Annotated in this window: 57 protein-coding genes, 1 riboswitch and 1 other annotated feature (1 of these 59 running past the window's edge); of the genes, 54 read left to right on the top strand and 3 right to left on the bottom strand. The window is 39.9% G+C overall.

Going from position 1 to position 57,671, the window contains the following annotated elements:
* From BMY66_RS08065 to BMY66_RS07970, 20 genes are all read left to right on the top strand, one after another.
* On the top strand, positions 1-723 hold the 3' portion of the coding sequence (locus BMY66_RS08065; RefSeq protein ID WP_044936392.1) for an ABC transporter substrate-binding protein. Its footprint begins 675 nt before the window's first position; the window shows 723 of its 1,398 coding nt (coding positions 676-1,398); the start codon falls outside the window, past its left edge; it ends in the stop codon at positions 721-723.
* 89 nt (positions 724-812) lie between these two features.
* Entirely contained in the window at positions 813-1,721 is a 909-nt protein-coding gene (locus tag BMY66_RS08060) for a carbohydrate ABC transporter permease (protein ID WP_044936390.1), read from the top strand.
* Between the two features lie 39 nt (positions 1,722-1,760).
* Positions 1,761-2,621 (top strand): carbohydrate ABC transporter permease, encoded by an 861-nt coding sequence (locus BMY66_RS08055; RefSeq protein WP_044936387.1) that lies wholly within the window; start codon positions 1,761-1,763, stop codon positions 2,619-2,621.
* A gap of 168 nt (positions 2,622-2,789) precedes the next feature.
* Positions 2,790-2,939: a 50S ribosomal protein L33 gene (gene rpmG / locus BMY66_RS08050; protein WP_028234592.1), complete on the top strand. Its 150-nt coding sequence runs from the start codon at positions 2,790-2,792 to the stop codon at positions 2,937-2,939.
* A gap of 18 nt (positions 2,940-2,957) precedes the next feature.
* Positions 2,958-3,155 (top strand): preprotein translocase subunit SecE, encoded by a 198-nt coding sequence (secE, locus tag BMY66_RS08045; protein ID WP_033152863.1) that lies wholly within the window; start codon positions 2,958-2,960, stop codon positions 3,153-3,155.
* 14 nt (positions 3,156-3,169) lie between these two features.
* Positions 3,170-3,700 (top strand): transcription termination/antitermination protein NusG, encoded by a 531-nt coding sequence (nusG, locus tag BMY66_RS08040; RefSeq protein ID WP_033152865.1) that lies wholly within the window; start codon positions 3,170-3,172, stop codon positions 3,698-3,700.
* A 10-nt stretch (positions 3,701-3,710) separates the two neighbouring features.
* A complete protein-coding gene (gene rplK / locus BMY66_RS08035; protein ID WP_028234589.1) occupies positions 3,711-4,136 on the top strand; it encodes a 50S ribosomal protein L11 in 426 nt (141 codons plus the stop codon).
* 83 nt (positions 4,137-4,219) lie between these two features.
* Positions 4,220-4,915, top strand: coding sequence for a 50S ribosomal protein L1 (gene rplA / locus BMY66_RS08030; RefSeq protein ID WP_044936385.1), 696 nt, complete (start codon positions 4,220-4,222; stop codon positions 4,913-4,915).
* 29 nt (positions 4,916-4,944) lie between these two features.
* Positions 4,945-5,079 (top strand) — a sequence feature (ribosomal protein L10 leader region).
* A gap of 39 nt (positions 5,080-5,118) precedes the next feature.
* Entirely contained in the window at positions 5,119-5,673 is a 555-nt protein-coding gene (rplJ, locus tag BMY66_RS08025; RefSeq protein ID WP_044936382.1) for a 50S ribosomal protein L10, read from the top strand.
* A gap of 41 nt (positions 5,674-5,714) precedes the next feature.
* On the top strand, positions 5,715-6,089 hold the full coding sequence (gene rplL / locus BMY66_RS08020; protein WP_028234586.1) for a 50S ribosomal protein L7/L12: 375 nt from the start codon (positions 5,715-5,717) through the stop codon (positions 6,087-6,089).
* A gap of 225 nt (positions 6,090-6,314) precedes the next feature.
* Positions 6,315-10,220 (top strand): DNA-directed RNA polymerase subunit beta, encoded by a 3,906-nt coding sequence (rpoB, locus tag BMY66_RS08015; RefSeq protein WP_090394797.1) that lies wholly within the window; start codon positions 6,315-6,317, stop codon positions 10,218-10,220.
* 19 nt (positions 10,221-10,239) lie between these two features.
* A complete protein-coding gene (rpoC, locus tag BMY66_RS08010) occupies positions 10,240-13,911 on the top strand; it encodes a DNA-directed RNA polymerase subunit beta' (protein ID WP_090394796.1) in 3,672 nt (1,223 codons plus the stop codon).
* Positions 13,912-14,067: 156 nt separating this feature from the next.
* Positions 14,068-14,487 (top strand): 30S ribosomal protein S12, encoded by a 420-nt coding sequence (gene rpsL, locus BMY66_RS08005; protein WP_028234583.1) that lies wholly within the window; start codon positions 14,068-14,070, stop codon positions 14,485-14,487.
* A 149-nt stretch (positions 14,488-14,636) separates the two neighbouring features.
* Positions 14,637-15,107 (top strand): 30S ribosomal protein S7, encoded by a 471-nt coding sequence (gene rpsG / locus BMY66_RS08000; RefSeq protein WP_033152875.1) that lies wholly within the window; start codon positions 14,637-14,639, stop codon positions 15,105-15,107.
* 15 nt (positions 15,108-15,122) lie between these two features.
* The gene (fusA, locus tag BMY66_RS07995) at positions 15,123-17,240 is read left to right on the top strand and encodes an elongation factor G (RefSeq protein ID WP_044936376.1); all 2,118 of its coding nucleotides are present in this window, start codon (positions 15,123-15,125) and stop codon (positions 17,238-17,240) included.
* Positions 17,241-17,348: 108 nt separating this feature from the next.
* Entirely contained in the window at positions 17,349-18,536 is a 1,188-nt protein-coding gene (tuf, locus tag BMY66_RS07990; RefSeq protein WP_015548549.1) for an elongation factor Tu, read from the top strand.
* A gap of 211 nt (positions 18,537-18,747) precedes the next feature.
* A complete protein-coding gene (locus tag BMY66_RS07985) occupies positions 18,748-20,739 on the top strand; it encodes a methyl-accepting chemotaxis protein (protein ID WP_090394795.1) in 1,992 nt (663 codons plus the stop codon).
* A 14-nt stretch (positions 20,740-20,753) separates the two neighbouring features.
* Positions 20,754-21,737: a sugar ABC transporter substrate-binding protein gene (locus BMY66_RS07980; RefSeq protein ID WP_090394794.1), complete on the top strand. Its 984-nt coding sequence runs from the start codon at positions 20,754-20,756 to the stop codon at positions 21,735-21,737.
* Between the two features lie 141 nt (positions 21,738-21,878).
* Positions 21,879-22,370, top strand: a complete 492-nt coding sequence (locus BMY66_RS07975; RefSeq protein WP_090394793.1) for a GNAT family N-acetyltransferase — start codon at positions 21,879-21,881, stop codon at positions 22,368-22,370.
* Positions 22,371-22,414: 44 nt separating this feature from the next.
* A complete protein-coding gene (locus BMY66_RS07970) occupies positions 22,415-23,305 on the top strand; it encodes a hypothetical protein (protein WP_090394792.1) in 891 nt (296 codons plus the stop codon).
* A 53-nt stretch (positions 23,306-23,358) separates the two neighbouring features.
* Here the strand turns inward: BMY66_RS07970 and sstT are convergent, their stop codons facing one another.
* The gene (gene sstT / locus BMY66_RS07965; protein ID WP_074790919.1) at positions 23,359-24,612 is read right to left on the bottom strand and encodes a serine/threonine transporter SstT; all 1,254 of its coding nucleotides are present in this window, start codon (positions 24,610-24,612) and stop codon (positions 23,359-23,361) included.
* 216 nt (positions 24,613-24,828) lie between these two features.
* Between sstT and BMY66_RS07960 the strand changes: the two genes are divergently transcribed.
* The 27 genes from BMY66_RS07960 to BMY66_RS07830 all read left to right on the top strand — a co-directional run bounded on the left by BMY66_RS07960 (position 24,829) and on the right by BMY66_RS07830 (position 50,878).
* Positions 24,829-25,686, top strand: coding sequence for a hypothetical protein (locus BMY66_RS07960; protein ID WP_090394791.1), 858 nt, complete (start codon positions 24,829-24,831; stop codon positions 25,684-25,686).
* Between the two features lie 3 nt (positions 25,687-25,689).
* Entirely contained in the window at positions 25,690-27,633 is a 1,944-nt protein-coding gene (locus BMY66_RS07955; protein ID WP_090394790.1) for an ATP-dependent helicase, read from the top strand.
* Positions 27,634-27,650: 17 nt separating this feature from the next.
* A complete protein-coding gene (locus BMY66_RS07950; RefSeq protein ID WP_044936358.1) occupies positions 27,651-29,216 on the top strand; it encodes an ABC-F family ATP-binding cassette domain-containing protein in 1,566 nt (521 codons plus the stop codon).
* Positions 29,217-29,363: 147 nt separating this feature from the next.
* A complete protein-coding gene (locus tag BMY66_RS07945) occupies positions 29,364-30,782 on the top strand; it encodes an amino acid permease (protein WP_044936356.1) in 1,419 nt (472 codons plus the stop codon).
* Between the two features lie 193 nt (positions 30,783-30,975).
* Positions 30,976-31,716, top strand: a complete 741-nt coding sequence (locus tag BMY66_RS07940) for an ABC transporter ATP-binding protein (RefSeq protein ID WP_044936355.1) — start codon at positions 30,976-30,978, stop codon at positions 31,714-31,716.
* Positions 31,716-32,639, top strand: a complete 924-nt coding sequence (locus BMY66_RS07935) for a SufB/SufD family protein (protein ID WP_044936353.1) — start codon at positions 31,716-31,718, stop codon at positions 32,637-32,639. Before BMY66_RS07940 ends, BMY66_RS07935 begins: the two co-directional genes overlap by 1 nt.
* A 143-nt stretch (positions 32,640-32,782) precedes the next feature.
* Complete coding sequence (locus BMY66_RS07930; protein WP_090394789.1) at positions 32,783-33,142, top strand: hypothetical protein; 360 nt, start codon at positions 32,783-32,785, stop codon at positions 33,140-33,142.
* A 100-nt stretch (positions 33,143-33,242) separates the two neighbouring features.
* Positions 33,243-33,794 (top strand): DJ-1 family glyoxalase III, encoded by a 552-nt coding sequence (locus BMY66_RS07925; protein ID WP_044936349.1) that lies wholly within the window; start codon positions 33,243-33,245, stop codon positions 33,792-33,794.
* A gap of 13 nt (positions 33,795-33,807) precedes the next feature.
* Entirely contained in the window at positions 33,808-34,269 is a 462-nt protein-coding gene (locus tag BMY66_RS07920) for an S-ribosylhomocysteine lyase (RefSeq protein ID WP_044936347.1), read from the top strand.
* Between the two features lie 30 nt (positions 34,270-34,299).
* A complete protein-coding gene (locus BMY66_RS07915) occupies positions 34,300-34,986 on the top strand; it encodes a 5'-methylthioadenosine/adenosylhomocysteine nucleosidase (RefSeq protein ID WP_044936345.1) in 687 nt (228 codons plus the stop codon).
* Between the two features lie 105 nt (positions 34,987-35,091).
* A riboswitch (THF riboswitch) is annotated at positions 35,092-35,187 on the top strand.
* A gap of 64 nt (positions 35,188-35,251) precedes the next feature.
* On the top strand, positions 35,252-35,770 hold the full coding sequence (locus BMY66_RS07910) for a folate family ECF transporter S component (protein WP_090394788.1): 519 nt from the start codon (positions 35,252-35,254) through the stop codon (positions 35,768-35,770).
* Positions 35,770-37,053 carry a bifunctional folylpolyglutamate synthase/dihydrofolate synthase gene (locus tag BMY66_RS07905; RefSeq protein WP_090394787.1) on the top strand — a complete coding sequence of 428 codons (1,284 nt, stop codon included), beginning with the start codon at positions 35,770-35,772 and terminating at the stop codon, positions 37,051-37,053. Before BMY66_RS07910 ends, BMY66_RS07905 begins: the two co-directional genes overlap by 1 nt.
* Before the next feature lie 71 nt (positions 37,054-37,124).
* A complete protein-coding gene (locus BMY66_RS07900; protein WP_090394786.1) occupies positions 37,125-38,807 on the top strand; it encodes a phospho-sugar mutase in 1,683 nt (560 codons plus the stop codon).
* A 150-nt stretch (positions 38,808-38,957) separates the two neighbouring features.
* Positions 38,958-39,692, top strand: a complete 735-nt coding sequence (locus BMY66_RS07895; RefSeq protein ID WP_090394785.1) for a nucleoside/nucleotide kinase family protein — start codon at positions 38,958-38,960, stop codon at positions 39,690-39,692.
* A gap of 170 nt (positions 39,693-39,862) precedes the next feature.
* Positions 39,863-40,339, top strand: coding sequence for a DUF2975 domain-containing protein (locus tag BMY66_RS07890; RefSeq protein WP_242942691.1), 477 nt, complete (start codon positions 39,863-39,865; stop codon positions 40,337-40,339).
* A 17-nt stretch (positions 40,340-40,356) separates the two neighbouring features.
* Positions 40,357-40,569 (top strand): helix-turn-helix domain-containing protein, encoded by a 213-nt coding sequence (locus tag BMY66_RS07885; protein WP_033152907.1) that lies wholly within the window; start codon positions 40,357-40,359, stop codon positions 40,567-40,569.
* A gap of 2 nt (positions 40,570-40,571) precedes the next feature.
* A complete protein-coding gene (locus BMY66_RS07880) occupies positions 40,572-42,116 on the top strand; it encodes a DUF4153 domain-containing protein (RefSeq protein WP_090394784.1) in 1,545 nt (514 codons plus the stop codon).
* Between the two features lie 191 nt (positions 42,117-42,307).
* Complete coding sequence (locus BMY66_RS07875) at positions 42,308-42,922, top strand: DUF6033 family protein (RefSeq protein ID WP_090394783.1); 615 nt, start codon at positions 42,308-42,310, stop codon at positions 42,920-42,922.
* A gap of 152 nt (positions 42,923-43,074) precedes the next feature.
* Positions 43,075-43,443, top strand: coding sequence for a GntR family transcriptional regulator (locus tag BMY66_RS07870; RefSeq protein ID WP_090394782.1), 369 nt, complete (start codon positions 43,075-43,077; stop codon positions 43,441-43,443).
* Positions 43,444-43,472: 29 nt separating this feature from the next.
* Positions 43,473-44,351 carry an ABC transporter ATP-binding protein gene (locus BMY66_RS07865; RefSeq protein ID WP_090394781.1) on the top strand — a complete coding sequence of 293 codons (879 nt, stop codon included), beginning with the start codon at positions 43,473-43,475 and terminating at the stop codon, positions 44,349-44,351.
* A gap of 1 nt (position 44,352) precedes the next feature.
* On the top strand, positions 44,353-45,000 hold the full coding sequence (locus BMY66_RS07860) for a hypothetical protein (protein WP_090394780.1): 648 nt from the start codon (positions 44,353-44,355) through the stop codon (positions 44,998-45,000).
* A gap of 9 nt (positions 45,001-45,009) precedes the next feature.
* Positions 45,010-45,666 carry a hypothetical protein gene (locus BMY66_RS07855; protein WP_090394779.1) on the top strand — a complete coding sequence of 219 codons (657 nt, stop codon included), beginning with the start codon at positions 45,010-45,012 and terminating at the stop codon, positions 45,664-45,666.
* Between the two features lie 11 nt (positions 45,667-45,677).
* The gene (locus BMY66_RS07850; RefSeq protein WP_044936323.1) at positions 45,678-46,517 is read left to right on the top strand and encodes a CPBP family intramembrane glutamic endopeptidase; all 840 of its coding nucleotides are present in this window, start codon (positions 45,678-45,680) and stop codon (positions 46,515-46,517) included.
* 98 nt (positions 46,518-46,615) lie between these two features.
* Complete coding sequence (locus BMY66_RS07845) at positions 46,616-46,999, top strand: PH domain-containing protein (RefSeq protein ID WP_044936321.1); 384 nt, start codon at positions 46,616-46,618, stop codon at positions 46,997-46,999.
* A gap of 5 nt (positions 47,000-47,004) precedes the next feature.
* Positions 47,005-48,099, top strand: coding sequence for an acyltransferase family protein (locus BMY66_RS07840; protein ID WP_090394778.1), 1,095 nt, complete (start codon positions 47,005-47,007; stop codon positions 48,097-48,099).
* A gap of 239 nt (positions 48,100-48,338) precedes the next feature.
* A complete protein-coding gene (locus BMY66_RS07835) occupies positions 48,339-49,586 on the top strand; it encodes an MBOAT family O-acyltransferase (protein WP_242942690.1) in 1,248 nt (415 codons plus the stop codon).
* Positions 49,587-49,594: 8 nt separating this feature from the next.
* Positions 49,595-50,878, top strand: a complete 1,284-nt coding sequence (locus BMY66_RS07830; protein ID WP_090394776.1) for an alginate O-acetyltransferase AlgX-related protein — start codon at positions 49,595-49,597, stop codon at positions 50,876-50,878.
* A 2-nt stretch (positions 50,879-50,880) separates the two neighbouring features.
* Here BMY66_RS07830 and BMY66_RS07825 read toward each other — a convergent pair whose 3' ends face one another.
* Positions 50,881-51,936 carry an SGNH/GDSL hydrolase family protein gene (locus tag BMY66_RS07825; protein WP_044936313.1) on the bottom strand — a complete coding sequence of 352 codons (1,056 nt, stop codon included), beginning with the start codon at positions 51,934-51,936 and terminating at the stop codon, positions 50,881-50,883.
* A 157-nt stretch (positions 51,937-52,093) separates the two neighbouring features.
* Here BMY66_RS07825 and BMY66_RS07820 point away from each other — a divergent pair, with 157 nt between their 5' ends.
* Positions 52,094-52,906: an NUDIX hydrolase gene (locus tag BMY66_RS07820; RefSeq protein ID WP_044936311.1), complete on the top strand. Its 813-nt coding sequence runs from the start codon at positions 52,094-52,096 to the stop codon at positions 52,904-52,906.
* Between the two features lie 11 nt (positions 52,907-52,917).
* Positions 52,918-53,667, top strand: coding sequence for an NAD(+) synthase (gene nadE, locus BMY66_RS07815; RefSeq protein WP_090394775.1), 750 nt, complete (start codon positions 52,918-52,920; stop codon positions 53,665-53,667).
* A gap of 9 nt (positions 53,668-53,676) precedes the next feature.
* Here nadE and BMY66_RS07810 read toward each other — a convergent pair whose 3' ends face one another.
* Positions 53,677-54,444, bottom strand: a complete 768-nt coding sequence (locus tag BMY66_RS07810; RefSeq protein WP_044936308.1) for a YlmH/Sll1252 family protein — start codon at positions 54,442-54,444, stop codon at positions 53,677-53,679.
* Between the two features lie 90 nt (positions 54,445-54,534).
* On the opposite strand from BMY66_RS07810, the gene BMY66_RS07805 reads away from it, so the two are divergent.
* From BMY66_RS07805 to BMY66_RS13965, 5 genes are all read left to right on the top strand, one after another.
* A complete protein-coding gene (locus BMY66_RS07805; RefSeq protein WP_074790963.1) occupies positions 54,535-55,179 on the top strand; it encodes an HAD family hydrolase in 645 nt (214 codons plus the stop codon).
* Positions 55,169-55,588 carry a hypothetical protein gene (locus tag BMY66_RS07800; protein ID WP_090394774.1) on the top strand — a complete coding sequence of 140 codons (420 nt, stop codon included), beginning with the start codon at positions 55,169-55,171 and terminating at the stop codon, positions 55,586-55,588. Before BMY66_RS07805 ends, BMY66_RS07800 begins: the two co-directional genes overlap by 11 nt.
* A 12-nt stretch (positions 55,589-55,600) precedes the next feature.
* Positions 55,601-56,758, top strand: coding sequence for an alanyl-tRNA editing protein (locus tag BMY66_RS07795; RefSeq protein ID WP_090394773.1), 1,158 nt, complete (start codon positions 55,601-55,603; stop codon positions 56,756-56,758).
* A gap of 56 nt (positions 56,759-56,814) precedes the next feature.
* Entirely contained in the window at positions 56,815-57,540 is a 726-nt protein-coding gene (locus BMY66_RS07790; RefSeq protein ID WP_090394772.1) for a YARHG domain-containing protein, read from the top strand.
* 32 nt (positions 57,541-57,572) lie between these two features.
* A partial coding sequence (locus tag BMY66_RS13965; RefSeq protein ID WP_143064518.1) for a TSCPD domain-containing protein occupies positions 57,573-57,671 on the top strand: 99 nt, incomplete at its 3' end.

Genomic DNA, 57,671 nt, shown 5'->3' with positions numbered 1-57,671 from the left:
GATGCTGGTTACACAATGTGCTCAGTAAACGATACATACAGAACATATGCTAACAACGTATCTGGACAGTGGGTACAGGATGGCAAGCTTGTTATCGATCCTAACGTTGATAAGTGGGTAGATGATTCTATGGCACTTATTGAAGCAGGCGCTGAAGATACAGATGATCTTTGGAGCGATGACTGGGCAAAGGGTAAGAGACCAGAAGGAAAGGTATTCTGCTACTTTGGACCAGCTTGGTTCTTCAACTTCTGTCTTGATGCAGATCAGGATGGCACAATCGCTAACCAGGGTGGTTGGGGATACTGCGAAGGTCCTCAGTCTTACTACTGGGGTGGTACATGGGTATGTGCTGCAACAGGTACAGACAATGCTAACCTTGTAAAAGATATCATCGTTACAATGACAACAGATAAGGGAGTTCTTAAGGATATAGCTACAACATACGCTGACTGCGTAAACAGCAAGGAAGTTCTTTCAGAGCTCGCATCATCAGATGAAGGTAACCTTGATCTTCTCGGTGGTCAGAATCCATACGAGCAGCTTGCAGCAGGCGCTGAGACAGTAGATCTTTCAAACCTTTCTAAGTATGATCAGGGATGTACAGAAGAGTTCCAGAAGGCAATGAAGAACTACTTCACAGGAAATGCAACAAAGGACGAGGCTCTCGATATGTTCAAGACAGCAGTTCATGAGAAGTATCCAGATGTTTCAGTTGACTAATTCTAACTGCAACTAATCAGTGAAATGATTTGGGGCGCGTGGGGATTGGCCCTATGCGCCCTATTTAAAAGAACTAAAAGGGAGCATTTATGAACAAGAAGAGCAAAGTTGTTAGATATAATAAGTGGGGTTATATCTTTCTAATACCTTTTACAGTAATATTTTTAATATTCCAGTTGATCCCACTGGTTTCAACTATATACAATTCATTCTTTGAAAATTACCGTTCAGGCCTTACTCAGATTGGACCTAACTTTGTAGGTCTTGCAAACTATGCAACAATTGTAACTAACGGTGATTTACCAACATATTTTGCGAATACAATGATTATGTGGGTGTTAGGATTTATCCCACAGATTATCCTTTCATTATTATTAGGAGCTTGGTTTACAGATCCATCTCTTAGATTAAAAGGTCAGACATTCTTTAAAACGGTAATCTATTTACCAAACTTGATTATGGCATCAGCTTTTGCGATGTTGTTCTTTACATTATTTGCAGATAGCGGACCAATTAACTCATTGTTAATTCAGATTGGCGTATTCAAGGAAGCATTCTCATTTATGGATCACGCTGCAAGTGTTCGTGGATTGGTAGCTACAATGAACTGCCTTATGTGGTTTGGAAATACGACAATTCTTCTGATGGCAGGTATGCTTGGAATTGATCCATCTCTTTTTGAGGCTGCTCAGGTTGATGGTGCAACTGCTAATCAGATTTTCTATAAAATAACATTGCCTTTACTTAGACCAATTCTTGTATTTGTTATGATTACATCACTCATTGGTGGTTTACAGATGTTTGATGTACCTCAGATCTTAACAAATGGTACAGGTAATCCAATGCGTTCATCTATGACTTTGATTATGTACTTGAACAAGCATTTATATAGTAAGAACTTTGGACTTGCAGGTGCACTTTCAGTATTTATGTTTGTAATAACAGCCATTTTAAGCTTGATAGTTTATAAGTTTACTAACGTTCAGGAACAGAAATAAAATCGTTGAAATTAAGTAAAATAGATGAGGAGAATAAAAATGGCAAATAACACAAGCAACAGCCAAGGCGGCGGAGTTCATGCTAGAAGAATAGTTTCTTATATAGTATTGATTTTAATTTCATTCTTGTGCTTATTCTGGTTCTATGTATTATTTATCAATTCTACCAGAAGCAATTCAGAATTGAGCGCAGGTTTCACTCCATTTCCAAGTGTCCATCTTATTGAGAACTGGACAAACTTGAAAAATGGAACATTACCTATTGTAAGTGGTATGATTAATTCGCTTATAATCGCTGTACTTACAGCTACACTTGCAACATATTTTTCAACAATGACAGCTTATGCTATCCATGCATATGACTTCAAATTAAAGAAGTTTATGTTTACCTTCATATTAATGATTATGATGATTCCAACACAGGTAACTGTACTTGGTTTCTTACAGCTCATTGACAAGATGCATTTAGATAATAGTGCTATCCCACTTATTATTCCTGCGATTGCATCTCCTGCTGTATTCTTTTATATGAAGCAATACATGGATTCTACATTACCTCTTTCCTTAATCGAGGCTGCCAGAATTGATGGTTCTGGCGAATTTAGAACATTTAACCAGATTGTAGTACCCCTTATGAAGCCAGCAATTGCTGTACAGGCAATATTCAGCTTTGTAGGTAGCTGGAATAATTACTTCACTCCAGCTCTTGTTCTTCACGATGATACAAAGAAGACACTTCCTATATTAATTGCTCAGCTTCGTAATGCAGACTGGTTAAAGTTTGATATGGGACAGGTTTATATTATGATTGCATTCTCAATCTTCCCTGTTATAATTGTTTACCTAATACTTTCTAGATACATTGTTGGTGGAGTAACACTTGGCGGTGTAAAGGGCTAAACATAATAATGAAAAAGACTTGACAGTTCTTGCGTCGTGTGCTAAATTTAGCTAGCGACTAAGAAAAGCAGGTCTTTTTTTTATGCTCTTTTTTCGCCTTGTCAAATTGTTCGCTATGACAAGTGAGTATAAGTAGACCAAAGTAGAAATTTAACGGAGGTGGAAGTTGTGCGCACAAAGATAACATTAGCTTGCACAGAGTGCCAGCAGCGTAATTACAACATGACAAAAGACAAGAAGACACACCCTGACAGAATGGAAACAAAGAAGTATTGCAGATTCTGCAAGAAGCACACAATGCACAAAGAGACTAAATAGTCATCCGGGAGGTGCAAAATGGCAGAGGAAAAGAAAACCAAGTCAGGACGTTTTGCGGGTCTTAAGACAGAATTCGGAAAGATTGTCTGGGCAGATCCAAAGGACGTGTCAAAACAGACAACAGCAGTTGTTGCTGTGTCAGTAGTTGTAGCAGTGATCATCATCGTTTTAGATGCAGTGATCAACAAGGGTGTAAATATCCTAGTTAATTTATAATGGAGGCATCGCATATGGCAGAGGCAAAGTGGTATGTAGTTCATACTTACTCAGGCTATGAGAACAAAGTCAAGACAAACATTGAAAAGGCTATCGAGACACAACATCTCGAGGAGCAGATTCTTGATGTTAGAGTACCAATGGTTGAGGTTACCGAAACTAGGGACGGCGTCAAGAAGCAAGTTTCAAAGAAGATGTACCCTGGTTACGTTCTTATTGAGATGATTATGAATGATGAGACCTGGTACGTTGTCAGAAATACTAGAGGTGTTACAGGCTTCGTTGGACCAGGAAGTAAACCAGTGCCATTGTCAGAGGCTGAAGTTAAAGCATACTTACTAGGCGAAAGCACTGAAAGAGTCAACGTTGAGGTTGACTTCGAAGTCGGAGATACTCTTAGTGTCGTAGACGGTACCTGGAAAGATACTGTGGGCGTTGTTAAGTCTATCAATGCTAAGAAGCAGACAGTAACCATCAGCGTTGAAATGTTCGGACGTGAAACACCAGTAGAAATTGATTTCACAGACGTACGCAAGATGGATTAGGAGGAATATCATGGCAAAGAAAATTGAAGGCTATATCAAGTTGCAGATTCCAGCAGGCAAGGCTACACCAGCCCCACCAGTTGGTCCAGCACTTGGTCAGCATGGTGTAAACATCGTGGAGTTTACAAAGCAGTTTAACGCAAAGACAGCAGATATGGGAGATACAATTGTTCCTACAATTATCACTGTTTATGCAGATAGAAGCTTCAGCTTCATCACAAAGACTCCACCAGCAGCAGTTCTTATTAAGAAGGCTTGCAAGCTTCAGAAGGCTTCAGGCACACCTAACAAGACAAAGGTTGCAAAGATTACAAAGGCTCAGGTTCAGGAAATTGCAGAGACAAAGATGCCTGACCTTAACGCAGCATCACTTGAGGCTGCTATGAGCATGATCGAAGGAACATGTAGATCAATGGGCGTTGAGGTTGTTGAATAATTCACAGCTTAGCGAAAACAACGTTCTTACTATTAAAGATTTGAGTGGGAGAGCATTAGCTCGATAAACCACAGGAGGTAAACATGAAAAGAGGAAAGAAATACGTTGCAGCTGTTAGCTCATACGATAAGTCAGCTGCATTCGATCCAGCAGAAGCAATCGCACAGGTAAAGAAGAATGCTACTGCAAAATTTGATGAGACAATTGAAGCTCATATCAGAACTGGTTGTGACGGACGTCACGCTGAGCAGCAGATTCGTGGTGCTGTAGTACTTCCACACGGTACAGGTAAGACTGTTCGAGTTTTAGTATTCGCTAAGGGTGCTAAGCTTGATGAGGCACAGGCTGCAGGCGCTGATTTCGTAGGCGGCGAGGAACTCATCCCTAAGATCCAGAACGAAGGTTGGGCAGAGTTCGATTCAGTAGTTGCTACTCCAGACATGATGGGTGTTGTTGGTCGTCTTGGTCGTGTACTTGGACCTAGAGGACTTATGCCAAACCCTAAGGCTGGTACAGTAACAATGGATGTTGCTAAGGCTGTTGAAGAAATCAAAGCTGGTAAGATTGAGTATAGACTTGATAAGACAAACATTATCCATGTACCTATCGGAAAGGCTTCTTTCACAGAGGAGCAGTTAGCGGACAACTTCCAGACTCTTATGGACGCTATCAACAAGGCTAAGCCAGCAAGCTTAAAGGGTCAGTACATTAAGAGCATTTCACTTGCTCCTACAATGGGACCTGGCGTTAAGCTTAATGTTGCAAAGGTTTCTAACTAATTGTTGACAGCCCAATATACATGATGATATAATGCATAAAGTTGTTGCCGAAGACAGCAGGTGGCGTTAGCCGTAAAGATTTTATCTACCAGCCGAGGACGATTAAGTATTTATCGATTAATCACCCTCTATGTCTTTGACATAGAGGGTTTTACTTTATCCTCATATAAGCAACAAACAAATATTATAAGGAGGAAAAATTCGTGGCAAAAGTTGAATTAAAGCAGCCAATAGTTGACGAGATCTCAGAGCAGATTAAGGATGCAGCTTCAGTAGTAGTTGTTGACGCTCGTGGACTTACAGTTGCAGAAGACACACAGTTACGTAAGCAGCTTCGCGAGGCTGGTGTTACTTACAAGGTATACAAGAACACACTTATGAAGCGTGCTTTCGAGGGAACAGATTTTGCATCACTTGATGATGTTCTTGAAGGACCAAGTGCAATCGCTGTTTCAAAGGATGATGCTACAGCTCCAGCAAGAATTCTTGCTAAATTTGCTAAGACAGCTACAAACCTTGAGATCAAGGCTGGTGTCGTAGAAGGTACATTCTATGATGCTAATGGTATGTCAGCAGTTGCAGCTGTACCAAGCAGAGAGGAACTTCTTTCAAAGTTACTTGGAAGCTTACAGTCACCAATCACAAACTTCGCTCGCGTTCTCAACCAGATCGCAGAGCAGGGTGGTGCATCTACAGAGGCACCAGCTGCAGAGGCAGAGGCTCCAGCAGAGGAAGCACCTGCAACAGAAGCAGAGTAATTTAATTGATTTTTATTATTATTTAATGGAGGAAAATAATCATGGCAAAGATGACAACAGAAGAGTTTATCGCAGCTATCAAAGAGCTTAGCGTATTAGAGTTAAATGACCTTGTAAAGGCATGTGAGGAAGAGTTCGGCGTTTCTGCAGCAGCAGGCGTTGTAGTTGCAGCAGCAGCTGGCGATGCAGCAGCAGCTGAGGAGAAGGACGAGTTCGACGTAGAGCTTACAGAAGTAGGTTCTGAGAAGGTTAAGGTTATCAAGGTTGTTCGTGAGGCTACTGGTCTTGGACTTAAGGAAGCTAAGGAACTCGTTGATGGCGCACCAAAGGTTATCAAGGAAGCAGCTGACAAGGCTACAGCAGAGTCAATCAAGGCTCAGCTTGAGGAGATCGGTGCAAAGGTTACTCTTAAGTAAGTTAAACTCGATTGTTTTATATTTAGCAGGTTCAAATGAACCTGCTAAATTTTTTTGAAAATATCTAATTTAATACTTGACTTTGTTATTGACTTTGGCATAGAATGTAGTTTGCACTATTGTGGTGCAGTGTGTATTTCTATGCTTATTTTTATGCACGGATTTTCACACATTTTATTTGATAAGATTTATCCAAATTTAAATATTATGAGAGGTGGAACGTCAATGGAGAAAAACAGAATACGTCCAGTGAAAGCTGGAAAGAACTTGCGTATGAGTTACTCGAGACAAAAAGAGGTACTTGAAATGCCTAATTTAATCGAGGTCCAGAAGAACAGTTATGACTGGTTCGTTAAGGACGGATTAAAAGAAGCATTTGCTGATATCTCTCCTATTCAGGATAGGGGTAATCAGCTTGAGTTGCACTTTGTTGACTTTACATTGTGCAAGGATGAAGTTAAGTACACCATCCCACAGTGCAAGGAAAGAGATGCAACATACGCAGCACCTTTGAAAGTAAAGGTACGCCTTGTAAACAAGGAGTCCGGAGACATGCAGGAGCATGAAATTTTCATGGGTGATTTACCACTTATGACAGAGACTGGCACATTCGTTATTAATGGAGCAGAGCGTGTTATCGTCAGTCAGCTTGTTCGTTCACCAGGTATCTACTATGCTATCGGTCACGACAAGATTGGTAAGGAGCTCTATTCATGTACAGTAATACCTAACCGAGGTGCATGGTTAGAGTATGAGACAGATTCCAATGACGTTTTCTATGTTCGTGTAGACCGTAACAGAAAAGTACCTGTTACAGTACTTATTCGTGCTCTTGGTTTAGGTACAAACCAGGAAATTATTGATGTATTTGGCGAAGAGCCAAAGATTCTTGCTACATTCGCAAAGGATCCTTCTATTACTGAGAAGAATCCTCAGGGTAGCTACGAAGGAGGCTTACTTGAGTTATATCGTAAGCTTCGTCCAGGCGAGCCACTTGCAAAGGATAGCGCCGAGTCATTAATTCACGGTATGTTCTTTGATCCAAGACGTTACGATCTTGCAAAGGTAGGACGTTATAAATTCAATAAGAAGCTTATGCTTCGCAACCGTATTGCAGGTCAGATTCTTGCAGAGGATGTAGTTGACACTACAACTGGCGAGATTATTGCAAAGGCTGGAGATAAGATTACACTTGAGAAGGCTGATGAAATCCAAAATGCAGCTGTTACTCATGTATTCATCCAGACTGAGACACGCAATGTAAAGGTTCTTTCAAACATGATGGTTGATATCACAAAGTTTGTTGATATCGATGCAGAAGCTCTTGGTATTACTGAGCTTGTATACTATCCAGTATTAGAGAGAATTCTTTCAGAAAATACAACAAAAGAAGATATTGAGGATGCTATTGAGCGTTCAGTAGCTGATTTGATTCCAAAGCACATTACAGTTGAGGATGTATTCGCATCAATCAACTACAATATGCATCTTGAGTACGGCATTGGTAAGGATGACGATATCGATCACCTTGGTAACCGTCGTATTCGTGCTGTTGGTGAGCTTTTACAGAACCAGTACAGAATCGGTTTATCACGTCTCGAGAAGGTTGTACGTGAGCGTATGACAACTCGTGACCTTGAGGATATTTCTCCACAGAACCTCATCAACATCAAGCCTGTTACAGCTGCAATCAAAGAGTTCTTTGGTTCATCACAGTTGTCACAGTTCATGGATCAGAACAACCCACTTGGTGAGTTGACACATAAGAGACGTCTTTCTGCCCTTGGTCCTGGTGGTCTTTCAAGAGACCGTGCCGGATTCGAGGTTCGAGACGTACACTACTCTCACTATGGACGTATGTGCCCTATCGAGACACCTGAAGGACCTAACATCGGTCTTATCAACTCTCTCGCAAGCTATGCTCGTATCAATGAGTATGGTTTTATTGAGGCGCCATACAGACGTATTGATAAAACAGACCCAGAGAATCCTCGTGTAACAGACGAGGTTATCTATATGACAGCAGACGAAGAGGATAACTATCATGTAGCACAGGCTAACGTCAAGCTTGACGAAGAAGGCCACTTCATGAGAAAGAACGTATCTGGTCGTTTCCGTGAGGAGACACAGGAGTACGATAAGACTATGTTTGATTACATGGACGTATCTCCTAAGATGGTATTCTCAGTTGCTACAGCCCTTATTCCATTCCTTCAGAACGATGACCCTACACGTGCCCTCATGGGATCAAACATGCAGCGTCAGGCAGTACCTCTTCTTACTACAGAGGCTCCAGTTGTTGGTACAGGTATGGAACCAAAGACAGCTGTCGATTCAGGTGTCTGCGTAGTTGCTAAGCGCGCTGGTATCGTAGAGATGTCAGAGACAAAGCGTATTATCATCAAGGCTGACGAAGACGGAACAAGAGATGAGTATGATCTTCTTAAGTTCACACGTTCAAACCAGTCTAACTGCTACAATCAGCGTCCAATCGTATTTAAGGGTGACCATGTAGAAGCAGGCGAGGTTATCGCTGATGGTCCTTCTACAAAGAATGGTGAGCTTGCCCTTGGTAAGAACCCTCTTATCGGTTTCATGACATGGGAAGGTTACAACTACGAGGATGCGGTTCTCCTTTCAGAGAGACTTGTACAGGATGATGTTTATACATCTATTCATATTGAAGAGTACGAAATCGATGCTCGTGATACAAAGCTTGGACCAGAGGAAATCACACGTGATGTTGCTGGTGTAGGTGATGACGCACTTAAGGATCTTGACGAGAGCGGTATTATCCGTATCGGTGCTGAGGTTCGTGCAGGTGATATCCTTGTTGGTAAGGTTACACCTAAGGGAGAGACAGAGCGTACTCCAGAAGAAAGACTTCTTCTTGCAATCTTCGGTGAGAAGGCAAGAGAGGTTCGTGATACATCACTTCGTGTTCCACACGGTGCTTATGGTATCGTTGTTGATGCAAAGGTATTTACTCGTGAGAACGGCGATGAGCTTTCTCCAGGTGTTAATAAATCAGTACGTATCTACATCGCTCAGAAGAGAAAAATCGGTGTAGGTGATAAGATGGCTGGTCGTCATGGTAACAAGGGTGTAGTTTCCCGCGTACTTCCAGTAGAAGATATGCCATATCTTCCAAACGGTCGTCCACTTGATATCGTACTTAACCCATTGGGCGTTCCTTCACGTATGAATATCGGTCAGGTCCTTGAGATTCACCTTTCACTTGCTGCAAAGGCACTTGGATTTGACATTGAAACACCAGTATTTGATGGTGCAAATGAAATTGATATCCAGGATACACTTGAGCTTGCAAATGACTATGTAAATATGCCATTTGACAAGGAAGAAGCTACAAACGGCGAGGAGACATTCTACGACAAGTACGTTGATATTCTTCGTGACGATGTTATGGAGTATCTTTCTACAAACCGTGCACACCGTGCACTTTGGAAGGGTGTTCCAATCTCTCGTGATGGTAAGGTACAGCTTCGCGACGGTCGTACAGGTGAGCCATTTGATGGTCCTGTAACAATCGGACACATGCATTACCTTAAGCTTCACCACCTTGTTGATGATAAGATCCATGCTCGTTCAACTGGTCCTTACTCACTTGTTACACAGCAGCCACTTGGTGGTAAAGCACAGTTCGGTGGACAGCGTTTCGGTGAGATGGAAGTTTGGGCTCTTGAGGCTTATGGCGCATCATACACACTTCAGGAAATCCTTACAATGAAGTCTGATGATGTTATCGGTCGTGTTAAGACATACGAAGCTATCATCAAGGGTGAAAACATCCCTGAGCCAGGTATCCCTGAGTCATTCAAGGTATTACTTAAGGAATTACAGTCACTTGGTCTTGATGTTCGTGTTCTCGATGAAAATCGTGAAGAAGTTGAACTTATGGAAACAAGTGAATATGGAAATACAGACCTCAATGCAATCATCGCTGGAAGCGATAGAAACTTTGCCTTCGAGGATGACAATTCATTCGCACAGGCAGGATTCTCTACAAAGAAGTTTGATTCTGATGGAGATCTTGTTGATGATGAAGATGATGCAGCATTTGAAGAAGATGATGATTTTACAGATGTAGCAGATGATTTTGATGAGGAATAAATAGGAAGGGAGCTAGAAAATGCCAGAGAATAAAGAAGCGACATATCAACCAATAGCATTTGACGCAATACAGATTGGATTGGCTTCACCTGAAAAGATCAGACAGTGGTCTCGTGGCGAAGTTAAAAAGCCAGAGACAATCAACTATCGTACACTGAAGCCTGAGAAGGATGGTCTTTTCTGCGAAAAGATTTTTGGACCTAGCAAGGACTGGGAATGTCACTGCGGAAAGTACAAGAAGATTCGTTATAAGGGTGTAGTTTGTGATCGTTGTGGTGTTGAAATCACAAAGGCAAGCGTTCGTCGTGAGCGTATGGGTCACATTGAACTTGCTGCACCAGTTTCACATATTTGGTATTTCAAGGGTATTCCTTCACGTATGGGACTTATTCTTGATCTTTCACCAAAGACACTTGAGAAGGTTCTCTACTTTGCATCATACATCGTTCTTGATGCAGGAGAGACAGCTCTCATGTATAAGCAGGTTCTTACAGAAGCTGAGTACCAGGAAGCTAGAGAGCAGTATGGTAACGGCTTCAGAGTAGGAATGGGTGCTGAAGCTATTCAGGAGCTTCTCAAGGACATTGACCTTGATGAAGAGGCTACAAAGCTTCAGATTGAATTAGATAACGCTACAGGCCAGAAGCGTTCACGTATCATCAAGAGACTCGAGGTTGTTGAGGCATTCCGTGAGTCAGGAAACAGACCTGAATGGATGATTATGACAGTTATCCCTGTTATTCCACCAGATCTTCGTCCTATGGTACAGCTTGATGGTGGCCGTTTTGCTACATCTGATCTTAACGATTTATACCGTCGTATTATCAATAGAAATAACCGACTTCGTCGACTCTTAGAGCTTGGTGCTCCTGATATCATCGTACGTAACGAAAAGCGTATGCTTCAGGAAGCTGTTGATGCTCTTATCGATAACGGTCGTCGTGGTCGTCCTGTTACAGGTCCTGGTAACAGACCTCTTAAGTCTCTTTCAGACATGCTTAAGGGTAAGTCTGGTCGATTCAGACAGAACCTTCTTGGTAAGCGTGTTGACTACTCAGGTCGTTCAGTTATCGTCGTAGGACCAGAGCTTAAGATTTACCAGTGTGGTCTTCCAAAGGAGATGGCACTCGAGCTCTTCAAGCCTTTCGTTATGAAGGAGCTCGTTGGTAATGGAATGGCTCACAACATTAAATATGCTAAGAAGATGGTAGAAAAGTTTGAGCCAGAGGTTTGGGACATCCTTGAAGATGTCATTAAAGAGCATCCAGTTATGCTTAACCGTGCTCCTACACTTCATAGACTTGGTATTCAGGCTTTCGAGCCAATCCTTGTAGAAGGTAGAGCTATCAAGCTTCATCCACTTGTATGTACAGCTTTCAACGCCGATTTCGATGGTGACCAGATGGCTGTTCACCTTCCACTTACTCAGGAGGCACAGGCTGAATGTAGATTCATGCTTCTTTCACCTAACAACCTCTTGAAGCCTTCAGATGGTGGTCCTGTTGCCGTTCCTTCACAGGATATGGTACTTGGTATTTACTACCTCACACAGGAGCGTGGTAAGTCTGTAGGTGATACTAGAGAAGAGCTTGGCGAAGGCAAAATCTTCAAGAGCCTTAGCGAGGCAATTCTTGCATACGAGAACGATGCATTAACAATGCATGCACGTATCACAGTTCGTGTTTCAAAGCAGCATGCTGACGGAACTGTTGTTACAGGTAATGTTTCATCAACACTTGGTAGACTTCTCTTCAACGAGATTATCCCACAGGATCTTGGCTATGTAGATAGAACAAATCCTGAGAACGAGCTTTTGCCAGAGGTAGACTTCCACGTTGGTAAGAAGCAGTTAAAGCAGATTCTTGAAAAAGTTATTAATACACACGGAGCTACAAAGACAGCAGAAGTTCTTGATGATATCAAGGCAATGGGTTACCACTACTCAACAATTGCTGCCATGACAGTTTCAATTTCAGATATGACAGTACCTGCTCAGAAGCCAGAGCTTATTGCTAAGGCTGAGGAGACAGTTGATAAGATTACACGTCAGTATAAGCGTGGTCTTATCACAGAAGAAGAGCGTTATCGTGAAGTAGTTGATACTTGGAAAGAGACTGATGATGAGCTTACTAAGGACCTTCTTGATGGTCTTGATAAGTACAACAACATCTTCATGATGGCTGATTCAGGTGCCCGTGGTTCTGAAAAGCAGATCAAGCAGCTTGCTGGTATGCGTGGTTTGATGGCTGATACAACAGGTAAGACAATCGAGCTTCCTATTAAGTCAAACTTCCGTGAAGGTCTTGATGTACTTGAGTACTTCATGTCAGCTCACGGTGCTCGTAAGGGTCTTTCAGATACAGCTCTTCGTACAGCCGATTCAGGATACTTGACACGTCGAATGGTTGACGTTGCTCAGGAACTTATCGTTCGTGAATCTGACTGTGTTGCTGGTACAAATCGCGAGATTCCAGGTATGTGGGTATACGCATTCATGGATGGTCGTGAGGAAATCGAGTCACTTAAGGATCGTATTACTGGTAGATTCTCATGCTACACAATCTGCGATGCTAAGGGCGAGGTTATCGTTAAGGCTAACCACATGATTACACCTAAGCGTGCAGCTGCAATCATCGAAAAGGGTGTTGATGATAAGGGCAACCCAATCAAGAAAGTTAAGATCAGAAATGTCCTTAACTGTCGTTCACACGTTGGTGTTTGTGCTAAGTGCTACGGCGCTAACATGGCATCAGGTCGTGCTGTACAGGTTGGTGAAGCAATCGGTATCATCGCTGCTCAGTCAATCGGTGAGCCTGGTACACAGCTTACTATGAGAACATTCCATACTGGTGGTGTTGCTGGTAACGATATTACTCAGGGTCTTCCTCGTGTCGAGGAGCTTTTCGAGGCTAGAAAGCCTAAGGGACTTGCAATCATCACAGAGATTGCTGGTACAGTTACTATCGAAGAAGATTCTAAGACAAAGAAGAGAGAAGTTGTTGTTACAAACTCTGAAACAGGTGATGTAGAGAAGTACTTAATTCCTTACGGATCACGTATCAAGGTTATTTCAGGCCAGGAACTTGAAGCTGGTGATGAGCTTACAGAAGGTTCTGTAAACCCACATGATATCCTTGCAATCAAGGGTAAGTCAGCTGTTCAGGATTACCTCATCCGTGAAGTACAGCGTGTTTACCGTTTACAGGGTGTTGATATCAACGATAAGCATATCGAAGTTCTTTGCCGTCAGATGTTAAAGCGTATCAGAGTTGACGAGGCTGGTGATACAGGATTTATGCCTGGTTCACTTGTAGACTGGCTTGACTTTGAAGAAGCTAACGAGCAGATGGAGGCAGAAGGTAAGGAAGTTGCTACTGGTACACAGGAACTCCTTGGTATCACAAAGGCAGCCCTTGCTACTAACTCATTCCTTTCAGCAGCTTCATTCCAGGAGACAACAAAGGTTCTTACTGATGCAGCTATTAAGGGTAAGGTTGATCCACTTAACGGACTTAAAGAGAACGTTATCATCGGTCGCTTAATCCCTGCTGGTACAGGTATGAAGAGATATTCAAACATTCCTCTTTCAACAGACAATCAGCTTGCAGATGCAGCAATGTCTACAGAAGAGTTCGAAGGCGAAGCTAATGGTGCAGAAGCACTTTCAGATGAGCTTGTAGATGTAGAATAATCAAAATATATAAAAGACCTTGGCATTGCCAGGGTCTTTTTTTCACATTTTTAACCTTGACATAATGAAATTAAGGAAATATAATGTTCTAGCATGCGCTAATAGGATATTTATGCCTATTTTTGCGTAAAGAAATAAATTAGGAGGTAAAAAAGAATGCCAACATTCAACCAGCTAGTTAGAAAAGGTCGTCAGACATCTGTAAAGAAGTCTACAGCACCAGCACTTCAGAGAGGTTATAACTCTCTTAAGAAGAAGCCTACTAACACTTCTTCTCCACAGAAGCGTGGTGTATGTACAGCTGTTAAGACAGCTACACCTAAGAAGCCTAACTCAGCTCTTCGTAAGATTGCCAGAGTTCGTCTTTCAAACGGAATCGAAGTAACATCATACATTCCAGGCGAAGGTCACAATCTTCAGGAGCATAGCGTTGTTTTGATTCGTGGTGGTCGTGTTAAGGATTTACCTGGTACACGTTATCACGTAATCAGAGGTACTCTTGATACAGCCGGCGTTGCAAACCGCAAGCAGGGACGTTCAAAGTACGGCGCTAAGAGACCTAAGGATGCTAAGTAAAATAGCGTAAAGGCTTAGGAAATTTATTGTATATCACAAAAATTTGGTTAATGTTGTTATTTTTTCTCTATAGAATAAATAATGCATGAACACAAGTAAATTTGTGAGTACCGTTGATCTAACAAATTTTAGTTAAGGAGGGAAGTATCGTGCCAAGAAAAGGACATACTCAAAAAAGAGACGTTTTGGCAGATCCTATATACAATAGCAAAGTAGTTACAAAGCTTATCAACAACATCATGCTTGATGGTAAGAAGGGTGTAGCTCAGAAGATTGTATATGGTGCATTTGGCAAAGTCGAGGAAAAGACTGGAAGACCTGCACTTGAGGTTTTCGAGGAAGCTATGAACAACGTTATGCCTGTACTTGAGGTAAAGGCTAGACGTATCGGTGGTGCTACATATCAGGTACCTATCGAAGTAAGACCAGATCGTCGTCAGGCCCTTGGCCTTAGATGGCTCACAATGTTCTCACGTACACGTACAGAGAAGACAATGGAAGAGCGTCTTGCAAACGAGATCATGGATGCAGCTGGAAACACAGGTTCAGCTGTTAAGAGAAAAGAAGAAATGCATAGAATGGCAGAAGCTAATAAGGCATTTGCTCATTACAGATTCTAATAGGAGGGACAAACAGTGGCAGGAAGAGAATATCCACTTGAGCGTACCAGAAATATTGGTATTATGGCTCATATCGATGCCGGAAAGACTACACTTACAGAGCGTATTCTTTACTATACTGGTGTTAACTACAAGATCGGTGATACTCACGAAGGTACTGCAACCATGGACTGGATGGAGCAGGAAGCTGAGAGAGGTATCACAATTACTTCAGCTGCTACAACATGTCACTGGACTGAGCAGGAAAACTGCAAGCCTAAGAAGGGTGCTCTTGAGCACCGTATCAACATCATTGATACACCAGGCCACGTAGACTTTACTGTAGAGGTTGAGCGTTCCCTTCGTGTACTTGATGGCGCCGTTGGTGTCTTCTGTGCAAAGGGTGGCGTTGAGCCACAGTCAGAGAATGTTTGGAGACAGGCTGACACATATAACGTACCAAGAATGGCTTTCATCAATAAGATGGATATCCTTGGTGCAAACTTCTACGGAGCTGTTGATCAGATCCGTGATAGACTTAAGAAGAACGCTATCGTTCTTCAGCTTCCAATCGGTAAGGAAGATGATTTCAAGGGAATTATCGATCTTTTCGAGATGAAAGCATACATCTATAACGATGATAAGGGTGATGATATTTCTATCACAGACATCCCAGCTGATATGGCTGATGATGCTGAGCTTTATCACACAGAACTCGTTGAGAAGATCTGTGAGTTAGATGATGATCTTATGATGGCTTATCTTGAGGGTGAGGAGCCTTCTATCGATGAGCTTAAGGCTGTACTTCGTAAGGCAACTTGCGAATGTAAGGCTATCCCAGTATGCTGTGGATCTGCATATAGAAACAAGGGTGTTCAGAAGCTTCTTGATGCTATCCTTGAGTTCATGCCAGCTCCTACAGACGTACCAGCTATTCAGGGTACAGACTTAGATGGTAACCCAGTTGAGAAGCACTCATCAGATGATGAGCCATTCGCAGCTTTAGCTTTCAAGATTATGGCTGATCCATTCGTTGGAAAGCTCGCATTTATCCGTGTATACTCAGGTACATTGAACTCAGGTTCATACTGCCTTAACGCTACAAAGGATAAGAAGGAGCGTGTTGGTCGTATTCTTCAGATGCACGCTAACAAGCGTACAGAGTTAGACAAGGTTTACTCTGGTGATATCGCAGCTGTTGTAGGTCTTAAGTTTACAACAACTGGTGATACAATCTGCGATGAGCAGCATCCAGTAATCCTTGAGTCTATGGAATTCCCAGAGCCAGTTATCGAGCTTGCTATCGAGCCTAAGACTAAGGCTGGACAGCAGAAGATGGGCGAAGCTCTTGCAAAGCTTGCTGAAGAGGATCCTACATTCCGTCAGCATACTGATCAGGAGACAGGCCAGACAATCATCGCTGGTATGGGTGAGCTTCACCTTGAGATCATTGTTGATCGTCTTCTTAGAGAGTTCAAGGTTGAGGCTAACGTTGGTGCACCTCAGGTTGCATACAAGGAAACATTTACAAAGGCAGTTGATCAGGAATACAAGTATGCTAAGCAGTCTGGTGGACGTGGTCAGTACGGTCATTGTAAGGTTAGATTTACTCCAATGGATGCTAACGCTGAAGAGACATTCAGATTTAAGTCTTCAGTAGTTGGTGGTGCTATTCCTAAGGAATACATCCCATCTGTTGGTGAGGGTATCGAGGAAGCAGCTAAGGCTGGTATCCTTTGTGGATTCCCTGTTCTTGGTGTAGAAGCAGACGTTTACGATGGTTCTTACCATGAAGTCGATTCATCAGAAATGGCATTCCACATTGCAGGTTCAATGTGCTTCAAGGAAGCTATGGCTAAGGCAGCTCCAGTTCTTCTTGAGCCAATCATGAAGGTTGAAGTAACAATGCCTGAGGAATACATGGGTGATGTAATCGGATCACTTAACGCAAAGCGTGGTCAAATCCAGTCAATGGATGACCTTGGCGGCGGCAAGATTGTTAGAGCACTTGTTCCACTTGCAGAGATGTTCGGATACTCAACAGAGCTTCGTTCATCTACACAGGGACGTGGTAACTACTCAATGTTCTTCGAGAAGTATGAGCCAGTACCAAAGAACGTTCAGGAGCAGATCATCTCTAACCACGCAAAATAAATCATAAATAGTTGAAAACTCTCAGTATTTTCGATATAATCGAGATACTGAGAGTATAGAACTAACTTTGCCCAAATAGGGGCAGTATATTAAGGAGGATTTTTAAAAATGGCAAAAGAGCATTTTGACAGAACCAAACCACATTGTAACATCGGTACTATCGGACACGTAGATCACGGTAAAACAACTCTTACAGCAGCTATCACAAAGGTACTTGCTGAGCGTGTTGCTGGTAACGCTAAGGTAGATTTCGAGAACATCGATAAGGCTCCAGAAGAGCGTGAAAGAGGTATCACAATTTCTACAGCTCACGTTGAGTATCAGACAGAGAAGAGACATTACGCACACGTTGACTGCCCAGGCCATGCTGATTATGTAAAGAACATGATCACAGGTGCTGCTCAGATGGATGGCGCTATCCTTGTAGTTGCTGCAACTGACGGTGTTATGGCTCAGACAAAGGAGCACATCCTTCTTTCTCGTCAGGTAGGTGTACCTTACATCGTTGTATTCCTTAACAAGTGTGATATGGTTGATGATGAGGAGCTTATCGAGCTCGTAGAGATGGAAGTTACAGAGCAGCTTGAGGAGTATGACTTCAATGATTGTCCAATCATTAAGGGTTCAGCTCTTAAGGCTCTTGAAGATCCAAACGGCGAGTGGGGCGACAAGATCATGGAACTTATGGATACTGTTGATTCTTACATCCCAGATCCACAGCGTGAGACAGATAAGCCATTCCTTATGCCAGTAGAGGACGTATTCACAATCACAGGTCGTGGTACTGTTGCTACAGGTAGAGTAGAGCGTGGTGTTCTTCACCTTAACGACGAACTTGAAATCATCGGTATCAAGGAAGATACACAGAAGACTGTTGTAACTGGTATCGAGATGTTCCGTAAGCTTCTTGATGAGGCTCAGGCTGGTGATAACATCGGTGCACTTCTTCGTGGTGTTAACCGTGACCAGATCCAGCGTGGACAGGTACTTGCTAAGCCAGGTACTGTAACATGCCACACAAAGTTTACAGCTCAGGTTTACGTTCTTACAAAGGATGAAGGTGGTCGTCATACTCCATTCTTCAACAACTATCGTCCACAGTTCTACTTCAGAACAACAGACGTTACAGGTGTTTGCGAGCTTCCAGCAGGTACAGAGATGTGCATGCCTGGCGATAACGTAGAGATGACAATCGAGCTCATCCACCCAATCGCTATGGAGCAGGGTCTTACATTCGCTATCCGTGAGGGTGGTAGAACAGTAGGTTCTGGTCGTGTTGCTACAATCATCGAATAATTTCGAGCGAACAGCCCAACCCAAATTATAAAATTATGCCCTTCGAGGATTTTTCCTCGGAGGGCTTTTTTTATTGATAAATATACATATTTACACCAAAGAGACACAGAAAATTAATAATATTTGTGTATTATAAGAACTAGTATCAAGGAATATGCAATGACATTAATAAATATAGTGTGATATATGAATAATTTTGAAGGAGGGTGCAATGGAAGGGCTTAAAAAAACAAAACGAAGAGGTTCCATCAAGTTTAATCTTCTAGTTATTATTATTCCAATAGTAGCGGTTATGATGATTGGCTTAGTGTTAATCTCATATCAGATTTCTTCTAATAGTTTAAGGAAGGAAGCTGAGGAATTATTACAGACATCCATTAGAAGCCAGAAAAGCGATATTGAGGCATGGATGAATGATAATTTGGATTCTTTCAAAATCTTTAAAAACACAATAGAAAGTACTACTCCAGATGAGGAAAGATTAAAACTGATATTGGATGGTACAGTGGGCTATAACAGTACTTTTGCTGACGGATTCTATATTGGAACAAGCGATGGCCGTTTAATCACTGGTGCCGGCTCATCAAAGACAGAAAGTAACGTCAGAGAATCTAACTGGTACAAGGAAGGTTCTACGCGAATCAACATGGCATATGGCGAACCATATGTTAATAATGATGGCGTAAATGTAATAAGTGCTACAGGTATGCTTAATTTTGGAGAAGGAATTAGTGTACTTGGCGCTGATGTAACATTGGATAGAATAACTGTTATTGTAAATTCCAACGTTGAAATGGAAAATGCTGAAACGTTTCTTGTAGAAGCCACAACTGGAACAATTATCAGTAATAGAGATTCTGCAAAGGTAGGCGCAAATATCGCAGACTATAGCTCAGATAAGTTCTATAGTGGTGTAGCTGATTCGATTAATTCTGCTGATTTATCTACAAAAGAAATCAATGGATATATGACAGCATTTTGTGAGGTAAGTGGTACAGATTGGATCCTTGTTTCCTTTGTTCCTTCAAATACTATTCTGAACGATGTTAGAACATTAGGAAAAATACTTGCAGTTCTGGCAGCTGTTGGAATAATTGTATTGATTGTATTAATCGAGAGAACAGTACATATCTTAATTAATCCTGTAAATAAGCTTTCAGGAGTAATCAATACAATGACAAATGGTGACTTCACAATGGAAGTAGAAGTCAAAGGTAATAACGAAATTACTTCTATGTCTGAGGGAATCAGAGATTTCGCTGGCACTATGCAGGGTCTGATAAGTAAGATTGGAAATATTGCAGTTAATCTTAATAATCAGGCAGATGAAAGTAATTCAGTATCAAGAGAAATGTATGATGCTTCCAAAATGCAGGAAACATCTATGCAGGGCTTGAATGAAACAGTAGATGGATTGGCAAGCTCAATCAATGAAATCGCCAACAGTGCAACAACTCTTGCAATGGTTGTAACAGATACTAGAACAAATGGCGAAAGCGTTAGCGAGCAAATGACAGAAACTGTATCTGTAGCAAACAAGGGTCAGAAGGACATGGAAAAAGTCAGTGATGCAATGAGCAATATCATTTCATCAATTAATGACTTGCAGAATGCTATTAACGACGTAGGAACAGCATCTAATGAAATTACAGAAATTGTTAAGTTGATTGGTAGTATTGCAGAAGAGACAAATCTTCTTTCATTAAACGCATCTATTGAAGCAGCTAGAGCTGGTGAAACAGGAAAGGGATTTGCAGTTGTTGCAAACGAAATTGGTAAGCTGGCCCAGACAAGTACAAACTCAGTTCAGCAGATTACAGAGCTTGTCTACGGAATTGACAATTTAGTAAAGGATGCAGAAAAGAAGGCAGAAGAAAGTGTTAAGAGTATTGATGAGAGTAGCGAATATATTAACAATGCCGTTGATACATTCTCATTAATTTACCAGAACATTCAGCAGACTAATGAAATGGTTGCTGACATGATAGAGAAAGTAGGTGAAGTAGATGCAGTAGCAACTGATGTAGCTGCAATTTCAGAGGAGCAGGCAGCAAGTGCCGATATTATCCTATCTACATCAGAAGAAATTGTTAAACAGTCATCTAAGCTGACAAGCAACAGTGAGAAGGTCGCTAAGGAATCTGAGATGTTAGCATCAACCTCAGTTGAATTAGACAAACAAGTACACCAGTTTAAGATTTAATGGAGGTAATCGAGATGAGAAAGAAAATATTATCACTAATTTTGTTAGTTACAGTATGCATCTCTGGTTGTGGATTATCTTCTTCAAAAGGCAGCTCATCTGGCGGTGGTGGTGTAAAAATACTGTTTACATATTCACAGGAAGAAGGAAATGCATTTAGAGATACATTAGCTGAAGGAGCCCAGGAATATGCATCGAGCGTTGGTGCTACAGTAGAGTGTGATTATGCAGAGAATTCTCTGGAGAAGCAGATAGAATCTATAAAGTCGGCCCAAAGCAATGGGTATGATGCCATAATGTGTATAGCGGAGGATGCATCAACTGCCAGACAGCTAGAAGCAGCAGCTGGGGACTTACCTATTATTTTCTGTAACAATGCACCTGATGATGCCACTTTAAAAGAGGATAAGTATATTTATTGCGCTTCAGATGAAGGTGTAGCCGGACAACTTCAAGCAGAGTATATCTTAAATATGTTTTCATCAAAGGATGAAATCAATGTATTATTATTGAAGGGCCTTGATGGACATTCTGCAACAGTAGGAAGAACTAAAACATTAAAGGAAGGCCTTAATGCCAGTGGTAAAAAGATAAACTATGTATTCGAAGACTTTGCTGATTTTGATACAGATACTGCAAGACAATATGTAAACTTTGCAGTAAGCAAAGGCATACAATTTGACATAATAGTTTGCAATAATGATGCCATGGCAAGAGGTGCAATCCAAGCCTGCCAGGATAATAATATTAATCTTAGTGATATGCCAATTTTAGGTGTCGATGCAACACAAGACGGTTGCCAGGCTATTATAGACGGAGAGATGGTATTCACAGTATATCAGCCAGCAGCACCACAGGGAGCTGAGGCAGCAAAGGCGGCAATAGAACTTGCAAATGGCGGATCCATAAGTGATTTTGATACAATTTCAAGCGATAAACTACATCTTTGGGTTCCATTTGAAAGTGTTGATGCATCGAATGCAAAAGACTATCTATAAATATTAAGAAAAAGCTTGACTATTCAGGGATATAGATGTATACTTCCACAAAATAGTAAAGGTGTCTGCTAATAAAGCGGACACCTTTATTTCATATCATTTGATATGACAAAATTATATTTACTACAGGAGGATACACTTATGGAACTAATTAGAGTACAGGATTCAGACTACAAAAAGTCTTACGAGTTGTTTATGACATTTGAGGCAGATGAGAATGGCTTCTTGAATCCGGTATATGGCTACGATTATGACAAATTCCTTGAATGGATAGAGATAAAAAGAGACTGGTCCATGGGAAAGAATCTTCCTGAAGGATTTGTGCCAGATACTACATTTGTTTTAGAGGATGAGGATAAGTATGTGGCAATCTTTAACCTGAGACACTGTTTGAACGATGCTCTTAGGGAAGGCTCAGGCCACATTGGTTATGGCGTAGGAAGAGCATATAGAGGCAAGGGATATGCTACAAAGGGATTAAAGCTAGCCCTTGAGGAAGCTAGAAAGAAGGATATACAAGAGGTTTATTTATCAGTAAACAAAGATAACACACCAAGTCTTAAAGCACAGCTTGCAAACGGAGCGTATATTCATCATGAAAATGATACAAAATACTTCACAAGAATAAGCTAAATAAATGCTATAATTGCCATAGAAAAATCATGTTAGGAGCAAGAATGAGAGCATATTATCATTTACCAGGCTTGTTTGAGTTTTATGAATTCTACAAGGTTCTTTTACCACTCTTCAAAAATCATAGAGAGTATTTTTATGATTGGTGTGAAATAGGCTCAATCTACGGTGCTCCAGCAGATTGCCTATGGGGCGGCGGCCGCGTTGGCTTTGGAGACGAACAGGCCACTGATGTAATCAAGTTACTGAGAGAATACGACATATCCGCTAGACTTACATTCAGCAATTCACTAATCAGAGAAGAGCATCTAGATGACAAGCGATGCAACAGGCTGTGTGAGTTATTTGAAAAGACTGGTACCCAAAACGGTATTATCATATACTCAGATTTACTTATGGATTACATAAAGCAAAACTATCCAGAGTATTACTTTGTGTCATCAACCACAAAGGTCCTTACAGATTTTAAAGACTTAGAGGCAGAACTTAATAGAGAAGATTTCAAATATGTAGTTCCAGACTTTCGTTTGAACAAGTCATTTGAAAAACTGGGGCAGTTATCCACAATTCAGAAAGACAAAGTGGAATTTCTGTGCAATGAATGTTGCTCATTTGGTTGCACAGATAGAAAAGAATGCTATGAAAATGTAAGCAGAAAAAGTCTTGGAGAGGATTGCGAGGATCACATATGCCAATCTCCTCAGGCTAAAAGAGGATACCGGTTCTCAGATGCCATGAAAAATCCAGGCTTTATTAGTATTGAGGATATCCAAAATACATATATGCCGATGGGATTTTCAAATTATAAAATAGAAGGACGAAGCCTTGGAAGTGCGATAGTATTAGAATTCATTCTCTACTACATGGTTAAGCCAGAATATCAGCTTATAGTCAGAGAAGAAATCTATTTAGACAGTTCGTTAGATTTATTTTAGAAGCAAAAAGCTCACCTCATAAAGGGGTGAGCTTTTAATATATCTAGACAGAATTAGATATCAACTTTAGTAGTTCCACCTAGGAATGTTGGAAGAGATTTACCATCACGCTTCCACTGTGAGTATTCTGCAGTAGCCGCAAACATTACGTCGCCTGAAGAGTTAAGAGCAGTCTCAACAGAATCCTGAACTACACCGATGATGAAGCCTACGGCAACAACCTGCATTGCAACATCTGCGTTAACACCGAACAATGAGCAAGCCATTGGTATAAGGAGTAATGAACCACCAGCAACACCGGAAGCACCGCAAGCTGCAAGAGTAGCAATGAATGCAAGGATAAGAGCTGTTGCAAATGATACGTGGATTCCAACAGTATTGGCAGCAGCAAGGGACATAACAGCGATAGTGATAGCTGCACCGTCCATGTTGATTGTAGCGCCAAGAGGAATTGATACAGCATACATTTCTTTGTCCATGCCGAGTGCTTCGCAAAGCTCCATATTTACAGGAATGTTTGCAGCAGAGCTTCTAGTAAAGAACGCAGTCACACCTGATTCCTTAAGGCATCTGAAGACAAGTGGATAAGGATTTGTGCGGAGTACGATAGCTGCAAGAAGTGGATCAATTACAAGTGCAACAACAAGCATGCATCCAACTAAAAGAGCTAACAGCTTTCCGTAGTCAGTAAAGATTGCAAGTCCATTTGTTGAAACATTTGAATAAACAAGTCCCATGATACCAAATGGAGCAAGATTGATAATCCATTTAACAGCAAGTGAAACGATGTTTGCAAAATCTTCCATTACCTTCTTTGTGTTGTCACTGGCAACTCTTTTAGAGGCAAGGCCAAGAACAACAGCCCAGAAAAGGATGCCGATGTATCTACCATCAACAATAGCACCGATTGGATTGCCAACCATGTTTACAAGAAGATTTGAAAGAACCTCGCCAACGCCTGTTGGAACAGTGTCTGCTTCGGCAGCTTCACTGAGCATGATTGTCTGAGGGAAAACATAGCTTCCGACAACAGCAACCACTGATGCTAAAAATGTGCTGGCCATGTAAAGGATGATAACAAGCCCAAATCTTCTATCAAGCTTGTCATTTCCCTGAGCGAGGGCAGATACAACAAGCACGAATACAAGCACAGGTGCAACAGCCTTCAAGGCTCCAACAAAAATAGTGCCTAAAAGTGAAACAACCTGGAGATTATCAAAAAGTAGTCCGAGGACTGCACCAATCAATAATCCGCATAAGATCCTAATAATAAGACTTACGCTATTATACGCTTTTACTAGTTTCATATAAGAACTCCCTATTAGTTTATTTACCTTATACCAAGGCATTTATTAAGTGATATTTTAACGCTTTAACTCGTTAAAGTAAATAGAGTATAAAAAATAAAGCATAAATTGAATTATTTCTAACAATAAGTAACATTTAAAAATAAGTAGAGGTTTGATAAAATTTAAAATGTTTGAAACGTAATATGAGTTATTTGTAAATAATGGAGGCTGATTATGAGTTACGCAGAATATGTAAAGCATTATTTTACATTACCAGATTGTATTATTTTCTTAGTATTAGCATTGGTATTACTAGCAGTTGTTTATGCTGTATTTTATATATATTCAAAGGGACGCTTCAAAAATCCTCGTAAGATGCAGCATGAGTTTTTCTCTTTGACAGAAAGATTCTATGAGCTGATTTTTTCAGGCGGAAGCATTATAGGATTTATGGCAGCATATTATCTTATCAATAGATTCGTAACCGCAGGACCTTTTTTTGTATTTTGGTCTAGCTATAAGGATTATTTATTGTTAGTTTTCATGATAATATCAATCCTTTTGAATACATTTTGCGACCATGTCTTGGTGAAGCTGAAACGTCTTAATAAAAGTGAGATGGCGTCTATTCGACTTACAGGAATGCTCTATATGATTATCATCTTCTGCTATATTAAGTTTATATATGAAGATAATAATTATGATATGTTCATAACCTATTTCTTAACCTTGATGATAGGCCGATTTGTATATTTTGATGCCAGCTTCAAAGATTTCCTTCATTGCATCAAGCAGGCGGCAGCCAATATTCCTATTATGATTATGGGATTGACTTATCTTGGCATTCTATGTTTATATGGATATTCAACATCATATTTATTAAAACATAACGGAGTAATCACAAATATCTTCTTCTGCCATTTATATATTGTAGTGGCAATATTTGTTTTGCATTTCATTCCAGAGATTTACTTTAAGAAAAAGGAAAAGGAACGAGGCAATAGGCCAAAGAAAAAGAAACGTCCAAAGCCATCAGATGTAGATGAGGACGTTGAATTAGAAGAAATAGATATAGAAATTTTAGATTTGTAATTTATGCAGGAAAAAGATTTTTTTGAAAAGTACATAGCAAGGCTGAATTCACAGCAACAGGAAGCAGTGCAGACCGTAGAAGGCCCTGTGCTGCTTCTTGCTGTGCCAGGAAGTGGTAAAACCACAGTTTTGGTAAACAGACTAGGGTATATGATTTATTGCAAGAACATTGCACCGGAAAATATCTTAACACTTACTTACACGGTGGCAGCCACAAAGGATATGTCTGAAAGATTTATAAGTATATTCGGACCAGAGCTTGCTGATAGGCTAGAGTTTAGAACAATCAATGGTATATGTGCAAAGATAATTGCGTATTATGGTCGAATGATTGGAAAAGACCCATTTGAATTATGTACCGATGAAAAGTTTACAGGACAGCTTCTGACAAATATATATGTAAATGTAGTTGGAGAATACCCTACAGATAGTGATATCAAAGGAGTTAGAACCCTTATCACATATTGTAAAAATATGTACCTTTCTGATGAGGAGATTAAGAAGCTAGGCAAGGATGAGGGGATTGATTTAATAAAGATATACAAGACCTACAATAATGAGCTTAAACAGCGCAACATGATGGATTATGATGACCAGATGATGTACGCATATAGAATGCTTAAGAGCTCGCCAGTAGTACTTAATCATTTTCAGGAAATCTACAAATACATTTGTGTAGACGAAGCTCAGGATACCTCCAAAATTCAGCATATGATTATTGCACTTTTGGCAGGAGCAAAGGGCAACCTTTTTATGGTAGGAGATGAGGACCAAAGTATCTATGGCTTTAGAGCAGCCTACCCTGACGCGCTTCTTAACTTTGAAAATGAGCACCCAGGTGCAAAGGTTCTTGTGATGGATAAAAATTATCGTTCTAACGCAAGGATTGTAGAGGCGGCGGATATTTTCATCCAGCACAACAAAGACAGACATAAAAAGCACATCTGTGCAACTAAAGCGGCATCAACAGATATTGAGTTTGTAAAGCTTGGTCGTGAGAAGCAGTATTCATATCTTCTTAGCTTAGCAAAAGATATAAATCGAAAAACAGCTGTTTTATATAGAGATAATGAAAGTGTTTTGCCACTTGTAGATTTGTTGGAAAGAGAATGTGTTCCATACAACATAAAAAATGCGGATATGGCCTTCTTCACAAATCGAGTGGTGATAGATATAGTAAACATGCTCAGGTTTGCATTTGTTCCTATGGATGAAGAAATATTTATGAAGATATATTTCAAATTCCAGACTTACCTTAGTAAGAAAGATGCAATTGAAATGTGTCAGCTTGCAGAGAGAAATCATTCAGGAATACTAGATGCAGCAGAGCTTCTAAATCTTAATGGACATGTGCTTGGAAATTGCAGATCCCTTAGAACTCATTTTAAGAACATGGCCAGTGAGAACCCATACAAGGCCATAAATCGAATCGAAAAGTTTATGGGCTACGGGGAATATCTAATTTCCAACAACATAGATAACAACAAAGTCTTTATATTAAAGATGATAGCAAAGCAGGAAAAGGATATTCCATCATTCCTGAATAGACTGAATGAGCTCAGAATGATTCTCCAGGAAAAGCAATATACACCTGGCGCCAAATTCATTCTTTCAACTATTCATTCCAGCAAAGGTTTGGAATATGAGAATGTTATTCTAATAGATGCAATAAATGGAGTCTTTCCTAATAAGGTCATTAGGGCTAATTCAAGGGCAACAGCTCAAGACAAGAAAAACTTTGAAGAAGAGCGTAGAATCTTTTATGTAGGAATAACGAGAGCAAAAGAAAAGCTCACAATCTTCAAATACACTGATAAGCAATCAGTATTTATAAATGAGCTGAGGCCACAAAAAGAAGAAACAATAAATGCAGAGGTAAAAGCGCCAGCCGGTTCTTATGTGGCAGCCGCCTCATCATATTTAAGTAGAATGCGTAAGCAGAGTTAGAGATAGAAAGGTGATTTATGAGTATTTTAAACGTTGAACACTTATCCCATGGTTTTGGAGATAGAGCCATTTTTGAAGATGTTTCATTTAGATTATTGAAGGGCGAGCATATCGGTCTTGTTGGTGCAAACGGTGAAGGTAAGTCTACATTCATGAACATCATCACAGGAAAGCTTCAGCCAGACGAGGGAAAAATCGAATGGTCGAAAAAGGTACGCGTTGGATATTTGGACCAGCACACAGTGCTTGAAAAGGGCATGACAATTGGCAGTGTGCTTCACTCAGCATTTGACTTCCTCTACGAGATGGAACAGGAAATGAATGATATCTACGCTAGTCTTGGTGAGGTCACAGACGATGACGAGATGAATAAGCGCATGGAAGAGGCAGGAACTATCGCTGACCTTCTTACTATGCATGACTTTTACATGATTGATTCAAAGGTTGAAGAGGTTGCAAGAGCCCTTGGAGTGTTGGAGCTAGGTCTTGATAAAGATGTTACAGAGCTTTCAGGTGGACAGCGTACAAAGGTGCTTATGGCAAAGCTTCTTTTGGAGAAGCCAGATATCCTTCTTCTGGACGAGCCTACAAACTATTTAGATGTGGAGCACATTGAATGGCTTAAGAGATATTTGAACGACTATGAGAATGCGTTTATTCTTATCTCCCATGATGTGCCATTCCTTAACTCTGTAATCAATCTTATTTATCACATGGATAATAAGCAGCTCAACAGATACGTGGGTGATTATGATAAATTCCAGGAAGTATATGCTATGAAGCAAAGTCAGCTTCAGGCTGCTTACAACCGTCAGCAGAAAGAAATTGCAGAGCTTAAGGATTTCGTTGCAAGAAATAAAGCAAATGTTGCCACAAGAAATATGGCTATGTCCCGTCAGAAGAAGCTTGATAAGATGGATGTCATTGAGCTTGCAGCTGAAAAGCCAAAGCCAGAGTTTTATTTTAAAGAGGCAAGAACACCAAGCCGTGTAATCTTCTCTACAAAGGATTTGATTATTGGTTACGACAAAAATGAACCACTTTCAAAGCCGCTCAATTTGGAAATGCAGCGCAAGCAAAAGATTGTACTTACAGGTGCAAATGGTATAGGAAAGACCACTCTGTTAAAAAGCATTCTTGGTTTGATTCCACCTCTTTCTGGAACAGTTTATCAGGGAGAGTTTTTGGAGATTGGATATTTTGAGCAGGAGATGGATCAGCACATTTCCACAACATGTATTGAGGAAATATGGAATGAGTTCCCATCATATAATCAAAACGAAGTTCGTTCGGCACTTGCAAAATGTGGTCTTACAACAAAGCATATTGAAAGCTTGTGTAGAGTCCTTTCCGGAGGAGAGCAGGCAAAGGTTCGTCTTTGCAAGCTGTTAAATCGCGAAACAAATCTTCTTCTTTTGGATGAGCCTACAAACCATTTGGATGTAGATGCAAAGGATGAATTAAAGCGTGCCCTTAAGGAATATAACGGAAGTATCCTTATGGTTTGCCATGAGCCGGAGTTTTATGAAGGTCTTGCCACTGACGTTTGGGATTGCAGTCAGTGGACTACAAAAACTATATAATTACAATTTAATAAATAGATGAGCCGTTTAAAGTGTTAAAGCGAATTGTCTGAATATTTAATTCTTGATTTAATTCTTTAAAGAGATGCTGTATAATACTGATATTCGCTTTAAACCGATAAAGAAAAAAGGGAGGACATTTAATTAATGGATTCAAAAAAAATCAAGTGGTCCACACTTGCGTTTATGGCGTTTTCTACTGTATGGGGATTCGGAAACGTTTTAAACGGATTTATCTACTTTAACGGCATCCAGAGCATCTTTAGCTGGATTCTTATGTTTGCACTCTACTTCGTGCCATACGCACTTATGGTAGGTGAGCTTGGTTCAGCATTCAAGACATCAGGCGGAGGTGTCAGCTCATGGATTTTCGGAACAACTGGTGCAAAGGCAGCTTACTATGCAGGTTGGACATACTGGGCATGCCACATCACTTACATCGCTTCTAAGTCATCAGGTGGCTTAAAGGCTCTTAGCTGGGCAATCTTCAGAAATGGTGAAACTTATGATAGCTTCCCAACTCTTGCAGTTCAGCTTGTTACATTCGCTATTTTGATTTTATTCTGCTATGTAGCATCTCGTGGTCTTAATCCACTTAAGAAGCTTGCTACAATCGCAGGTACATCAATGTTTGTTATGTCAATTCTTTACATCATCATGATGTTTGCAGCACCTGCAATCAATCCTCATGCTGATTATGTATCAATGGAATTTACAAGACAGACACTTATTCCACAGTTTAATGTTAAGTACTTCACATCACTTTCAATCCTTGTATTTGCAGTAGGTGGATGTGAGAAGATTTCCCCATATGTTAACAAGGTAGAGAACCCTTCAAAGGGATTCCCTAAGGCAATGATTACACTTGCTGTCATGGTTATGGTATGTGCTATTCTTGGTACTATCGCTATGGGAATGATGTTTGATCCAGCTGAAATCAATGCAAACTTTGATGCATACAATTCAAACGGTTCATACTGGGCATTCCAGAAGCTTGGTCAGTACTATCATGTTGGAAATTCAATCATGATTATATATGCACTTTGCAATGCTATCGGTCAGCTTTCAACACTTGTTATTTCAATTGATGCTCCACTTCGTATGCTTCTTGACAATGAGGATGCTAGAGAGTTCATCCCTTCAAAGCTTCTCAAGAAGAACGATGCAGGTGCTTATGTAAATGGTATCAAGATGGTTGCAGTTCTTTCAGGTGCTATCATCCTTATCCAGTCATTCGTTCCTGGTGCAGCAGTAGTTCTTAAGCAGCTTACAAAGCTTAACTCAGTATGTATGCCACTTCGTTACCTTTGGGTATTCTTCGCATACATCATGCTCCGTAAGGCTGGTGAGAAATTCAATCCTGAGTACAAGTTTGTTAAGAATCAGGGTGTTGCAATCTTTGCTGGATGCTGGTGCTTCTTCGTAACAGCAGCTAGCTGCTTACTTGGTATGTATGTTGAGGGAGATTTATTCAACACATTCCTTAACATCCTTACACCAATCGTGCTTGCAGCACTTGGCGTAATCTTACCAATGATTGCTAAAAAGGAAAAAGCGAACAATTAATTAGTTAATGAAAAATGTAGGGCTACTGAGAATGTTTCTCAGTAGCCCTTTATTAATAAATTTTTAATAAAAAAACAGAGCAAAACGTGGTAATATAATAAAGCTCGATTAATTTTGTGCAATCGAATTAGTTGTGCCTAACTGCTACTGGCATAGTAGTTAGGGAGAGTTTTATAGAGTTAGGAGTAGAAATATGCTAGAAATCAAAAACCTGTGTTACAAGGTTGAAGATGAGGGTGACACTACCAAAGAAATCATTGATAATCTTAATCTCACAGTAGAGGATGGAAAGTTTATCGTCATCACAGGACCAAACGGTGGCGGTAAGTCAACACTTGCAAAGCTTATTATGGGTGTAAATGAACTTACATCAGGACAGATCATTCTTGATGGTGAGGACATTTCACAGAAGAATATTACTGAAAGAGCAAAGCGTGGAATTAGTTTTGCATTCCAGGCACCTGTTCATTTCAAAGGAATTAGAGTAATTGATTTATTACGTCTTGCAGCAGGAGAAAACATTTCAGTTGCTGCAGCTTGTGAATATCTTTCACGAGTAGGCCTTTGCGCAAAGGACTATGTTGAGCGCGAGGTTAATGGCTCACTTTCAGGTGGAGAGCTTAAGCGCATCGAAATCGCCACAGTTCTTGCACGTGGTACAAAGCTTTCAATTTTCGATGAGCCAGAGGCTGGTATCGATTTATGGAGTTTCCAGAACCTTATCAAGGTTTTCGAGAACATGCGTAAGACAATCAACGGAACAATCATTGTTATTTCTCATCAGGAGCGTATCTTAAATATCGCCGATGAAATCGTTGTTATCGAAAATGGTAAGGTTAAGAAGCAGGGACCAAAGGATGAAATCCTTCCTGAACTTTTAGGTACATCGGCAGCAGCGAATATTGCTTGCGAAAAGTTAGGAGGTGACCAGTAATGGCTTTAGATGCAATTCAAAAGAACATTTTACATGAGGTCGCTGATTTAGATGGTATTCCACAGGGCGCATACAACATCCGTGCAAACGGTACAAGCGCAGGTAGAAATACAACAGCAAATATCGACATCGTTACAAAAGAAGATAAGCCAGGTATTGATATCATCATCAAGCCAGGTACAAAGGGCGAAAGCGTTCACATCCCTGTAGTTCTTACAGAGAGTGGACTTAAGGATATGGTATACAACGATTTCTATGTTGGAGAAGGCGCAGATGTTACTATCGTAGCAGGATGCGGTATTTCCAACTGCGGAGACCAGGACTCACAGCACGATGGTATTCACACATTCCACGTTGGTAAAAACGCCAAGGTTAAATACGTAGAAAAGCATTATGGCGAGGGCGATGGCAAAGGCGCCAGAATTCTCAATCCTGTAACTAATGTATATCAGGAAGAAGGCAGCTATGTAGAAATGGAAATGGTTCAGATTAAGGGTGTTGATTCTACAGTCCGTACAAATGTTGCTGAGCTTGCAGAAGGAGCGACACTTCTTATCCATGAAGCTCTTATGACACATGGCACACAGAAAGCTACATCAGATTACAAGGTTGCTCTTAACGGAGAGGGTTCAAGCGCAGACGTTGTTTCTCGTTCTGTTGCAAAGGATGATTCTGAGCAGATTTTTGAAGTAGCAATCGAAGGTAACACAGCTTGTAACGGTCATGCAGCTTGTGATGCTATCATCATGGGCAATGCACATGTAGTTGCTATTCCACGTCTTGATGCAAAGAATGTGGATGCTGCACTTATCCATGAGGCAGCCATCGGAAAAATTGCTGGCGACCAGCTTATTAAGCTTATGTCACTAGGACTTACAGAAGAAGAGGCAGAAGAACAAATTGTGGCAGGATTCCTTAGATAAAAGCGAAAGTAGATACTTTCAGCTACATATTTTGGCATCATGTGTATCAATGAATTCTCTGTGATTTTACTTTATAAAGATTGTGATTTTTGGTTTTGAAAAACATAATCATGATATTATGAAAAAGCACGGAGGGAATGAGTATGGCGATTTCACCAATTATGGGAATAGGTTCATATGGAAATGTAGCATCTGTTCAGCCAATGAATTATGCGGTTGATAATGATGCAGATTTTTCCGATGTTTACAATACTGAGTCTACCAAGCAAAGTGGAGTGGTGAATGGGGCATCTCCTGTTCAGTACCCTAATGCTCAGGTACAGGATGTAGACGACCAGACGATTCAGATTGATCCACTGGAGAGACAAAAGAAAACCCTTCAGGTTTCAAATGAATTTAATAACATAGCAATGCAGTTCTCATCAAACAATACTAGCTACAGTATGAAAGGTGTAGGCGCTAGCTACGGAATGGCGGGAAGCCGATTTGATGCATACGCATAAATTTAATATTAAATAGATGATAAAAGAAGCCGAGAAATTCGGCTTCTTTTGTGTTATCATAGATTTTAGTTGATATGATAATAGCAGGGAGGTAACGGATATGAGCAAAGTTCTTATATTTATGGCGGAAGGCCACGAGGAAATAGAAGCACTTACAGTTGTTGATATTCTGAGACGTGCTGATATTGAAATAGACATGGTTTCTATCACAGGTAACAAAAAGGTTCCTGGAGCTCATGGAATCACAACATACTGTGATAAGCTGATAGAAAATACTGACTTTGAAAAAGCAGATATGATAGTGCTTCCAGGCGGAATGCCAGGTACATTAAATCTTGGGCTTTGTGAGCCTCTCATGGATCAGATACATGGATTTAACACTTCAAAGAAGGGGCTTGCAGCTATTTGCGCAGCGCCAACAGTTTTTGGAAAGGCAGGACTTCTTGAAGGAAAGAAAGCTACATGCTATCCAGGAATGGAAGGGGATTTGTTAGGGGCAAATGTTTCGACCGACAGTGTTTGCCACGATGGTCACATCATTACCAGCCGTGGTATGGGAACAGCAATTCCATTCGCACTTGAGATTGTAAAGACATTCAAGGGTGAGGATGTTGCAAATAAGCTGGCACAGGCTATTGTGTATAATAATTAATACGAGGTTTAAAATGGAAAAGATTAAAAGTTTTACAATTAACCATAATGTACTTACTCCTGGCTTCTACATTTCTCGTGTAGATGATGGAGATATAATCACATACGATTTACGTACTCGTAAGCCAAACGCAGGTGATTATATGGATAATGCGACTATGCATTCAGTGGAGCATATGATTGCAACATATATGCGTAACTCAGAAATCGCGGACCATGTAATTTACTTTGGACCAATGGGATGCCAGACTGGATTCTATCTTGTAATTAAGGGAGTAGATTCTAAAAAGACATTCGAAGTAGTTAAAAAAGTTTTCAAGCAGACAGTAGACCACGAGGGAGACGTATTCGGAAAGAGCGCAATTGAGTGTGGCCACTATGAGAACCTGGACATCCAGCTCGCTAAAACAGAGTGCCAGCGTTACTTGGACGTGCTTAATTCATGGTCAAATATGGAATTCACTTATCCAGATTAAGATAGGAAGTAATAAACTAGGAGGATAGAGATGAAATTAGGAATCATCGGTGCTATGCAGATTGAGATTGAGAATCTCAAGCCAAGCATTAAGAATCAAAAGACATCAACAATCAGTGGTGTAAACTTTATTGAAGGTGAAGTTAACGGCGTGCCTGTAGTTGCAGCAGTTAGTGGAATCGGTAAGGTATTCGCTGCTATTTGTACAGAAATTATGGTGCTTCATTTTGGAGTAGACCATGTAATTAATATCGGAGTAGCAGGTTCACTTGTACCTACACTTAAGGTACTTGATGTAGCAGTTGCAGAGTCAGCTGTTCAGCATGATATGAACACAACAGCAGTAGGTGATCCATTAGGACTTATCTCTGGTATCAATGTAATCAACTTTGAAGCAGATGCCGATCTTAGAAAGAATGTTACAGATGTACTTTCTGCAAGAGGCATCAATTACGAGGTTGGTGTTATTGCTTCAGGAGATTTATTTGTAGATACAAACAAGCAGCGTGAGACAATCAGAACCAGATTTGACGCAATCGCAGCAGATATGGAAGGTGCAAGCATTGCTCAGACATGCTACGTAAACAAAGTGCCATTTACACTTATCCGTTCTATTTCAGATGCAGATGGAAGTGCAATGGATTACAACACGTTCGCAGGTAAGGCTGCAGAGCAGTCAATTGCAATCGTTTTGGATGTAATTGAGAAATTAAAATAATATTGGCTATAATTTATACCTATTACGGGAAAGAGATTTTTTCTGTAATAGGTATTGCTATTTATGTGGAATACACATATAATCTAGGCAACTATTAACAAGAAATGCAGAGTAGACTGTAAAGCGTTAAGTGCCGTTTGCACAGGGAGTTGGCAGATGGACGAAGGATTATCCGCGGTTTTATGGTCGCATCCCGCTGCTACATACGAGGTTTATTACACCTTCATTGTAGACAAAAGGAGACTGCAAAGGAGGTGTATTTTTTATGAAGAAATTAACTAACACAAAAACACTTACAGCTGCAGCCATGTTATCAGCACTAGGAATTGTACTGGGATTTTTCAAAATACCAATCAATCAGCTGATAGAAATCAGATTTGGCGCATTGCCAGTTGAGATGGCCGGACAGCTCTTTGGCCCTGCTGTAGCAGGAGTTGTAGGAGGAATTACAGATATCGGAGGATATCTTGTAAAGCCAACTGGCCCATTCTTCCCAGGATTCACATTTAGCAGTATCGTTGGTGGTATTATTTTTGGACTAATGCTACACAACAAAAAGATTACATTTGCAAGAGTGTTGGCAACTCAGGTTGTTTACACTATAGTAGTTGGAATTATATTAAACAGCTACTGGCTGGACGTTTTATATTTCCAGAACGGTTATTTTGCAACAATCATGGCACGACTTCCAAAGGAACTTATCATGATTCCTATTATGTCAGTGATTTATTATTCAATCGTCAAAGCATTTGGCAGAACAAGAATAGGAGAATTCGCAAGATAATGAAGGAATATAGTTATTCTCAGGCAATAGACTTTTTCAAAAACATGCCCCATTTTATTCCACCCAAGGGTGGAGGAGCCAAGAAGGATTATTTCTCTTTAGATGCAGAATTAATGCTTTTGGAAAAACTAGACAAGCCTCAGAATAAACTAAAATATGTCCATATAGCTGGAACAAATGGTAAAGGTTCCACAACATCATATTTAGCAAGTATTTTAAATGAGGCATCCGTTGTTACGGGTGCCTTTACTTCACCTTTTTTATATAGATATAACGAAATGTTCAAAGTAAACGGCGATGATATTTCAGACGTGGATTTTGCTAAGGTTTTTTCAGAAGTAAAGCCTGCCTACGATGAACTTGCAGCAGATGGAGTCTTTGTTAGCGAATACGAATTCCTGACTGTTATGGCATTTATTTATTTCCTGAAAAAGGGTTGTGAGATTGTGCTCTTAGAAGTAAGCATGGGTGGCAGAATGGATACAACAAATGTAATACCGGCTCCACTTGTTTCTATCATCACCCCTATCAGCTACGACCACATGACTATACTTGGAAATACGCTAACGGAAATAGCTACTGAAAAAGCTGGAATCATAAAGCCTGGTACAGCAGTTGTAAGTGCTACCCAGGAGCCTGAGGTTCAGAAGGTGCTAAGAGATACCTGCCAATCAGTAAATGCACCGTTGGACTTTGTAGAACCAGCGCAGATTATTTCAAGAGATATCCATGGCCAGCGCTTTGGTGTATCAGAGGGGCTCCAATATGAAACTACAATGCTTGGGACATATCAGATAGATAATGCTGCAATGGCAATTGCAGCAGCAAGAAAGCTTATGGAGAAGGGATACCATATTACTGAGGAGTCCATAAGAAAAGGTATCGCAAATACGAAGTGGTTTGGCCGTTTTACATTGCTATCAGACAACCCGCCTGTGGTGATTGATGGCGGGCATAATCGCCAGGGAGCGAAGGTTTTGAGGGAAGCCCTTGAAGCATATTTCCCTGGGGAAAAGGTTACATTTGTGCTTGGAATCCTTGCTGATAAAGAAGTGGACATGATAATAGATACACTGGCTCCAATTATGAAGAAGTGTTACACAGTGGCTGTGCCAAATCCAAGGACGATGAAGCCACAGGCGTTGGCGGGGATGATACAGGAAAGAGGCATTGAAGCCGAGCCTCTAGATTCAAAATCTACCATTGAAGATATAAAAAAGCAGTCTGAGGTTGTATGCTTAGCAGGTTCACTATATCTAATCTCCTTATTTGACAAAGCCTAAGGTTAGGTTGACACCACTAACCGGAAAACTTAAAATTATAACAGTTAAGGACATATGGAGGAGAAATAATTATGTACAATGATGAATATAAGCGTTGGCTTGCAGCTGATCTTGATGATCCAGATTTAAAGCCAGAATTATTAAAAATTGAGGGGAATGACGAAGAAATCAAAGACAGATTTGCAGTAGCACTTGCCTTTGGTACAGCAGGACTTCGTGGTGTACTTGGAGCAGGTACAAACCGCATGAACGTTTACGTAGTTCGTCAGGCTACACAGGGACTTGCAAATTGGGTTAAGACTCAGGGTGGTAACCAGACAGTGGCAATTAGTTATGACTCTCGTATCAAGAGTGATGTTTTTGCAAAGACTGCAGCAGGTGTTCTTGCAGCTAATGGTATTAATGTTCGTATTTACGATGCACTTATGCCAGTTCCTGCACTTTCATTTGCTACACGTTACTACAAATGCAACGCAGGTATTATGGTTACAGCATCTCATAACCCTGCTAAATACAATGGATACAAGGCATACGGTCCAGACGGATGCCAGATGACAGACGATGCAGCAGCTATCGTTTATGCTGAGATTCAAAAGACAGACATTCTTAATGGCGTTAAATACATGTCATTTGCAGAGGGCGTTGAGAAGGGACTTATTAAGTTCGTAGGTGATGATTGCAAGGATGCATTCTATGCAGCAATCGAGGACAGACAGGTTCGTCCAGGCCTTTGCAAGACAGCTGGCCTCAAGCTTGTTTACAGTCCACTTAATGGCTCAGGCTTAGTTCCAGTTACACGCGTACTTAACGATATCGGTATCACAGATATCACAATCGTTCCAGAGCAGGAATATCCAAATGGATACTTCACAACATGCAGCTATCCAAACCCAGAAATCTTTGAAGCACTTGAGCTTGGTCTTGAGCTTGCAAAGAAAGAGGGAGCAGATTTAATGCTTGCTACTGACCCAGATGCAGACCGTGTTGGTATTGCTATGAAGTGCCCAGACGGAAGCTATGAGCTTGTTTCTGGTAATGAAGTTGGTGTACTTCTTCTTGACTACATTGCAGCAGGACGTATCGAAAAGGGCACAATGCCAAAGAACCCTGTAGCAGTTAAGTCTATTGTTTCAACACCACTTGCTGATGCAGTTGCAGAGCACTATGGTGTAGAGCTTCGCTCAGTTCTTACAGGCTTCAAGTGGATTGGTGATCAGATTGCCGGTCTTGAGGCTGATGGCGAAGTAGATAGATTTATCTTCGGTTTCGAGGAGTCATACGGATACCTTGCAGGTCCTTATGTTCGTGATAAGGATGCAGTTATCGGTTCAATGCTTATCTGCGAAATGGCTGCTTACTACCGCAGCATCGGCAGCTCTATCAAACAGCGTCTTGAGGAGATTTATGCTGAGTATGGTCGTTACCTCAACAAGGTAGATTCATTCGAGTTCCCAGGCCTTTCAGGTATGGACACAATGGCTGGTATCATGACATCACTTCGTGAGAATCCACCAAAGGATATCGCAGGTATCGCTGTTACAAAGGTTACAGATTACAAGAACACAGCAGAGACAGGACTTCCTTCTTCAAATGTTCTTATCTATGGCCTTGAAAATGGATGCACTGTTGTTGTACGTCCTTCAGGTACAGAGCCTAAAATTAAGACTTACTTCACAACAAAAGGAAAAGATCTCGCTGAAGCACAGGCAATGAAGGACAAGCTTGCTGAAGCTTTAAAACCTTTATTTAAATAAGACTAAAGACCTACGAAAGTCCCAAGTTACGGCTACAAGCCTACTGATTTCTCCGCTCGGTGACATACCTCGCTTGAGAAATAGTAGAGCTTGATGCCTACTTGGGCTTTCTTATGTTGAGAAAAAATAAAAATGGGAGATTCAACATCTATGAATTATTCAGCTACGATCAACGGTTATGAGGTTGAGGCGTACTACAGCGAAGATAATGTCAACGAGATATTTATACCTCTGCTACGAAAGCTTACGGCTATGCAGCAGGATAAGGGGCGGAGGATACTTGTGATGCTTGCAGCGCCTCCTGGTGCCGGCAAGAGTACGCTTCTTGATTTTCTGGAATATTTGTCTAAGAATATAGATGGGGTGAAGGAAATCCAGACAATTGGAATGGATGGATTTCATCATTATCAGGACTACTTACTTAGTCATGAAACTGTCAGAGATGGAAAGACAATCAAAATGGTGGAGATAAAGGGCGCGCCAATTACCTTCGATTTGGATGCTCTTTCAAAGCGCGTACAGCTAGTGGCCAGTGGCGAAAAATGTGGCTGGCCAACCTACGACAGAAATCTCCACAATCCCGTGGAAGACACAATCCAGATTGACTCAGATATAGTGCTTCTGGAAGGCAATTATCTGCTTTTGGATGAAGATGGTTGGAAGGACATTTCAAGTATGGCAGACTACACTATTTTCATTTCCGCAGATGAGGATATGCTTCGAAGCAGATTGGTGGAGCGCAAAGCAAAGAACACTCCATTGGAAGCTGCAAAGAAGTTTGTAGAATACTCAGATATGCGCAATGCCCTAGAGGTTTTACGCCATTCCAAGAAAGCAGACTTAAATCTGGAAATCCTTGAAAATAATGAGTATAAAGTAATTTAATAATTGAGTTTTTAGCTCATCCCTTATAAAAGGGGATGAGCTTTTTTATGTTTGGAACAAATGTAAAACGAAAAATATTTATCGCAAATCGATAAAAAGTTGTTGCAAAACAAAAATAAGAGTGATATAACAAAATTAAGTTAAGAAAAGAAATGCATTGGAGGCATACAATGAACAATAAATTAAATGTATTTGTAAAAAGGATTTTGGACATATGCTTTTTCATAGGAGCAGTGATGGAAGTGGCCGTTCCATTTGGTCTGAAATATGCAGTAAATCTTACAATTAAGATTCTTGGCGAGACAACAGAGTATGCAAAGATTTTAGAGCATTACCCATATGCAGTTGTTTCCATTATGGTAGCTGGCGGCTCAGCACTTTTGATTCTGTTTGAGCTTAGAAAGATGATGAAGACTGTTATAGAGGATGATTGCTTTGTAATGCAAAATGTTACTAGTCTTTACAAGATGGGAACATACGCATTTGTAATCACAGGAGTGAAGCTACTTCGTTGCTTCGTTTATTTCACACCTTCAGCTGTTGTGGTAGCAGGGGTATTCTTCTTTGCAGGATTATTCAGCAAGGTTTTAGCTCGAGTATTTGAAAGAGCTGTTAGTTACAAGCAGGAAAATGATTTAACTATATAGAAAGCTCAGGTGAAAATATGATTGTAATAAATTTAGATGTCATGATGGCAAAAAGAAAAATTGGATTGACTGAGCTGGCAGGAATAGTTGGAATCACAAATGCCAATCTTTCAATTCTAAAAAACAATAAGGCAAAGGCAGTTAGGCTGGAAACCTTGGATGCCATATGTAAAGCATTGGATTGCCAGCCGGGAGACATATTGGAATACGTTGTGGATGAGGAGGAATAGTTATGGATAACACCGCTAGAGAAAATAATTTTAATGAACCAAGTATGACAAATATTGTTATAGAAGCCCCAGTGCAGGCGCAGGTTAAAGGCGATGCAAAGAGCTTCAGAAAATATGGATTATTATCTCTTGTATTTGCTATCGTATATACGTTTTGCTTGTACAAGAATAAATCTGGAATTACATATCCAATATTTATGGTCATAACATTTGGCTTAATATATGCAGTCAGAAAGTCAGATGATTTACCATTCCTGAAAGACAAAAATGGAAAAGTAGGATTAAATTCATTTTATGTGATTTCGCTGTTTTTACTATCAGTCACAAAGTGCATGTTTACAAGCTATAGCATTCAGTGGCTTAGTGGATTGGCTATATTCCTATTATTCTTTTCATTTATCATGCAGCTTTACATTGATACTACTGGCTGGGATATAGTTGGATGGCTTGGCGGAATCGCACTTACAATGATACGACCTATAGCAAACATTGCATGGCCATTTCAGGACTTTGCTCTTTTTGTAAAGGAAAGAGGCAGTGAGACAAGTAAAGAAAAAAAGAATGCTATTATGGCAGTTCTTATTGGACTTATTGTTGCAGTTCCGCTTCTTGCAGTGGTTGTTAGCTTGCTTGTGTCAGCAGATGCAGTGTTCAGCCGCATTTTAGAAAAAGTATTTGAGGGCATCCACCTACCAGATAATTTTGGCGATTTTGTTGGCATAGTATTAACATTGTGCATCTCATTTATCTGCGCATATGTAATACCTAATTCTTTAAATAAAAGGAAAATTGGAATCGGACCAGCAAAGCAGGGAAACACAAATCCACTTATCGCCATTACATTCACTGTTTTACTTGGTTTAGTATATCTTCTTTTCTGCTTGATACAGGTATTATTCTTATTTACAGGAAGCATGACTTTACCAGCTGGATACACATACGCATCATATGCTCACGAAGGTTTTTACCAGTTGCTTGCAGTATGCTTGATTAACGTGGCGCTTGTGTCAGTTTGCTCAAGAATGTTTGCAAAGAATAAATTGTTAACATGTATTCTATCTATTATCGGCATTTGCACATACATAATGATTGCATCTTCCGCGATGAGAATGATTCTATACATCGGAGCGTATACGCTTACATTCCTTAGATTGTTTGTACTTTGGTTCCTTTGCGTGCTTAGCCTTTGGCTTGCATATTTGATTATTGGATTGTATAAATCGGATTTTCCGGTATTCAAAGCTGCTATGGTGACAATCACTGTTGCTTACTTAGCATTTGCATTTGCAAATCCTGATTATCAGATAGCGAAATATGATTTGGCACATGTGGATGGAAATGATACTTCATACGAATCAATTACATCATATGTAACAGAATGCTTGTCTTTGGATGCACTTCCAGCCTTTCAGTCGGATGAGGAGTTACTTAATCTATATAAAGATCGTGTTTTTATGTATTATTGGGAAAGCAGATATGATGGCAGCATTAGAAAGTTCAACTATTCATATTGGAGAGCAGAAAAAGTATTTGAGGAAGAGAAATAGGAAGAATCGATTAAGTATTCAAGGCCAAATATAATAATTAAATTTAGTGCAGTTTGTATATTAAAATAAAAAAGCTTATACCCGATATTCTATACGTAATAGTTCAATAGGGAAGCTAAGGAAGGCGCTTATTTCAATGGAATGAAATTGAAATAAACGCCTTTTATTATTTTCCGACTGGAGGATTAGAGATGATTAGTAGAGTATCGGCTGATTACAATTTGAAAATTAAATATAATGGCTTTAGAAACGAGATAGCAAAGCCAGTTTTTAATTTCACTATGAAAAGTGAGAAGGAAGATACAACTGTTTCTTACTACAAAGATATGTGTAAAAAGTTCCCTGATGTAGCATTTACTTTGGATGATGCATCAAAGATTATGGACCACGGTGCATTTTATGGCTATGATGGCTCAATGAACTTAGTTGGAGAAAACTACACAGAGCCAGGACAGAAGAGCATCAGAATAGATGCATCTGTTATAAAGAAGATGCAAGCTGATCCGGAATTTGAACAGGAAATGCTTGATAGAATTAAAGAGGTTACAAGGGATGAAGTATATGAGGATTACACTAAGGATGCAGCAGATTGCAGCATTAGGGTGGGGTGCTCAATGCAATGTATAGAGCAGTATTTCACCATGGTGGGAGACGAACTCCATTATTCTGTATCATATAATGAATACCCAACACCAACACAAGAGGAGGATTATGGTGTAATTCCAGGAGCATTTATTGACCTTCCAGAAGAGGATGAGGATTTAGCAAAAACATTGTTAGATATGTATGATGAATGTAGGGGTTAAAACCTTGTAAATATAGGCCGTAGCAGACTTGAAAGAGTCTGCTACTTTTTTTATTGGCAAAAAAATTTTAGAAAAATAATTGACAGATATAATATATGGTGATATGGTTAATTACACAAGTAATTAACTGATGAAGTAAAGGAGGTGGGTGTGTGTTAAGCAATTTAGGGGAAGATAAATCAATCTATCTGCAGATAAGCGAAATGATAGAAGATGAAATATTAAGGGACATCATTAAGGAAGAAGAGCAAGTGCCTAGCACAACAGAGCTATCAAAGTTTTATAAGATTAATCCTGCCACGGCTGGAAAGGGAATTAATCTATTGGTTGATAAAGGAATCATTTACAAGAAAAGAGGTATTGGTATGTTTGTACAGGCAGGAGCTAAAGAACAAATCATGGAAGCTCGAAAGACAAGCTTCAAAGAAACTTACCTCAAAAAAATAATTAGCGAGGCAAAGTTGATTGGTATTACAAAAGAAGATTTAAAAAAGCTTATTGATGAAACTAGTGAAGTATAGTTTTTCTTTATGGGAGGAATGGAGGATATATGAGCACATTAGTAGGAAAGAATATCGTTAAAAGATATGGTAAAGACACAGTTCTAAAGAACGTAGACATTAGTATTGAGACAGGAAAGATATATGGACTGATTGGAAGAAACGGAGCAGGAAAGACTACTCTTCTTTCTATCCTTACAGCTCAAAATCCTGCCTCAGAAGGAACAGTTACACTTGACGGTGAGCCAGTATGGGAAAATGAAAAGTCTCTTTCAAGAATCTGTTATTCAAGAGAGATTTCACCAGTCACAATGTTTGGACCAAACACATACAGGGTAAAGGATTACTTATCTACAGCAAAGGCATTTTATGTTAACTGGGATGAGGAATATGCAAAGGAGCTTATAAAGCTTTTTAACATCAATATTAAGAAGAAAATCAACAGACTATCAAAGGGAATGCTTTCAGCAGTGACAATCATTATCGCTTTTGCAAGCAAGGCTGAAATTACAATCCTTGATGAGCCAGTTGCAGGTCTTGATGTAGTTGCAAGGGAACAGTTCTACAAGCTTGTTATTGAAGAATACGCAGCTACTGGCAGAACATTCATCATCAGCACACACATCATCGAGGAGGCAGCTTCATTGTTTGAAGAGGTTATCATGATTGATGATGGCCAGATTGTTGTTAAGGAAAATACAGAAGGCTTATTAGCTAGAGCATATCGCATCAGCGGAGAAGAAACATTGGTAGATGCAGCCGTAAAGGATTTAAAGGTTTATCATCCAGAGTCAATTGGGCGCAACAAGGTGGTTACAGTGCTTGCTGATGAACCAGTTGATAGTTTTTCCGAGGATGTTATGGTAGAGCCAGTTTCACTTCAGAATCTTTTCTATGCCATGAGTGTGGATGAGAGAAAGGAGGCTTAGTATGTCTGATCTTTCAAAGAGAACATATAAGTACTATTTGATTAATGGCTTAAAAAACTATGGAATTATACTTTTAATCGAAATGCTGCTTATTCTGGAATGGATTCTAATCGGAAGTGACGAAGATTTAAGGGAATACATTCCAAGAATGTTTGTGATGGTTGGCGGTTTGTTCACAACAATACTGAATGGTATTTATTCTATGTATGGCCCAGGCTGGTATGATAGTCTAACTCTTTCAATGGGGGCTAGAAGAAAAGATATATTCGTGGGCCAGCTAATAAAGCAATTAATTATAGTTGTATGTAATACAGCGGTTGTGGCAGTGGTTGCATCAATATTCTTAAGCAAGTTTTTTATGTTCTATGTATATGCAACAGCATTAATTGGACTTGTAACCGGTGCGGCAGGATCTGTTATTGGGCACAAGCTTAGAAGACATGGAAAAGTTGTAATTATGGTTATTGTTTTGGGATGTGCCATATTAGGTGGAATGATAGGCGCGGGTGCAGCAATAAATGGCAACGCTATATTAGTAACAAACGTAGCTAGTATACCGCCAATTCTATTTCCGATATTAATAATACTTTTATTTGTAGGTTTGGAAGCCTGGGGATACAAGCTCAGCAAAACCATGATGGTTAGGTAGGGGGACGATATGATAAGAGATTTAAAAGCAACATTTGAGATTAAGAAGTACAATGAAATCTTTTATGGGATAATCGTATTTGGTGCAGTGCTTCTGTCTCTAATAATAACAGTATGTACAGAAGATGACTTAACTCTTATAGAGCTATGTGCAAGCTTTATTGCAGGTGGATATATAGGAATGAGCTTATTCTTTAAACCATTTTTGATTGCAACAGATTTTCCAAGAGCTCTGTCATTTGGTATGACAAGAAAAAAGATGTTTATTTATACAAGACTATATGATTTGGTTGAAATCATCATTATTAGTTTGATTATCATTGCTTTGCCAAGTGTGGTTGGAGCTAGCGTAGTGTTAAAAGTAGCGGCACTTTGTTTTGGCGTATTTTCGTTGATATCTGGGGCTGTTGGTAATAGCATCATTCGATTTGGAAAAAATGCATACTGGGTATATTACGTTGGCATTTTTGTATTAATGTTTGGAGTTCCTAGACTTTCGCACATATTCCCAGTAATTAGAGATTGCTTTGCAAGCGCTTTTGATCATCTAGTAAATCCTGTTTACAATCAGCTTGGAATATGGCTTGGAATCATAGTTTTTATAATAGTTACACTTATTATCGCCTGGCTAACAACCAGAAGAGTAGCAGTAAATAATGATTTATAAAGGGAGAGAAAATGGAAAAGAAAATCGACAAAATTGAAGTAGCAAAGTTAATGTTATTATTTTTATTGGAAATAGTAATTGAACTTGGTATTAACACAATCTTTGGGATATTTACAAATGTATTAGGCATTAATGTTCCAACATATGCCCACGTTATTGTTTTGGATATTTGCCTTTTGATTCCGGTGTTTGCTTACACTATCAAAAAGGGAGATTCAATTGTTGAAGCATTTGGGTTTAAAGGAATAAAAGTGGCAACATTCTTTCAGACTATTTTGCTTACAATTGTAGTAAGTCCTATGGCAATGTTTGCAAATGTACTTTCACAGTTTATAGTTCCAAATGTAATATTGCAAGAAGTAGATCAGTTTGCAGCAGAATCAGTAGGGCTCACATTGGTAGCTACAGTAATTAGCGCTCCAATAGTAGAAGAAATTGTTTGCAGAGGTTTCTTTACAAATAGATTAAACAAAATCTTACCATTTACAGCAGCTGCTATTATTTCAGCATTAATGTTTGGTGCTCTTCATCTGAATATTAATCAGTTCTGCTATGCAACTGTGTTAGGTTTGATTTTTGCTTACACAAACAGAGCCAGCGGAAGTGTTTTCACATCAATGATTATGCATATAGTATTCAACGGATACAATATGGCACTTCTTTTTATGATGAATTGGGCAATGGAACAGGTTGGAATGGATTTTGCGGAAACAGCAGAGGTGGGACGCGCGAACACCTCTAGTATGATCACATCTGCAGTTGTTACGGGAGTACTTGCAGTTGGTTCATTCTTCTTAACAAGATTGATTCTCAAGTCTATAGCAAAAAGAGAAGGAACAATTGAGGCATAAGTGATATACTTAATGAGGAGGGTTTTTCAAGCTTAGCGCAGAAAAAGCCTCCTCTAGTAGCCGAATGCTACATCATTTTTATATTTGGGAGGATAACTATGGCAAACATTTTATGGCACGATAGAAAAAGACATTTAGGCTTACCTATCAGCTTTACAAAGTACAGCATGAGTGAAGACAGACTCTTCGTTGAAACTGGTTTTTTCAACCTTGAGCAGAATGAAGTTAGACTATATAGAATCCTTGATTTACAGCTTAAGCGCAGCTTAGGACAGAGAATCTTTGGTGTTGGTTCTATTATTGTTAGCTCATCTGATAAAAGCCTTGGCACATTTGAAATCAGAAACGTTAAGAATTCTGCAAATGTTAAGGAAATGCTTTCAGTTCAGGTGGAACAGCAGCGTGAGGCAAAGAGAGTCTACACAAGAGAAAATATGGTAGATGATGTGGATGACAATGACATCCACGAAGGAGATTTTTAGAGGATATGAGTAAACAAGGGAAAAATGGACGAGTGGAGTTTTTACGTTTTATTTTTGCTTTGGGGATTCTGTTTTTCCATATTCACAAGCGTTTTGCGGTGGATGGAAATATTAGCATTGGAATAAAAGGAATATACTTCTTCAATCATGGGTATATTGGAGTAGAGTTTTTCTTTTTGGTTTCAGGCTATTTGCTGGCTGCCAGTGCTTTTGCTAAAAGAGCTGTCAGCACAGAATTAATTGGTACAGAAACAGCACAGATGATGTGGAAGAAAATCAAGAATGTTTTTCCATATCATCTGTTTGCGATTATTCTTACGATTATCGTAAATGCGTATTTCTTGGAGAATACAGTAAAAGGAAGAATCAGCTATGTAGTGGATTCTTGGGCTTCTGTATTTTTCCTTCAGGTCTTTGGATTTGATAGCACATGGGTTAATAAGCTTACCTGGTATTTGGATGTATGGCTTATGGTCACATTCATTTTCTGGTACTTCCTTAGACGTCACTACGAGGCTTTTGTAAAGATAGTTTGCCCTCTTTTGGCACTCTTTGTGTTGGGCTACATGGCTCATGAATACAATAGCTTGGCTGGAATTGATGGCTGGACAGGTCACTTCTACAAGTGCTTCCTTAGAGGAATGTCTGAAATGGCGCTTGGATGTAGTGCATATAGCCTTACGAGACAGCTTAATAAAATCGAATTTACAAAGGCAGGTAAAGTGATACTGGCTTTGGTCGAATTGATTTGCTATGTGCTCGTATTTAGATATGCAGTGACTGGAGTTGATCCTAAATACAGCTTCCCTACACTGTTTATTATGATGATAGGATTGATACTTACATTTTCAAATGTAAATCCATGTCATCAGATTTTTGACAAGCCTATATTTGGCTGGTGTGGAAAGATGAGCTTGCTTATATACTTAAATCAGTTCTACAGCATCAGACTGGTGCAATCACTTCTTCCAAACATCAGCTTCCCAGCTAAGGTTTTGGGATGTACAGTGGTGACTCTCATTGGGGCTTATGTATGTGATGTAGTAGTTTCATTTTTCAACAAGAAAAAGCCACTCACTACATTAATGATTAAAAACTAGTATTACAAAGGGAGAATAACTTGGTTTTTAGTTCTATTTTATTTACTACAATTTTCCTACCTTTATGCCTGTTGGCCTACTATGGCATTCCAAGGCTTAAAGGTGGTTCATATGCAAATAGGATTAAGCTTTCCAACATAATCCTTTTAATATTCAGCTTGGTGTTCTATGCCTTCGGCGGGGTGAAATATCTCCTGCTGATAGGCATAGTTATTTTTATAAATTGGGCTGGGGGATTTTTGTGCGCAAGCAATCGTCATAGCCACAGGTTCAACAAGATATCCTTGATATCTGTTGTTGCTCTTGATTTAGGCATTCTTTTTTTCTTTAAATATTTCAACTTTTTTATAGCGATAATTGAAAATATATTCTTTGGCGGAAGCCTTACTGTTTCAGATAGATTTACAAATCTATTTTCGGGAGTGGGCACAGGTGCATTAAATCTGCCTCAGATTGTTCTTCCAGTTGGTATATCATTTTTTACATTCCAGGCTTTGTCCTATGTAATTGACGTATACAACGACCAGGTGGAGGTACAGAGCAGCTTTTGGTATTTTGCACTTTATATTTCATGCTTCCCACAACTGATAGCAGGACCTATTGTTCACTACAAAGACATATCAGGCCAACTGACAGAGCGAAGTGTTGGAAGCTATGAGTTTGCGGCAGGCATCAAGCGTTTTTGTTTTGGCCTTGGCAAAAAGGTTATTATCGCAAATACGTTAGCGTCTATTGCAGATAAAATCTGGGCAGCTGATATATCTCAGCTGGATGCAACAGTTGCATGGCTTGGCTCTATTTGTTACACGTTCCAGATTTACTATGATTTCAGCGGATATTCTGACATGGCCATAGGCCTTGGTAAAATGTTTGGATTCGATTTCAAAGAAAACTTTGATCATCCTTACAGAGCTGAATCTGTTAGAGAGTTCTGGAGACGTTGGCATATTTCGTTGTCCACTTGGTTTAGAGATTATGTGTACATCCCACTTGGTGGAAGCAGATGTACCATGAAAAAGACCTGCATGAATATATTTATCGTATTCCTTTTAACAGGAATATGGCATGGGGCCAACTGGACCTTTATTACATGGGGGCTTGTGTATGGCATTTTGCTTATATTCGAAAGAGTTTGGTTTGGAAAGATATTGGAAAAAAATCCAGTGAAATTCCTAAATAGATTACTGACATTTTTCGTGGTAAATCTTTTATGGGTAGTGTTTAGAGCGGATTCCATAATATCTGCATTTACATATATTTCCAGAATGTTTGCAGGCGGAATCAGAATACTGAACCTGTTTACATATTTATCAGGCATGGGCGTAATCGCTATTTTTGCAGCAGTGATATTTGCAGGATTTGTCCAAGCTCATATGAGCGTCAAAGCGGTAAAGGGTAACATGGCAGTGTGCCTTGCAATATTACTAGTTAGTTTGCTATTCCTTGTAAATGGAACCTACAATCCATTCATTTATTATCAGTTTTAAGGAGCAATATGAATTTTACGAATCTAAAGAACAAAATCTTCATATTAGTCTTTTTAGCAATCCTTGTATTCCCATGGGTGGGAGGGGGATTGCTTAGAGTAGTTGCTCCGGATTTCTATGGCAAGATTTCAAATGTAGAGACAGAGAATCGAGAGGCGGCCACAATAGACTGGGGCGATTTGCTTAACTCCGGAGAAACTGTTTCAAGCTTTATTGACGATAGAATACCATTTCGATATACCCTTATAACCTGGTACAAATCTCTTAATGATACTGTGGAAGGGCAGTTTGATAAAGTGGAGACTGCCATCGGAAACAAGCTTTATACTCCTACAAATATTGTTGAAAGTGCTGACAAAGGTGAGACGAATAAACCAATCGTGCCAGGCGAGGAGGTTCAAGCAAGCGAGCCAGTAGAAGAGGTGGCTGAAACAGATACATACTTCCCGCTTCACGTATATCAGGATGTAATCCTTGCTAGGGAGAATTGGCTGTTCCTATACGGGGAAAATGAAATAGAATGCTATCAGGGCACAAATATACTTAGCGAAAGTGAGATGGCTAGCTATGCAGCCAAGCTTAATGAGCTGCAGGCTCTGTGTACAGCCCAGGGAAAGGAGCTATATATTTACATCGCTCCAAATAAATCACAGGTATATTCCCAGTACATGCCTACAGTCGATATAGCAAACACATACAAAAGAGAGCAGCAGCTACACAGCTATATTTCAGAAAATTGCTCTACACCATATTTATATCCACTTACTGAATCCTTGTATGCAGCAGGTATTTTGCAGACTTACTACAAATACGACAGCCACTGGAATCATATTGGCGCATTGTATGGCACAAATGCACTTTACGCTGCAATGGGAGTGGAGCAGACCGCTCCAACTCAATGGATTACCGGCACACAGGATGCAGAAAAATACGAGTTATACACATACATGGGTATCCCAGATGATCAAATCTACCATGACGATGTGGAATACACAGTGGATTATCGCCCTGAGATTACAGTTAATGGCTTGGACACTGAGGCTATGGTTTGCCATACCACAAGTGATGGGGCAAATCAAAAAAAGCTGTGCCTTATCGGCGACAGCTTTCGTGTAAACATGATGCCTTATATTTCAAAGGATTTTACAGAGTGTACTTTTGCGCATCGTGACTATATGTCACAAATCCATTCAGACATCAAAAACTCTGATGTAATTGTTATTGAAGCCGTAGAAAGATACGACTATGAAGCATTTAAAACAATGCAACGTGTGATAAATGTTTTGGAATAATGTTACAAAGCGCTTATTAAATGCTGAGCGATTGCTGCATATCCAGCATCGTTTGGATGACCAGCAAGGAAGGAACCGATTGTATATACAGTGCCATCTGGTGCTGTATATTGGTCGCCTTCTTGAAGCTGATATTCTGCAACACCCTGAATATCTGAAAGGCTTACATAAGTACAGCCCATTTCTGAAGCAACCTCTTTTTTCGTACTAATGATACTGCTATATTTCCAGAAATTATCAAGCATTACGATACGAGCATTAGGATTGTAAGATTTGATATATGTAATCATATCTTTTAAATCTTCTTTGAAGTGTGTTTCGTGTCCCTTAACATTTTCACCTAATTCAATAACGATAGTGCTGTATTGATAATTCGTGATGTATGGATCCAAGTCATCAAGCTCGTAATTTCTAGTGTTTGAGAACTCCCAAGCTCTAAGCGACATACAATCGTATGATGAGTATCCCTTTGCAGCTACAGTCAAATGAACATAATCAGTGGCAGGTGCTGATGCGCCGCAACCCCATCCTGAACCCCACCAGTCAGATGTGGCTGGATAGAAGGTGATGGAATTACCTATGAAAAGGATGTCCTTTGATGCTGTAGGTACAGACTTTGTTGCAGAAGGAACTGGTATGTCGATGTATTCTTCTGAAACATCATCAAAGGCGATATAGCCGTAATCTCCATTAATCTTTATTTTGTAGTAATCAGTTTCATTGCAAGTGCCAACCACGGAGATTCGGGAATCGATGGAAAGAGTACCAATGATTTCGGCTGTGTCGTATGGCTCTTCGCGAACAGTGGCGTCAGATTGAGCAAAATAAGTAGCCTCTAAATCTGTAAAGGTATATTCGTCAGCTGGAAGCTCCTCATCGGTTTCTTCTTCAGCTTCTTCTGCTTCCTCTAAGGCAGCAGCCTCCTGTTCGGCTTCTATACGTTCCTGTTCTTTTAGTTTTTCATCAGCCAATTTGTTTTGATAAATTACAAGAGAACAAAAGGCAATCACTAGAACAACCAATGATATCCAAAGGATTACTATTAGTTTTTTTCTCAAAATAATTCTCCAATCATCATAATATTTAGATTTCAAGTATTAAGTATATCATAAATAAGAATAGTAAGAAATATTGATTAATGATTGACAAAATATAAAACAGGTAGTACATTACTACTATGGAATTATTGATTATGAGGGAAAATAGGAGGATAAGATGGAGTATAAAGACAAGAACGGTTTAACCGAAAAAGAATTTCTTGCACAGTACAGCCCAGGAGATTATCCTAGACCATCCGTAACAGTTGATATGATGGTATTAGGACCTAAAAAAGATTATTCTGGTTTAAAGATATTACTTATAAAAAGAGGAGCTCATCCTTTCATTAATTGTTGGGCACTTCCAGGTGGATTCGTACACGAGGATGAATCATGCTATGAGGCGGCAGCCCGCGAGCTTAAGGAGGAGACAGGTCTTAAGAATGTATTCCTTGAGCAGGTTTATACATTCTCAAAGCCTAACAGAGATCCTCGTACACGTGTAATGAGTGTTGCTTACATGGCACTCTCTCCAGTTGCACCACCAGTAAGAGGCGGTGATGATGCATTGGAAGCAGCATGGTTTGATTTTGAGTTTACAGACAATATGCTTCGCATTTTCAATGACGATATTGGAGTGGAAATCGTATATCAGCTTTCTACAAAGAGATTCCAAAACGGAAATGTTAGATATGCAAACACTGTAGCATCGCAAAAGAGCAAATCTCAGTTGGCATTTGATCATGACGAGATTATTGTTGAGTCTATGATTAAGCTCAGACGAGAAATCGAATATACGGACCTTCCATTCAGCATGGCAAACAAAGAGTTTACACTTCCTGATTTACAGGTAATCTATGAATTACTTTTAGGTCACAGCCTTTACAAGGCCAACTTTAGAATCATGGTTGCTGATAGAATTGAGCCAGTTGGTAAGAAAGAAAAGTCAATAGTTGGACGTAGAATGTCAGAATTATATCGACTTAAATAAGGAGCATAACGATGAGAGAGTTTAATGTTGAAGATCAAACAAAGAAGCTGATTGAGTACACAAGAGAATGGTTTAACAAATTCGGAGATAACACAAGAGCAGTTATTGGTATCTCTGGTGGCAAGGATTCATCTGTAACAGCAGCTATTTTAAAAGAGGCACTTGGAGCAGATAGGGTAGTTGGAATCATTATGCCAAATGGCGAGATGTCAGATTTGGCAGATGCTAAAATGCTTGTAGATTTCCTTGGAATACCAAACGAAGTAGTACCTATTACAGATTACTACAATGCGGCCATTGCTACTTTTGAAAAGGCCAGTGCTTTTGAAGTAACAAAGGATTTACGTATCAATTTGGCACCACGTCTTCGTATGTCTACATTGTACGCAGTTGCACAGGGACAGCCAGTTACCTCATTTGTTGTTAACACATGCAATGCTTCAGAAGATTATGTTGGATATTCAACAAAATACGGCGATGCAGCAGGTGATGTTTCATTGCTTCAGGATTTCACAGTTACAGAGGTTCTTCAGATTGGAGAATATTTGGGACTTCCAAATGAGTTAGTGCACAAGACACCTTCTGATGGATTATCAGGAATGTCTGATGAGGACAAGCTTGGATTTAAGTATGCTCAGCTTGATGAATATATTTCAGATTCCAACGCCGACATTCCAGCCGACGTTAGAGAATCAATTGAAAGAAAGCATGTGGCAAATCTTCACAAGCTTCAGTTAATGCCTGCATACAAGAGACATTAATTACAGCGGCTATCGGCCGAAGATTTCTACCACAAGGTTGAGCTTGCCTTTTCTAGACAGGCCACCTTCTTCTACAAGGTTAAATTTACCGAAGCCACGGACAGATACCGAATCTCCGGCAGAGAGAATCTTGTCGTTGTTTTCGACAATGTGTCCGTTAACCGATACCTTTTTCTCGGTGAAATATGGAATCGTGTCTTTGCGGCTTAGGTTATAAACTTTAGAAATAACAGCATCAGCTCTAGGGGATGCTACCTGTATGGTGGTTTCCTTTAGAGCTGATTTTTTATATGACTCAGGCAATTCCGAGATAGAACACTTAACAGAATTACGGCCTACGGAAACAAAGTTTTCCAGGAGATAATCGGCAGTAGATTCATCGGCGTAGATATACGCATCCATGCCATCTACAAAGATATCACCAAACTTTTTTCTATCCATGCCAAGGCTCATGAGAGAGCCCAAGTAGTCTCTATGGGTGTATTCTTTTGCAAATTTCTTGGCAAGAGGCTCTACCTTGATACATTTAATTGGGAAATCAATTTCGTATCCAAAATCTGCTTCACTTCCAAAGCGAACCATCTTGCGCTCGCAATTTTCATATCCACCAAACAAATCGTATTTGATAGGTGCAAAGGATTTGTCTCTTGCAGCCTGATAAAGTACATCCTGCTGGGAGAGGCTGAGAAAATCGCTGAAGGTATAAATGTTATTTTGATAGGCTCTGTTGGAAAGCTCTATTAATCGTTTATATAAAAGCTGATCGTCGTCGTTCATACCGTTTCCTTTCTAGGTATTTTATCTATCAATTATACTGAAAATGTTATAAAATAGCACCTAGTTATAGATAGAAAATGGAGCAATTAAATGAGCAAGATACATACTGATGGATTGATTTTTGACATGGATGGAACAATCTGGGACAACACACCATTGTTCGCTGCAAGCTGGGAAAGAGCCTGCAAGGATAAAGGGTATGATGTTAAGTTCACTCCAGCCAAGCTTCAGCAGCTTTTTGGAAAGACAATGACAGACATTGCTGATGCCTGTATTCCTGACGAAGATCCAAATCGCAGATACGATACAGTAAAGCTCTGCGAAGAATATGAGATGCAGGATTTGGCACAGTCAAAGGGTGATACAACATATGAGGGCTTGGAGGAAACACTTGAGACACTTTGCAAAAAGACAAAGCTTTTTATAGTAAGCAATTGTCAGCAGGGATATATCGAATCATTCCTGGAGAGAAGTGGTTACGGAAAGTATTTCACTGACTTCATTTGTTATGGTGACAATGGCCTTGGAAAAGCTGATAACATAAAAGGAATTGCCAAGAAAAATGGTTTGAAGAAACCGGTATACATCGGGGATATTCAAGGCGATAAGGATGCTTGCGATGCAGCGGGGGTTGATTTCATCTGGGCAGCATATGGATATGGCGATTCAGTAGATGGATACGCAGCAAAGGTGGATGACATAAAAGATTTAGGAGGTATTATTGATGGGATTTAATGTTGAAAAATTGTTTGAGGATGTAGCATATCTTAGCAAGGTCCACAACAAAAAGGACTATGAAAAGCAGATGGATATGTTTAATCAGCAGAGATATGATTTGCTAAAGGATTTGGTGGAAGCTGATGATGTGGAAGCTAGCGCAAAGGAGCTTTGCGAGGATGTAACAGCTGCATTCAAAAAGTTTGGCAAGGTAAGAGGTGCTGACTTAATGAATCTGAATTATTTCATGATTTATTATGTGTTCCCATCTATTCTTACAAACGAAGAAAACGGCAAGGAAATCTGTGAAAAGCTAAAGGATACTTGGAATAATCATTTCAAATCTACTATTAACTACACAGATTATGAGACCTTACGAGATGGATTCCAGACAAAGATTTTTGGTATTCCAATCGGTAAAAACTAAGGGTGAATATATATGAAAACAATAGCACTTTATGATGAAGATGCATTTGCAAAGGATTTTACAGCTAAGGTAATTTCTTGCGATGAAACTGTAAAAGAGGATCAAAAGCTTTATAAGGTTGTTCTTGATAAGTCTTTGTTTTTTCCTGAGCAGGGAGGACAGACCAGCGACATAGGTCATTTGGATGAGCATCCTGTGGTTGATGTACAGATTGAGGGGGATACAGTTTACCATTACTGCAAAGGGGGCTTCCTGATTGGTGAGGAAGTTCATGGTGTGATTGATTGGGACCATCGTTTTTCAAATATGCAGCAGCATACAGGAGAGCATATTTTTACAGGTCTTGCTCATAATGAATATGGTGCTGAAAATGTTGGATTCCACCTTAGCGACAATACGGTCACACTCGATCTAAATATAGAGCTTTCAGAGGATATGGTTGAGCATATCGAAAGAAAGGCAAATGAGGTGATTGCTGCGGATGTGGCAGTCAAAGCATATTATCCACAGCAGGAACTGCTTGGAGCAATAGCCTACAGAAGTAAAAAAGAAATTGATGGCCCAGTTCGATTGGTGGAAATCGAAGGAGTTGATCTATGTGCCTGCTGTGCACCACACGTTAAAAGCACTGGCCAGGTTGGCATGTTAAAGGTAGTTTCCTTTGAGAAATACAAAGGCGGAACAAGAATCTATATCCTATGTGGATTAAGAGCCTTAGACGACTACAATCGTCGTATGAAACTACTGGCTAAAGCGTACCGCACACTGAGCTGCAAAGAGGATGAGGTGCCAGATAAGATCATTTCATTGATGGATGAAGGTAAGCAGTTGAAATATCGCATAAGCGATATCAAATCAGGAATACTGATGAATCAAATAGAAAGCTATCCATCTGATATTCCTGATATCACAATCTTCTCTGAAGATTTAGATGCAAAGATAATGCGTGATGGAGTCAATACTTTAGTTGAAAAGCATGATGGCTTGTGCTGCATATTCTCAGGAAATGACGATGATGGCTACAACTTTGTAATTGGAAGCAAGACCAGAGATTGCGCAGCAATTGCAGCAGGAATGCGAGAGCTTTTAGGAGCCAAAGGTGGCGGCAGCAAGCAAATGGCTCAAGGTAGCGTAAATGCTACAAGAAACGAAATTGAGCGAACAATGTAACAAAAATGCAATATAATGTAACAAATTCGTCAAAATATGGTATACTCTAAAGAAAAATGGAAAAGGGAAGAGTAGCTATGGAAGGAATGTTTTCACGTTTTGATGATTTACGTAAGCTTATAGTTAAGCTTTATAACAACAAAAATGTTCGTCGATGGACAATTGAAATCGTAGTATGTATAGTGGTAGGTCTACTTGCAGGCTGTTTTTCTTATAATGCCCTTCATAAGAAGGATAAAAAACTTACAGTGAGCGAGGAAAATGCGGTAGCCCAGGAAGAAGTTGTAGAAACAACCGACACAGCAGAATCCACAGAATCCTCAGAGGAGGCTGTGGAAGACAATTCTGTTATCACAGTTGTGGATCCTGGCGAATACGTTGACACCATCAAAGGCTGGTCGTCAGAGGAAATTTCTGCAGCAATTTCTGAGCGCAGCCAATACCTTACAGACAACAAATACTGGCCTACAGTATCGAGCTACTGGGAAACATCACGTGGTGTCACCGGTGATGCTTGCTACTGCACATACTTATTCAACACAGACACAACTGTCTACACCACTGCAGATTTTGAAAATGTACCTGCAGAGGTTATACACATTGCAAAAAACGAAATCTATGCCCGTCACGGTTATAGTTTCAGAGATTCGGAAATAATGAATTATTTCATGGGTCAGGTTTGGTACTCTCCATCTGTAATGCCTGCAGATTTTTCTGAGGATGTATTTACAGAAACTGAGGTCAAAAACCTAGACATGCTAAATTCAATAGACACAATGTAATACGCTCACTGGCAGAGCGAAAAGGAGTTTAAATGGAAAAATACAGCTTTACACCAAAGGGAGTTTGCGCCCGCAAAATCGACTTCGAAATTGAGGACGGCAAGCTTCACAACGTAAAATTCACCGGAGGA

Origin of the sequence: Pseudobutyrivibrio sp. C4 (genome assembly GCF_900111635.1) — a bacterium.
In the GTDB taxonomy this organism is placed as follows: Bacteria; Bacillota; Clostridia; order Lachnospirales; family Lachnospiraceae; genus Pseudobutyrivibrio; species Pseudobutyrivibrio ruminis.
Note: the sequence above shows the minus strand (reverse complement) of the source record. Positions and strands in the feature narration are given on the sequence as shown.

Excerpts from the sequence above, each read along its gene's own strand:
- BMY66_RS08060 (WP_044936390.1), top strand. The coding sequence starts at position 813 with ATGAACAAGAAGAGCAAAGTTGTTAGATATAATAAGTGGGGTTATATC.
- BMY66_RS08055 (WP_044936387.1), top strand. The coding sequence starts at position 1,761 with ATGGCAAATAACACAAGCAACAGCCAAGGCGGCGGAGTTCATGCTAGA.
- secE (WP_033152863.1), top strand. The coding sequence starts at position 2,958 with ATGGCAGAGGAAAAGAAAACCAAGTCAGGACGTTTTGCGGGTCTTAAG.
- nusG (WP_033152865.1), top strand. The coding sequence starts at position 3,170 with ATGGCAGAGGCAAAGTGGTATGTAGTTCATACTTACTCAGGCTATGAG.
- rplK (WP_028234589.1), top strand. The coding sequence starts at position 3,711 with ATGGCAAAGAAAATTGAAGGCTATATCAAGTTGCAGATTCCAGCAGGC.
- rplA (WP_044936385.1), top strand. The coding sequence starts at position 4,220 with ATGAAAAGAGGAAAGAAATACGTTGCAGCTGTTAGCTCATACGATAAG.
- rplL (WP_028234586.1), top strand. The coding sequence starts at position 5,715 with ATGGCAAAGATGACAACAGAAGAGTTTATCGCAGCTATCAAAGAGCTT.
- rpoB (WP_090394797.1), top strand. The coding sequence starts at position 6,315 with ATGGAGAAAAACAGAATACGTCCAGTGAAAGCTGGAAAGAACTTGCGT.
- rpoC (WP_090394796.1), top strand. The coding sequence starts at position 10,240 with ATGCCAGAGAATAAAGAAGCGACATATCAACCAATAGCATTTGACGCA.
- rpsL (WP_028234583.1), top strand. The coding sequence starts at position 14,068 with ATGCCAACATTCAACCAGCTAGTTAGAAAAGGTCGTCAGACATCTGTA.
- tuf (WP_015548549.1), top strand. The coding sequence starts at position 17,349 with ATGGCAAAAGAGCATTTTGACAGAACCAAACCACATTGTAACATCGGT.
- BMY66_RS07985 (WP_090394795.1), top strand. The coding sequence starts at position 18,748 with ATGGAAGGGCTTAAAAAAACAAAACGAAGAGGTTCCATCAAGTTTAAT.
- BMY66_RS07980 (WP_090394794.1), top strand. The coding sequence starts at position 20,754 with ATGAGAAAGAAAATATTATCACTAATTTTGTTAGTTACAGTATGCATC.
- BMY66_RS07975 (WP_090394793.1), top strand. The coding sequence starts at position 21,879 with ATGGAACTAATTAGAGTACAGGATTCAGACTACAAAAAGTCTTACGAG.
- BMY66_RS07970 (WP_090394792.1), top strand. The coding sequence starts at position 22,415 with ATGAGAGCATATTATCATTTACCAGGCTTGTTTGAGTTTTATGAATTC.
- sstT (WP_074790919.1), bottom strand. The coding sequence starts at position 24,612 with ATGAAACTAGTAAAAGCGTATAATAGCGTAAGTCTTATTATTAGGATC.
- BMY66_RS07960 (WP_090394791.1), top strand. The coding sequence starts at position 24,829 with ATGAGTTACGCAGAATATGTAAAGCATTATTTTACATTACCAGATTGT.
- BMY66_RS07955 (WP_090394790.1), top strand. The coding sequence starts at position 25,690 with ATGCAGGAAAAAGATTTTTTTGAAAAGTACATAGCAAGGCTGAATTCA.
- BMY66_RS07950 (WP_044936358.1), top strand. The coding sequence starts at position 27,651 with ATGAGTATTTTAAACGTTGAACACTTATCCCATGGTTTTGGAGATAGA.
- BMY66_RS07945 (WP_044936356.1), top strand. The coding sequence starts at position 29,364 with ATGGATTCAAAAAAAATCAAGTGGTCCACACTTGCGTTTATGGCGTTT.
- BMY66_RS07940 (WP_044936355.1), top strand. The coding sequence starts at position 30,976 with ATGCTAGAAATCAAAAACCTGTGTTACAAGGTTGAAGATGAGGGTGAC.
- BMY66_RS07935 (WP_044936353.1), top strand. The coding sequence starts at position 31,716 with ATGGCTTTAGATGCAATTCAAAAGAACATTTTACATGAGGTCGCTGAT.
- BMY66_RS07930 (WP_090394789.1), top strand. The coding sequence starts at position 32,783 with ATGGCGATTTCACCAATTATGGGAATAGGTTCATATGGAAATGTAGCA.
- BMY66_RS07925 (WP_044936349.1), top strand. The coding sequence starts at position 33,243 with ATGAGCAAAGTTCTTATATTTATGGCGGAAGGCCACGAGGAAATAGAA.
- BMY66_RS07920 (WP_044936347.1), top strand. The coding sequence starts at position 33,808 with ATGGAAAAGATTAAAAGTTTTACAATTAACCATAATGTACTTACTCCT.
- BMY66_RS07915 (WP_044936345.1), top strand. The coding sequence starts at position 34,300 with ATGAAATTAGGAATCATCGGTGCTATGCAGATTGAGATTGAGAATCTC.
- BMY66_RS07910 (WP_090394788.1), top strand. The coding sequence starts at position 35,252 with ATGAAGAAATTAACTAACACAAAAACACTTACAGCTGCAGCCATGTTA.
- BMY66_RS07905 (WP_090394787.1), top strand. The coding sequence starts at position 35,770 with ATGAAGGAATATAGTTATTCTCAGGCAATAGACTTTTTCAAAAACATG.
- BMY66_RS07900 (WP_090394786.1), top strand. The coding sequence starts at position 37,125 with ATGTACAATGATGAATATAAGCGTTGGCTTGCAGCTGATCTTGATGAT.
- BMY66_RS07895 (WP_090394785.1), top strand. The coding sequence starts at position 38,958 with ATGAATTATTCAGCTACGATCAACGGTTATGAGGTTGAGGCGTACTAC.
- BMY66_RS07890 (WP_242942691.1), top strand. The coding sequence starts at position 39,863 with ATGAACAATAAATTAAATGTATTTGTAAAAAGGATTTTGGACATATGC.
- BMY66_RS07885 (WP_033152907.1), top strand. The coding sequence starts at position 40,357 with ATGATTGTAATAAATTTAGATGTCATGATGGCAAAAAGAAAAATTGGA.
- BMY66_RS07880 (WP_090394784.1), top strand. The coding sequence starts at position 40,572 with ATGGATAACACCGCTAGAGAAAATAATTTTAATGAACCAAGTATGACA.
- BMY66_RS07875 (WP_090394783.1), top strand. The coding sequence starts at position 42,308 with ATGATTAGTAGAGTATCGGCTGATTACAATTTGAAAATTAAATATAAT.
- BMY66_RS07865 (WP_090394781.1), top strand. The coding sequence starts at position 43,473 with ATGAGCACATTAGTAGGAAAGAATATCGTTAAAAGATATGGTAAAGAC.
- BMY66_RS07860 (WP_090394780.1), top strand. The coding sequence starts at position 44,353 with ATGTCTGATCTTTCAAAGAGAACATATAAGTACTATTTGATTAATGGC.
- BMY66_RS07855 (WP_090394779.1), top strand. The coding sequence starts at position 45,010 with ATGATAAGAGATTTAAAAGCAACATTTGAGATTAAGAAGTACAATGAA.
- BMY66_RS07850 (WP_044936323.1), top strand. The coding sequence starts at position 45,678 with ATGGAAAAGAAAATCGACAAAATTGAAGTAGCAAAGTTAATGTTATTA.
- BMY66_RS07845 (WP_044936321.1), top strand. The coding sequence starts at position 46,616 with ATGGCAAACATTTTATGGCACGATAGAAAAAGACATTTAGGCTTACCT.
- BMY66_RS07840 (WP_090394778.1), top strand. The coding sequence starts at position 47,005 with ATGAGTAAACAAGGGAAAAATGGACGAGTGGAGTTTTTACGTTTTATT.
- BMY66_RS07830 (WP_090394776.1), top strand. The coding sequence starts at position 49,595 with ATGAATTTTACGAATCTAAAGAACAAAATCTTCATATTAGTCTTTTTA.
- BMY66_RS07820 (WP_044936311.1), top strand. The coding sequence starts at position 52,094 with ATGGAGTATAAAGACAAGAACGGTTTAACCGAAAAAGAATTTCTTGCA.
- nadE (WP_090394775.1), top strand. The coding sequence starts at position 52,918 with ATGAGAGAGTTTAATGTTGAAGATCAAACAAAGAAGCTGATTGAGTAC.
- BMY66_RS07810 (WP_044936308.1), bottom strand. The coding sequence starts at position 54,444 with ATGAACGACGACGATCAGCTTTTATATAAACGATTAATAGAGCTTTCC.
- BMY66_RS07805 (WP_074790963.1), top strand. The coding sequence starts at position 54,535 with ATGAGCAAGATACATACTGATGGATTGATTTTTGACATGGATGGAACA.
- BMY66_RS07800 (WP_090394774.1), top strand. The coding sequence starts at position 55,169 with ATGGGATTTAATGTTGAAAAATTGTTTGAGGATGTAGCATATCTTAGC.
- BMY66_RS07795 (WP_090394773.1), top strand. The coding sequence starts at position 55,601 with ATGAAAACAATAGCACTTTATGATGAAGATGCATTTGCAAAGGATTTT.
- BMY66_RS07790 (WP_090394772.1), top strand. The coding sequence starts at position 56,815 with ATGGAAAAGGGAAGAGTAGCTATGGAAGGAATGTTTTCACGTTTTGAT.